Annotated in this window: 53 protein-coding genes, 3 pseudogenes and 1 other annotated feature (1 of these 57 running past the window's edge); of the genes and pseudogenes, 9 read left to right on the top strand and 47 right to left on the bottom strand. The window is 41.3% G+C overall.

The window, feature by feature from the left end:
* The 13 genes and pseudogenes from J2S25_RS14355 to J2S25_RS14415 all read right to left on the bottom strand — a co-directional run.
* The coding region (locus J2S25_RS14355; RefSeq protein WP_307192257.1) for a helix-turn-helix domain-containing protein at positions 1–87 on the bottom strand (87 nt) is incomplete at its 3' end.
* A 35-nt stretch (positions 88–122) separates the two neighbouring features.
* Positions 123–495 (bottom strand): annotated as a pseudogene (gene tnpA / locus J2S25_RS14360) (IS200/IS605 family transposase).
* Positions 496–764: 269 nt separating this feature from the next.
* Positions 765–1,187: a hypothetical protein gene (locus J2S25_RS14365; protein WP_307192218.1), complete on the bottom strand. Its 423-nt coding sequence runs from the start codon at positions 1,185–1,187 to the stop codon at positions 765–767.
* Between the two features lie 191 nt (positions 1,188–1,378).
* The gene (locus J2S25_RS14370) at positions 1,379–2,017 is read right to left on the bottom strand and encodes a hypothetical protein (RefSeq protein WP_307192219.1); all 639 of its coding nucleotides are present in this window, start codon (positions 2,015–2,017) and stop codon (positions 1,379–1,381) included.
* A gap of 454 nt (positions 2,018–2,471) precedes the next feature.
* Positions 2,472–3,383 (bottom strand): Gfo/Idh/MocA family protein, encoded by a 912-nt coding sequence (locus tag J2S25_RS14375; protein ID WP_307192220.1) that lies wholly within the window; start codon positions 3,381–3,383, stop codon positions 2,472–2,474.
* Positions 3,384–3,549: 166 nt separating this feature from the next.
* Positions 3,550–5,334: an L-lactate permease gene (locus J2S25_RS14380; protein WP_307192221.1), complete on the bottom strand. Its 1,785-nt coding sequence runs from the start codon at positions 5,332–5,334 to the stop codon at positions 3,550–3,552.
* 202 nt (positions 5,335–5,536) lie between these two features.
* A complete protein-coding gene (locus tag J2S25_RS14385; RefSeq protein WP_307192222.1) occupies positions 5,537–6,337 on the bottom strand; it encodes an IclR family transcriptional regulator in 801 nt (266 codons plus the stop codon).
* A gap of 39 nt (positions 6,338–6,376) precedes the next feature.
* Positions 6,377–7,147 (bottom strand): fumarylacetoacetate hydrolase family protein, encoded by a 771-nt coding sequence (locus J2S25_RS14390; protein WP_307192223.1) that lies wholly within the window; start codon positions 7,145–7,147, stop codon positions 6,377–6,379.
* An 81-nt stretch (positions 7,148–7,228) separates the two neighbouring features.
* Positions 7,229–9,409 carry a malate synthase G gene (locus tag J2S25_RS14395; RefSeq protein WP_307192224.1) on the bottom strand — a complete coding sequence of 727 codons (2,181 nt, stop codon included), beginning with the start codon at positions 9,407–9,409 and terminating at the stop codon, positions 7,229–7,231.
* Positions 9,410–9,556: 147 nt separating this feature from the next.
* Positions 9,557–11,023: an FAD-linked oxidase C-terminal domain-containing protein gene (locus J2S25_RS14400; RefSeq protein ID WP_044394941.1), complete on the bottom strand. Its 1,467-nt coding sequence runs from the start codon at positions 11,021–11,023 to the stop codon at positions 9,557–9,559.
* The gene (locus J2S25_RS14405) at positions 11,023–12,381 is read right to left on the bottom strand and encodes a (Fe-S)-binding protein (RefSeq protein ID WP_044394940.1); all 1,359 of its coding nucleotides are present in this window, start codon (positions 12,379–12,381) and stop codon (positions 11,023–11,025) included. Before J2S25_RS14405 ends, J2S25_RS14400 begins: the two co-directional genes overlap by 1 nt.
* A gap of 2 nt (positions 12,382–12,383) precedes the next feature.
* Complete coding sequence (locus tag J2S25_RS14410) at positions 12,384–13,709, bottom strand: FAD-binding oxidoreductase (RefSeq protein ID WP_044394939.1); 1,326 nt, start codon at positions 13,707–13,709, stop codon at positions 12,384–12,386.
* Between the two features lie 30 nt (positions 13,710–13,739).
* A complete protein-coding gene (locus tag J2S25_RS14415) occupies positions 13,740–14,432 on the bottom strand; it encodes a FadR/GntR family transcriptional regulator (RefSeq protein ID WP_307192225.1) in 693 nt (230 codons plus the stop codon).
* A gap of 467 nt (positions 14,433–14,899) precedes the next feature.
* Here J2S25_RS14415 and J2S25_RS14420 point away from each other — a divergent pair.
* Positions 14,900–15,761 (top strand): annotated as a pseudogene (locus tag J2S25_RS14420) (transposase); the annotation flags it as partial.
* Positions 15,762–15,912: 151 nt separating this feature from the next.
* Here the strand turns inward: J2S25_RS14420 and J2S25_RS14425 are convergent.
* From J2S25_RS14425 to J2S25_RS14435, 3 genes are all read right to left on the bottom strand, one after another.
* Positions 15,913–17,157, bottom strand: a complete 1,245-nt coding sequence (locus tag J2S25_RS14425) for a glutamate-5-semialdehyde dehydrogenase (RefSeq protein ID WP_307192226.1) — start codon at positions 17,155–17,157, stop codon at positions 15,913–15,915.
* Positions 17,154–18,275 carry a glutamate 5-kinase gene (proB, locus tag J2S25_RS14430; RefSeq protein ID WP_307192227.1) on the bottom strand — a complete coding sequence of 374 codons (1,122 nt, stop codon included), beginning with the start codon at positions 18,273–18,275 and terminating at the stop codon, positions 17,154–17,156. The genes J2S25_RS14425 and proB overlap by 4 nt, the downstream gene beginning before the upstream one ends.
* A 497-nt stretch (positions 18,276–18,772) precedes the next feature.
* Positions 18,773–18,994: a binding site (T-box leader), on the bottom strand.
* A 633-nt stretch (positions 18,995–19,627) separates the two neighbouring features.
* Positions 19,628–20,641 carry a DUF3231 family protein gene (locus tag J2S25_RS14435; RefSeq protein WP_307192228.1) on the bottom strand — a complete coding sequence of 338 codons (1,014 nt, stop codon included), beginning with the start codon at positions 20,639–20,641 and terminating at the stop codon, positions 19,628–19,630.
* A gap of 232 nt (positions 20,642–20,873) precedes the next feature.
* Here J2S25_RS14435 and J2S25_RS14440 point away from each other — a divergent pair, with 232 nt between their 5' ends.
* Both J2S25_RS14440 and J2S25_RS14445 read left to right on the top strand, forming a co-directional pair.
* The gene (locus J2S25_RS14440; protein WP_307192229.1) at positions 20,874–22,628 is read left to right on the top strand and encodes a SulP family inorganic anion transporter; all 1,755 of its coding nucleotides are present in this window, start codon (positions 20,874–20,876) and stop codon (positions 22,626–22,628) included.
* A gap of 25 nt (positions 22,629–22,653) precedes the next feature.
* Entirely contained in the window at positions 22,654–22,977 is a 324-nt protein-coding gene (locus J2S25_RS14445; protein WP_044390434.1) for an ArsR/SmtB family transcription factor, read from the top strand.
* 1,350 nt (positions 22,978–24,327) lie between these two features.
* On the opposite strand, the gene J2S25_RS14450 is transcribed toward J2S25_RS14445, so the two are convergent.
* From J2S25_RS14450 to J2S25_RS14555, 22 genes are all read right to left on the bottom strand, one after another.
* Entirely contained in the window at positions 24,328–25,026 is a 699-nt protein-coding gene (locus J2S25_RS14450) for a polysaccharide deacetylase family protein (RefSeq protein WP_044391645.1), read from the bottom strand.
* Positions 25,011–25,142, bottom strand: coding sequence for a hypothetical protein (locus tag J2S25_RS14455; protein WP_307192230.1), 132 nt, complete (start codon positions 25,140–25,142; stop codon positions 25,011–25,013). The genes J2S25_RS14450 and J2S25_RS14455 overlap by 16 nt, the downstream gene beginning before the upstream one ends.
* 15 nt (positions 25,143–25,157) lie before the next feature.
* Positions 25,158–26,330 (bottom strand): MGDG synthase family glycosyltransferase, encoded by a 1,173-nt coding sequence (locus J2S25_RS14460; protein ID WP_307192231.1) that lies wholly within the window; start codon positions 26,328–26,330, stop codon positions 25,158–25,160.
* 202 nt (positions 26,331–26,532) lie between these two features.
* A complete protein-coding gene (locus J2S25_RS14465; RefSeq protein WP_307192232.1) occupies positions 26,533–27,132 on the bottom strand; it encodes a DedA family protein in 600 nt (199 codons plus the stop codon).
* A 111-nt stretch (positions 27,133–27,243) separates the two neighbouring features.
* Positions 27,244–28,578, bottom strand: a complete 1,335-nt coding sequence (locus J2S25_RS14470) for a HAMP domain-containing sensor histidine kinase (RefSeq protein ID WP_307192233.1) — start codon at positions 28,576–28,578, stop codon at positions 27,244–27,246.
* A gap of 71 nt (positions 28,579–28,649) precedes the next feature.
* Positions 28,650–29,324 (bottom strand): response regulator transcription factor, encoded by a 675-nt coding sequence (locus tag J2S25_RS14475; RefSeq protein ID WP_044391652.1) that lies wholly within the window; start codon positions 29,322–29,324, stop codon positions 28,650–28,652.
* 178 nt (positions 29,325–29,502) lie between these two features.
* The gene (locus tag J2S25_RS14480; RefSeq protein ID WP_307192234.1) at positions 29,503–30,171 is read right to left on the bottom strand and encodes a PepSY domain-containing protein; all 669 of its coding nucleotides are present in this window, start codon (positions 30,169–30,171) and stop codon (positions 29,503–29,505) included.
* A 92-nt stretch (positions 30,172–30,263) separates the two neighbouring features.
* The gene (locus J2S25_RS14485; protein WP_044391658.1) at positions 30,264–30,485 is read right to left on the bottom strand and encodes an aspartyl-phosphate phosphatase Spo0E family protein; all 222 of its coding nucleotides are present in this window, start codon (positions 30,483–30,485) and stop codon (positions 30,264–30,266) included.
* Positions 30,478–31,017, bottom strand: a complete 540-nt coding sequence (locus J2S25_RS14490) for a hypothetical protein (RefSeq protein WP_044391659.1) — start codon at positions 31,015–31,017, stop codon at positions 30,478–30,480. The genes J2S25_RS14485 and J2S25_RS14490 overlap by 8 nt, the downstream gene beginning before the upstream one ends.
* Before the next feature lies 1 nt (position 31,018).
* Complete coding sequence (locus tag J2S25_RS14495; RefSeq protein ID WP_307192235.1) at positions 31,019–31,774, bottom strand: ABC transporter permease; 756 nt, start codon at positions 31,772–31,774, stop codon at positions 31,019–31,021.
* Positions 31,774–32,532, bottom strand: coding sequence for an ABC transporter ATP-binding protein (locus J2S25_RS14500; RefSeq protein WP_052806953.1), 759 nt, complete (start codon positions 32,530–32,532; stop codon positions 31,774–31,776). Before J2S25_RS14500 ends, J2S25_RS14495 begins: the two co-directional genes overlap by 1 nt.
* Before the next feature lie 628 nt (positions 32,533–33,160).
* Positions 33,161–33,970: an undecaprenyl-diphosphate phosphatase gene (locus tag J2S25_RS14505; protein ID WP_307192258.1), complete on the bottom strand. Its 810-nt coding sequence runs from the start codon at positions 33,968–33,970 to the stop codon at positions 33,161–33,163.
* A 27-nt stretch (positions 33,971–33,997) separates the two neighbouring features.
* Positions 33,998–34,615, bottom strand: a complete 618-nt coding sequence (locus J2S25_RS14510; RefSeq protein WP_044391661.1) for a DedA family protein — start codon at positions 34,613–34,615, stop codon at positions 33,998–34,000.
* Between the two features lie 193 nt (positions 34,616–34,808).
* Complete coding sequence (locus tag J2S25_RS14515) at positions 34,809–35,459, bottom strand: phosphatase PAP2 family protein (protein WP_307192236.1); 651 nt, start codon at positions 35,457–35,459, stop codon at positions 34,809–34,811.
* Between the two features lie 181 nt (positions 35,460–35,640).
* Positions 35,641–36,531: an acyl-ACP desaturase gene (locus J2S25_RS14520; RefSeq protein WP_044391664.1), complete on the bottom strand. Its 891-nt coding sequence runs from the start codon at positions 36,529–36,531 to the stop codon at positions 35,641–35,643.
* 843 nt (positions 36,532–37,374) lie between these two features.
* Positions 37,375–38,370 carry a histidinol phosphate phosphatase domain-containing protein gene (locus J2S25_RS14525; protein WP_307192237.1) on the bottom strand — a complete coding sequence of 332 codons (996 nt, stop codon included), beginning with the start codon at positions 38,368–38,370 and terminating at the stop codon, positions 37,375–37,377.
* Positions 38,342–39,157, bottom strand: a complete 816-nt coding sequence (locus tag J2S25_RS14530; RefSeq protein ID WP_307192238.1) for a DeoR/GlpR family DNA-binding transcription regulator — start codon at positions 39,155–39,157, stop codon at positions 38,342–38,344. The genes J2S25_RS14525 and J2S25_RS14530 overlap by 29 nt, the downstream gene beginning before the upstream one ends.
* A 31-nt stretch (positions 39,158–39,188) precedes the next feature.
* Positions 39,189–40,205, bottom strand: a complete 1,017-nt coding sequence (locus J2S25_RS14535) for an ABC transporter ATP-binding protein (protein WP_307192239.1) — start codon at positions 40,203–40,205, stop codon at positions 39,189–39,191.
* Positions 40,202–41,092: an ABC transporter permease gene (locus J2S25_RS14540; protein ID WP_044391671.1), complete on the bottom strand. Its 891-nt coding sequence runs from the start codon at positions 41,090–41,092 to the stop codon at positions 40,202–40,204. Before J2S25_RS14540 ends, J2S25_RS14535 begins: the two co-directional genes overlap by 4 nt.
* The gene (locus J2S25_RS14545) at positions 41,089–41,937 is read right to left on the bottom strand and encodes an ABC transporter permease (protein WP_241768422.1); all 849 of its coding nucleotides are present in this window, start codon (positions 41,935–41,937) and stop codon (positions 41,089–41,091) included. The genes J2S25_RS14540 and J2S25_RS14545 overlap by 4 nt, the downstream gene beginning before the upstream one ends.
* Positions 41,915–42,772 (bottom strand): alkaline phosphatase family protein, encoded by an 858-nt coding sequence (locus J2S25_RS14550; RefSeq protein ID WP_307192240.1) that lies wholly within the window; start codon positions 42,770–42,772, stop codon positions 41,915–41,917. Before J2S25_RS14550 ends, J2S25_RS14545 begins: the two co-directional genes overlap by 23 nt.
* Positions 42,762–43,853 carry an ABC transporter substrate-binding protein gene (locus J2S25_RS14555; protein WP_307192241.1) on the bottom strand — a complete coding sequence of 364 codons (1,092 nt, stop codon included), beginning with the start codon at positions 43,851–43,853 and terminating at the stop codon, positions 42,762–42,764. Before J2S25_RS14555 ends, J2S25_RS14550 begins: the two co-directional genes overlap by 11 nt.
* Before the next feature lie 676 nt (positions 43,854–44,529).
* Between J2S25_RS14555 and J2S25_RS14560 the strand changes: the two genes are divergently transcribed.
* Both J2S25_RS14560 and J2S25_RS14565 read left to right on the top strand, forming a co-directional pair.
* Positions 44,530–45,159 carry a TetR/AcrR family transcriptional regulator gene (locus tag J2S25_RS14560; RefSeq protein WP_044391677.1) on the top strand — a complete coding sequence of 210 codons (630 nt, stop codon included), beginning with the start codon at positions 44,530–44,532 and terminating at the stop codon, positions 45,157–45,159.
* Positions 45,156–45,566, top strand: coding sequence for a Spx/MgsR family RNA polymerase-binding regulatory protein (locus J2S25_RS14565; RefSeq protein WP_044391678.1), 411 nt, complete (start codon positions 45,156–45,158; stop codon positions 45,564–45,566). The genes J2S25_RS14560 and J2S25_RS14565 overlap by 4 nt, the downstream gene beginning before the upstream one ends.
* Positions 45,567–45,716: 150 nt before the next feature.
* Here J2S25_RS14565 and J2S25_RS14570 read toward each other — a convergent pair whose 3' ends face one another.
* Both J2S25_RS14570 and J2S25_RS14575 read right to left on the bottom strand, forming a co-directional pair.
* Complete coding sequence (locus tag J2S25_RS14570; RefSeq protein ID WP_307192242.1) at positions 45,717–46,280, bottom strand: Uma2 family endonuclease; 564 nt, start codon at positions 46,278–46,280, stop codon at positions 45,717–45,719.
* Between the two features lie 225 nt (positions 46,281–46,505).
* Positions 46,506–47,492: a c-type cytochrome gene (locus J2S25_RS14575; protein WP_052806954.1), complete on the bottom strand. Its 987-nt coding sequence runs from the start codon at positions 47,490–47,492 to the stop codon at positions 46,506–46,508.
* A 104-nt stretch (positions 47,493–47,596) separates the two neighbouring features.
* Between J2S25_RS14575 and J2S25_RS14580 the strand changes: the two are divergent.
* Together J2S25_RS14580 and J2S25_RS14585 are read left to right on the top strand one after the other, a co-directional pair.
* A pseudogene (locus J2S25_RS14580) lies at positions 47,597–47,797 on the top strand (PadR family transcriptional regulator); the annotation flags it as partial.
* A gap of 11 nt (positions 47,798–47,808) precedes the next feature.
* Complete coding sequence (locus J2S25_RS14585; protein ID WP_084221719.1) at positions 47,809–48,234, top strand: hypothetical protein; 426 nt, start codon at positions 47,809–47,811, stop codon at positions 48,232–48,234.
* A gap of 168 nt (positions 48,235–48,402) precedes the next feature.
* Here the strand turns inward: J2S25_RS14585 and J2S25_RS14590 are convergent, their stop codons facing one another.
* The 6 genes from J2S25_RS14590 to J2S25_RS14615 form a co-directional block, all read right to left on the bottom strand.
* Positions 48,403–49,104 (bottom strand): SurA N-terminal domain-containing protein, encoded by a 702-nt coding sequence (locus J2S25_RS14590; protein WP_307192243.1) that lies wholly within the window; start codon positions 49,102–49,104, stop codon positions 48,403–48,405.
* A gap of 182 nt (positions 49,105–49,286) precedes the next feature.
* Entirely contained in the window at positions 49,287–50,297 is a 1,011-nt protein-coding gene (locus J2S25_RS14595) for a DUF3231 family protein (protein WP_307192244.1), read from the bottom strand.
* A 133-nt stretch (positions 50,298–50,430) separates the two neighbouring features.
* Positions 50,431–50,649, bottom strand: coding sequence for a hypothetical protein (locus tag J2S25_RS14600; protein ID WP_044391683.1), 219 nt, complete (start codon positions 50,647–50,649; stop codon positions 50,431–50,433).
* A 588-nt stretch (positions 50,650–51,237) separates the two neighbouring features.
* Positions 51,238–53,301: a DUF4179 domain-containing protein gene (locus J2S25_RS14605; protein WP_307192245.1), complete on the bottom strand. Its 2,064-nt coding sequence runs from the start codon at positions 53,299–53,301 to the stop codon at positions 51,238–51,240.
* Between the two features lie 67 nt (positions 53,302–53,368).
* Positions 53,369–54,472, bottom strand: a complete 1,104-nt coding sequence (locus J2S25_RS14610) for an AI-2E family transporter (protein ID WP_307192246.1) — start codon at positions 54,470–54,472, stop codon at positions 53,369–53,371.
* A gap of 261 nt (positions 54,473–54,733) precedes the next feature.
* Positions 54,734–55,261, bottom strand: a complete 528-nt coding sequence (locus J2S25_RS14615; protein ID WP_044391688.1) for a YceI family protein — start codon at positions 55,259–55,261, stop codon at positions 54,734–54,736.
* 280 nt (positions 55,262–55,541) lie between these two features.
* Between J2S25_RS14615 and J2S25_RS14620 the strand changes: the two genes are divergently transcribed.
* Positions 55,542–56,351 (top strand): N-acetylmuramoyl-L-alanine amidase, encoded by an 810-nt coding sequence (locus J2S25_RS14620; RefSeq protein WP_044391690.1) that lies wholly within the window; start codon positions 55,542–55,544, stop codon positions 56,349–56,351.
* A gap of 149 nt (positions 56,352–56,500) precedes the next feature.
* Here the strand turns inward: J2S25_RS14620 and J2S25_RS14625 are convergent, their stop codons facing one another.
* Positions 56,501–56,992 (bottom strand): hypothetical protein, encoded by a 492-nt coding sequence (locus J2S25_RS14625; RefSeq protein WP_307192247.1) that lies wholly within the window; start codon positions 56,990–56,992, stop codon positions 56,501–56,503.
* A gap of 394 nt (positions 56,993–57,386) precedes the next feature.
* Here J2S25_RS14625 and J2S25_RS14630 point away from each other — a divergent pair, with 394 nt between their 5' ends.
* A protein-coding gene (locus J2S25_RS14630; protein ID WP_307192248.1) for a Gfo/Idh/MocA family protein crosses the window boundary here: on the top strand, positions 57,387–57,671 show its beginning. It continues 801 nt past the right edge of the window; only the first 285 of its 1,086 coding nucleotides appear in the window; its start codon is at positions 57,387–57,389; its stop codon lies off the right edge, out of view.

The raw sequence follows: 57,671 nt of genomic DNA on the forward strand, positions 1-57,671 counted from the left end.
AACACAGCCGAATGTTTTAGCTAATAACACTTCCTGTTCTTTGTTTGGCAACAATCGAAATTTGAACGCTTTGTTTTGTTTGGTCATATCCATTCACCTCACTTTTGACCTTGGTTTTCAATCTATTTTTTGATGGTATCAATTGGAGCACCGCCTGTTGTAAGCAGGCAGAAACTTCTTGACCAGAACATTTCTTTCCATAGCTTTTTTCTGATAGGTGGAAAGTCTCTCTTTATCAATCGAGAACTTGCACTCTTATAAACATTGATGAACTTTGATCATTCAGAGTTTGGATGTGCTTTGAATAAGATGTGAATAAGGTCTTTATCATGATTTCATTCCACTAAGAAATATTGTACTTACTTCCAATCTCAGTGAACATCTCTTTTGTAAAATCAGATATTTCACTGTCAAACACTTGTTTGCGATATTTTACAACCAGTGCAAGATGATAATGCATCAAGAATACTGAATATTATTACTGTCTAATTTCATTGATAAATCAATTTATTCTATCTAAGACCGATTATACCCAAGGCTTTGGCTAAAGCCAACCAAAATTCATCTCCCACCTACTCATTGGGCTTTAGCCCTTCCCGTTCCTTGAGGATGGGAGACTTCTTTAGGAAATCCGTTAAAAGGGAGCCTGTTCGCTGGGACGGGCAAATATCTCCATTCAAATTGCCATTCCATATTAAAGAAGGATTTGCTGTAGTAGCAAATCCCTCTCAATCCTTACTGACACTTAGATTTGTTGCGTTTCACTATCTTGCCTCTACAACGAAACTGCTATATTCCTCATCTTCAATTAATATATCAATCTTCCAAAGGCCCTTTTGGTTAAGCCCAAACTTTGATTCACTTTGCCTACCCATAATTTCTTGTTGATAAAGTTCCATAGTCTTACTCGAATCTTTATGGGTTCCAACCATTTTGTATTTTTTACCAGTTAAATCCTTACTATTATCAAAAAAGTATAATTTGTATAGTCTCCCTTGTTCTACAGGAAACTCTGGCTCATCCATTTCTCCGTTCATTTTAGTCATGCCAAACTGGTCCTCTTTTCCATATAGGATCATGCCATCCTTTGTAAAAGTAGCACTCAACCCCCAATATGGTTCATCTCTGTGGGTGCAAGCGTTTAGGAAGAACAAAATGAAAATCACTAAGCTTATGCGCTTTTTCATTCCCTTTCACCTCAACTCATATAGGAACCTCATTCTACAAGTGATTCCTACTATCACGTCTTTTCTTGGAGAAATATGAATTTATTCTGGGAGGAATACTAAGAAGAAAATTTCCGAAAATGCAGTTAAAATTTTTATCTAACTCTGCAAATGATTCGTTCATGAGGTTAGTTAATATACTTTAATACAGCTTAATTTTGTCCCGTCTTTTCTAAAACATAAAGGCGCTTGTCGATTTCAGTTAATCGATTGTTCAAATAATCAACTTCAAAGTCTGTTTTCTTTTTACTCACTTTTAGTATGCCAATAACATCCTCGGCTTGCGCAGCTTGGATTTGAGTAACCGTAACTTTAACCTCTGAAATATCGGCTTGCACGACATCAACGCTATTTTGTAAATGGGACATATCCTCTTTCAAAGTGCTTACGTCTGCTTTTACATTCGACATATCCTCTTTCAAAGCGCTTACGTCTACTTTTACATTCGACATATCCTCTTTCAAAGTGCTTACGTCTGCTTTTACGTTCGACATATCCTCTTTCAAAGCGCTTACGTCTACTTTTACGTTCGACATATCCTCTTTCAAAGCGTTTACGTCTACTTTTACGTTCGACATATCCTCTTTTAAGGCGCTTACGTCTACTTTTACGTTCGACATATCCTCTTTTAAGGCGCTTACGTCTACTTTTACATTCGACATATCCTCTTTCAAAGCGCTTACGTCTACTTTTACATTCGACATATCTCCTCTTAAAGTGCTTACGTCTACTTTTACATCACTTATATCTCTTTGCATATTTAAAAGGATATCTAGTATTTGTTTTTCCATTTTTCTCACCTCCTTTGAATAATAGTATAGGACACTTTGGATTTTCTGTCTCTCCCATCTCCAAAAACCGTGTCACATTAATTCTCGCACAAACCTGCTGGCGGTACTAGCGCTGCGTAACGACATCTGAAAAAAACAAAGGGACGACCATTTTGCTCCAAAACTACTAGGATAAGGGCAAAATCTCCGTCCCCTTTCTTGTTATTTTAATTTCTGCAAAACCAGCTGCTAACATTAGAGAAGTAACAGTTTTTCTTCTTCTTTTTGCTATATGACCCGTTGCTAAAGCTGCGGCAGGCAAACCGAGCATCATCACTGAAAGAAGTCTGCCTGATACTTACCCGTAAAAAGTTACCAATCGTTAATCCAGACAACATCAAATCAAAACACGGAGTTTAGGGATGGTGCCGTCATATCGGACTCAATAAACGGTTGAAGAAACAGCATTTATTTTTCATGAATCAGCATTGAGCTTCCTCACTATTTTTTCACAGACTTCATGAGTTTTTAGAGCATCTTCTGCTGAAATCTGCGGCTTGGTATTTGTCCGAACTGCCTCAATAAAATCGGTAATCATCGGTTCAAAGCCTCGCTTTATTAAAGTAGGCTCCCAGTCATTTCCACGGACTTCGGTTATTTCCATCCCTTTTGAGATGATCAGCTTGGAGACATTCTGTACCGTTCTTTTTTCTAATGGGCCCATAACCTCTACTATTTCTTCATTCGTGCCATTATCCCGATTCATGATACCAATTGCCGTGGCGCCGTTAGCGAGAAATTGGATGACAATGTGGTGCAAGCGGTCGCCTTCCATTCTACCATTCACGACAATATCTTCGATCGGATGTGGAAACAAATAGCGCATTGTATCGACCACATGGATAAAATCGTCAAAAATAAAGGCCCGCGGTTCACCAGGAAGGGCATGACGGTTCTTTTGAACAATAAGGAAATTAGGATCAGCCACCTCTTTTAGTTTTTGATGAAAAGGTGCGTATCGGCGATTAAAACCTGTCATTAACAGCAGACCCTTTTGTTCAGCAAGTTCAACTAACCTTTTTGCTCCCTCATAGCTATCTGTGATAGGTTTGTCGACAAAGACATGGATCTGCCTTTCTAATAGTTGTTCGATGATTTCCGCATGGGAAGCAGTGGCAGAATGAATGAATGCTGCACGAATGCCACTGTCCAACAAAGAAGCTATACTCGTGTGAAGGTGGTCAAATCGATATTGGTTTCCAATCGATTGCAGGCGCTCTTGATTGCGTGTATAAAGATGGAATTCGATATCCTTTAGTCCGCTATAGACCGGAAGATAGGCCTTTTGAGCAATATCCCCGATCCCGATCACTCCTATTTTAAGCATTATTTCTCCCCCTAGATTATTAATTACTGCTATGTCCATTATACTTCATCATATAGCAAACGAACGGACCAATTGCTTTATAAAAATACCTATCTCCCTTTTTTTGAAAATAGCAAAAACTGCACCCGGCACTTCGGGTGCAGTTTTCTGCTTTTCTTTTCCGCTATTATTGTTTGATTACTGGAGATACTTCCTGCACTAGAAGACCACTTCTTTTGTTGTTAGTAGCGATGATATATACGGCAGCAAAAGCAATCGCCACTGCAATGAATGAACCGATGTTAAAGATGCCTTTTTGTGAGTACCAAACGATGGAATAACCGATAGAGCCTGACAGCAATGCGTAATAGGTGAACGGGAAGAGAGTTTTCCTTATGACCGCTCCTTCTTTTCCGACCAGACCTACCACCGCGGATGCTGCAACAACATTGTGCACACAAATCATATTTCCTGCCGCTCCGCCAACTGCCTGGAGGGCAACGATCCAGGTAGGATCTACGCCAATATTGCTTCCTACATTATATTGGAATAGAGAGAACATCATATTGCTGACTGTATTGCTGCCTGCGATGAATGCGCCCATGCCGCCAATGAAGGTAGAGAATAGCGGCCAATAATCTCCCGCCAGGGCAGCGACTCCGTTTGCCAATTCAATTGGCATCTTATCAAAGCCTGCTGCTCCTCCTCCGGTATTTAAAAATACCTGAACCATCGGGACTGTAAAAATTAGAGCTGTGGAAGCAGAAATCATCGTTTTGCCTGATTGGGACCAGGCACGTCTGTAAGCGCTTGCATTCATGCCGTGGAGGAAGTACGTAATTGCCGATACAATAATGAAAATAGTGCCGGGCAAATACAACGGCTGAAAACTGGAGGTAATTCCAGAATCGAAAATATTTTCAAATGAGATACTCCATGCTTTAAACCATCCTGCAATTGGGAGGGAATTTAATCTTGTTAAGATTAGCAGCAAACCAACGAGAACATAAGGTGTCCAGGCACGGAACATGCTCATGCTTCCGCTCTTGTGAGTAATGTCCTTGATTTCAAGATTGCCAATCCATTCAGGATCCCAGTTCGATTTTTCTTCAAAATCCCATTCTTCCTCTTTTGGAGGCATCAGGAAACCTCTCTTTGCCGCAAAAATCACAATTGCCAATCCTGTCAAACCACCAATCATCGAAGGGAATTCCGGTCCAAGAAGATTTGCAACAATGATATACGGAATCGTCATCGCAAACGACGAAAACAGGGCAAATTTCCATACCTTGATGCCTTCGGAAAAGGATTTATTTTTGCCGAAATACCTGGTCATCAGTGCAACCACAAATAATGGCACAAGCGTACCCGCGATCATATGAAGAAAGGCTACCTTGACAGCGATGACATTTACCAAACCTAGAAAGTCATTCGATAATCCAGCATCGCCCGATAGTCCACTAAAAACACCTACAAGCATAGGGGTTCCGACTGCACCGAACGAAACAGGTGTACTTTGGATGATCATTCCGGCGACTACTGCTGCCATCGCCGGAAATCCGAGCCCTACCAATAAAGGAACTGCAACCGCCGCTGGGGTTCCGAAGCCTGCAGACCCCTCAATAAATGAGCCGAACAGCCACGCCACAATAATCACCTGAACTCTTCGGTCCCCTGAAATATCGGTGAAACCTTGACGGATTGTCTTGATTCCACCACTTTCCTGCAAGGTGTTCAGCAGCAGGATTGCGCCAAAAATAATGTAAAGAAGTGTTCCCGCCACAATAAGCCCATGGATAGAAGCGGCAGCTACATTGGCACCTGGCATCTTCCACACGAATAGAGCAAGAACGATAGCTACTAAATAAGAAATTGGCATTGCTCTGCTTGCTGGCCACCTAAGTCCGATCAGGAAAATCCCTACCACTAGAATAGGCAATAACGATAAAAATGCTAGCATTCCCGTACTCAAAAAACCATCTCCTCTTTTAATATGATAATAAAAAACAAGAAAAGTTTTTGTTGCGAATGACGCAACAATGCTATATAACTATAAAAATAATGTTATATAACACTTGTTATTTATTATACAGACTTAACAAGGATAATTACAATAATTTTTAGAAAATTTAGAATTATTATTGTAGGAAAGCATTAAAAAAATTTGTCCGTTGTTATCCGAACAAATTTTTTCCATTCTTTTGACTTTGTTTTGAAAATCCGAGTCTGACAGAGATTTGCGAACCGACATCAAGCATTTGCTCTTTCAGTTGATCCAGTCTTTCTTCGGTCATTCGGATCGTCGGTCCCGAAATACTAATGGCTGCGACTACTTTCCCCAAATGATCGAAAATAGGTGCTGCAATGCAGGAAATGCCGTTTTCATTTTCCTCCAGATCAAGCGCGTATCCATTTTGCTTAACCTGGACTAATTCCTTGAACAAAGCATCTTTATCCGTAATCGTGTGTTTCGTATGCATGGGAAGGCCTTTTCGCTCGACGATTTCATGTACCATCCCTGAAGGAAGATTGGCGAGAATTGCTTTTCCAACGGATGTACAATGCATTGGTGCCCGCTTTCCAACCTTTGAATGCATTCTCAATGTTTCTGTCCCTTCCAGCTTTTCAATGTAAACTACTTCTCCCTGGTCATAGACGACAAGGTGGATCACTTCATTCGTTGAATCCTCAAGCTGCTTCAGAAATGGGCCCGCCTCAGATCTTATATCAATGGAATCCAGCAGTTTCGAGCTAATTTCCAAAAATTTGTATCCAAGTTTGTACAAGCCAGTAGATTCGTCTTGCTCAATGTATCCATACTGGGCTAGAGTAACTAAAATTCGGTAGACAGAACTTTTATTGATATCCATCTGTTTCGCAATCTCAGTAACTCCTAAACCGCCTTTTTTCATGCCGACTAGCTGGATAATATCCAACGCGCGACTTACTGACTTAACAACATTTTCCCTTTCCACTTCTCTTACCCCCAGTGTGGCGCCTATCACAATCTCTCATCAAACTTTCATTCTAGTCCCGGCAAACACATTCTTCAAAACGCCAATCTCTTTAATCTCACATTCAATGACATCTTGTGTTCCGACGAACTCTGCTCCTACAGGGCTGCCAGTCAGTATAACATCTCCCGGCTTCAAAGTCATGACCTTCGACAGATAGGAAATCATTTTCGGGATTGGGATGATCATCAGGTCGGTAGGACTATTTTGCTTTTCAACACCATTCAGTCGAGCGGTTACTACAACGCTAAAAGGGTCCAATTCTGTTTCAATCACCGGCCCTAGGGGAGTGAAGGTGTCAAACGACTTTCCGATTGTCCAATGTCCATCTTTGTGAAAGTGGCTTGGTGCAGTAACATCGTTGCCGACCGTGTAGCCAAAGACATACTCGAAAACTTCTGATTCCGGAACATCCTTTGCTTCCTTGCCAATGACTACAGCAAGCTCGGATTCGAATTTAACCTTATCTGTACCGTCTGGAATCATGATTTCTTCCTCTGTGCCAATAACGGAAGAAACAGGCTTAAAGAAAAATACGGGGATTTCTGGCAATTCAGATGGCAAGTCTTCTTTGTTTGCCACAAAATTTGCGCCGATACCAATTATTTGATTTGGGACAAGCGGGGCGAGCAAGCGGGCTTCTTCTCTTGAAAAAACCTTCCCTGTATATTCCCAGCTTACAAACAGATCTCCAGTAATTTCTTGTATTCCTCCTGCCGTAACTACACCTGAATAAACTTTTGAATCAACTGTAAACCTTGCAAATTTCATCGTTTTAACCCCTTTCTGTCATGGATATTTCAAAGGGGCATTTTCAGCTAGGAATAAATGCCCCTTTGAAAGGAAGTATTTTTAATTTTTTACAGCAAATTTCGCTTTCGCTTCTTGGCGCCGACGATGAAGAATAGGCTCCGTATAGCCATTTGGCTGTTCATATCCAAGGAAGACGAGGTCACATGCAGCCTGGAACGCTACAGAGTTATCAAAGTCGTCTGCCATTGGGTGGTAAGCTGGATCAATCTTATTTTGCTTATCCACGACTTTCGCCATCCGCTGCAATGTCTCTAGCACCTGTTCTTTCGTGCAAACCCCATGGTGCAGCCAGTTTGCCATATGCTGACTGGAGATCCTTAACGTTGCCCTGTCTTCCATCAATCCTACATCATTGATGTCAGGAACTTTTGAGCAGCCGATTCCTGATTCAACCCAGCGAACCACATAGCCGAGGATTCCCTGCGCGTTGTTATCCAGCTCTTCCTGAATTTCCTCAGCAGTCCATTGCGGATCTTCAGCAACCGGAATTTGCAGGATCTCGTCTCGATAATCTTTGGATTCACCTGCCAGCTGATTTTGCACCTCAAACACATCAACCTGATGATAGTGCAATGCATGCAATGTCGCAGCTGTTGGAGATGGCACCCATGCAGTATTCGCACCTGCCTGCAGATGGCCGATTTTTTGTTCCAGCATTGGCCCCATCAAATCAGGCATTGCCCACATGCCTTTTCCGATTTGAGCACGTTCCTGGAAGCCAACCTGAAGCCCTGTGGCAACATTTGACTTTTCATAGCCTTGAAGCCAAATGGATGATTTCATATCATTTTTCCGGACCATTGGGCCAGCTTCCATGGAAGTATGCATCTCATCTCCGGTGCGGTCGAGGAAGCCTGTATTAATGAAAACAATCCGGTCTTTCACCTCACGGATGGATGCTTTAAGGTTTAAACTTGTGCGACGTTCTTCATCCATCACGCCGATTTTAATCGTGTTCCGCTTCAGGCCAAGCAGGTCCTCTGTCCGGTCAAATAATTCATTGGCAAAAGCGACTTCTTTTGATCCATGCATTTTTGGTTTTACGATATAAATAGAACCCTTGGATGAATTCTGGTATTTTGTATTGCCAATTACGGAGTGCTTTCCAATCAGGCTGGTAAACACTGTATCAAGAATTCCTTCTGGAACCTCATTGCCTTGTTCATCAAGGATGGCATTGCTTGTCATCAAGTGGCCGACATTTCGCACAAACATGACAGAACGGCCGTTCAGACTGAATTCTTCCCCATTTGGTGCTGTGTAGGAACGATCTGGATTCATCGTTCTCGTCATGAGACGGGCATTTTTATGGAAGGTAGCCGACAAGTCTCCTTTTTGCAAGCCAAGCCAATTGCGGTATACCTCCACTTTATCTTCAGCATCTACTGCTGCAACCGAGTCTTCGCAATCCATGATCGTTGTCAGAGCGGCTTCGAGAAGGATATCCTTTACTCCCGCTTTATCCGTCTTGCCGATCCGATGGTTTGGATCAATCTGGATTTCAAAGTGCAAACGATTATTTTTCAGCAAAACAGCTGCTGGTTCCTCTTGATTTCCTTGATAGCCAACAAATTTTTTTTCATCCTTAAGACCCGTTGTTTTGCCTTCAGCCAGGGAAACTACCAGCTTTCCATCTTTGATGGCATATTTTTCGGCATCCTTATGGGAACCTTCCGCTAGCGGCACGGACTGGTCGAGAAATTCTCGTCCATAAGCGATGACTTTATTGCCACGGACTGGATTATACTGTAAGCCTTTTTCTGCTCCATCTTCTTCACTGATGGCATCTGTTCCGTAAAGAGCATCATATAAACTTCCCCAGCGTGCATTAGCAGCATTGATTGCATAGCGTGCATTATTAACAGGCACAACAAGCTGAGGGCCTGCTTGTAAGGCAACTTCTTCATCCACTGCTTCTGTGGTAATTTGGTAATCCTCCACTTCCGGTTCAAGATAGCCAATGTCAGCAAGAAATGACTTATATTGATCTAGATCAAATTTGCCGCTGTTTTCACGATGCCAGGCATTTACTTTTTCTTGGATTTCATCACGGATTTTTAGCAATTCCTTGTTTCGAGGAGCCAGATCCTTTACCAGGCCTCCGAGACCATTCCAAAACTGTTCCTGATCCACCTCGGATCCAGGAAGAACTTCTGAATTAATAAATTCGTAGAGTTCTGATGCAACCTGAAGATTGCTCGATTTTACATAGTCTGCCATCTGATTTTTTCCTCCCTTTGTATGTTCAATCGTTGCGTAATACCAAACGCTGTTTCAATTCCTTCTAAGAAAAATCATACCATGCCATGGAAAGTTTTTTCAATCCATTTAACTGAATTTTTTGTAGTTTTTACCGATTTCTTTCTCTTACTTTGCTGCTGCAGCAGCAATCTCATTTTTCACTTCCACACAACGTCCAGGAGAGGGGAATAGTTTCCCTGCATTCAATAGATTTTTAGAATTAAAGACTTGCCTGATTTCTGTTTGTGCAATAATTTCCTCATCTGTAAATACAAACCGCATTTCTTCCCTTTTTTCAATGCCGACACCGTGCTCGCCGGTAATCGTTCCGCCTACATCGGCGCATGCTTTCAGACAGAGACTGCCTGCTTCAAGAGCCTTTTCTGATTCTCCTGGAATTCTCGCATCAAACAAGACGAGCGGATGCAGATTTCCATCCCCTGCATGAAATATATTAGCGATTCGAAGGCTGAATTCCTCACTGATTTCATTGATCCTTTTTAACACTTCAGGCAGCTTGCTTCTAGGGATGACGCCATCCTGCACAATATAATCAGGGGATATCGCACCCATTGCCCCGAATCCGGTTTTCCGGTTTGCCCACCATTTGGCTCTTTCTTGTTCACTCTGTGCGGCTTTTACCTCACGGACATTGTTGCTATTGCACACAGCAAGGATCTGGTTGATCTGCTCATCGAGGCCGGCGGCAATTCCATCTACTTCAATTAGGAGCACTGCTTCTATGTCCTTCGGGTGTCCTACCGGAAAAGCGGCTGCCTCGACTCCTTCAATTGCCGTCTTATCCATCATCTCCAGAGCAGCAGGAACGATTCCGGCTGAAATTATATCTGATACCGCTTTGCTGCCATCTGCTACCTTGTCAAAATAGGCAAGCACTGTTTGCTTTCCTTCTGGATTCTTTAAAATTCGCACCGTTATTTTTGTCACGATCCCTAAAGTACCTTCAGAGCCCGTCAATAAACCAAGCAAATCATAGCCCGGCTGATCAGGGACACCGTCTTTGCCGATTTCGATCACTTTCCCATTTGGGAGGACGACTTCTAGTCCAAGAATATGGTTAGTCGTTACCCCATATTTCAAGCAGTGCGCGCCTCCGGCATTCTCGGCGACATTGCCGCCAATCGTACAGCAATACTGGCTGGATGGGTCAGGGGCATAATAATATCCTTTATCTGAAATCGAGTTGGTAAGTTTAAGATTGACAAATCCAGGTTCTACGACTGCACGCCTGTTCTCAAAATCGACACTTAGCAGCTTTTTCATCCGAACCATGCTGATGATTACCTCGCCGTTTAAAGGAATGGCACCCCCGCTTAGACCAGTTCCTGCCCCCCTTGCAAGAAAAGGCAGGTCATTTTCGTGACAATACGTAACAATCGCAGCAACCTCAGCGGTGTTCTTTGGAAAAACAACCGCCCTTGGCAAATGTTTGCGAAGGGTGAAGCCGTCACAATCATAGGCAAGCAAGTCTTCCTTCTTGTACAGGATAGACTTGCGGACGGGATCAACCCCAACGATTTTAACCAGATTCAAAACATGAGGATCCTTCGATTGAATGCCTTTCTTCGACATCAGTTCCCCTCCTTCAGACTGTCTTCTTTTTGATACGCCCAATCGAGAAGCTGGATGGTATGAACAACCTTTTGGTTTCTTCCGTACTTTTGAACCCCTATCGCCATTTGAAGCATACAGCCAGGATTCCCCATCGAAATCATTTCTACATCTTCCGGTACATTTTCCATTTTACTTTCAAGAACGGCACCGGCCATGTCGGGATTCGTAATATTATAAATTCCGGCACTTCCGCAGCATCGATCCGAATTCGGCATGTGTACCATTTCCACTCCTGGTATATCGAGGAGAATATCACGCGGTTCTTGCCGTATTCCTTGACCATGGGCAAGGTGGCACGCATCATGATACGTCATTTTGATGTTCATTTCGGCTTTTGGCTTTTCATATCCAGTATCATGAAGATATTTTGAAATATCTTCTACCTTTTGGGAGAATTCGAAAGCCTTGTCATGCCATTCTGGATCGTCACGAAATAATTCATGGTATTCTTTCAGCATGGACCCGCAACCGGCGGCATTTACAATTACCTTATCCGCGTCTTTAAATGCCTCTATATTCTTCTTGGCAAGCTTTCTGCCTGTTTCCCGGTCACCAGCATGGACATGGAGCGCGCCACAACATGTTTGGTTACGGGGAATGATGACATCGTTGCCATTTCTGGTCAGCACATTCACAGTTGCTTCATTGACATCGCTAAACATCACGTCCATTACGCAGCCAGTCAGCATTGCGACTTTCCGTTTCGTCTCAGTCTTCGCCTTGATCACATCGGCATCGTTGAATTTTTTTCGAACCGGTTCCTTGATCTTCGGCATGATTGCCTCCATTTCGACCAGATGCTTTGGCATGATGTTGATCAGACCGGTCTTTCTTACTACCTTCTGCATCCCGCTCTTTTGGTAAAACTTAAGCAGGCTGCCTAATGAATTCAGCCGGTTTTGATGCGGGAACAACTCTTGAAGAAATAGTTTATTAACTGCACCCTTCCAGCCGGTCAACGGCATCGCCTGGCGGATCTGCCCTCGTGCCTCTTCAATCAGACCTCCAACATTTACATCTGCCGGACAGGCAGTCGTACAGGCGCGGCAGTCTAGACAGGCGAACACAGGATCCATGAATTGCTCATTCACCGAGAGTTTTCCTTCAGCAACCGACTTGATCAAATGAACCCTTCCGCGTGGAGAATGCTGCTCTTCACCGGTCAATTCATAGGTAGGACAAGATTCAAGACACATGCCGCAATGAACGCAGTCAGCCCATTTGTTCTCATCTGGCAGGTCGCTCCAGAGGTAATTGCCTAACGTTTTTGGCGCGCAGGCAGGCTCCTGCTTTAACTCCATTTCTCTTAAACTCACTATTATATCCCCCCTACAAAACGTCCAGGATTCAAGACTCGATTTGGATCGATCTTTGCCTTTATTCCTTCCAAAAGAAACTGGTATGGCTGCTTGTCACCCCATACATTCGCCTTTTCGCGGAGCGCCGATGGCAAATGCTTCACTACGACATAACCGTTTGCCTTTGCAGCTTTCTCTCTTAGAGAATAAATTGCGGAGACAATATCTTCTTTTGCCCCTCTAAGCACTGCCTGGCTTAACCCATGGCCAAGGCCCCCATGTGCTTCGATCAGGAGATTGTGGGAATCCTGCAGCAACTGGCACTCCTGCAAAATCTCGATTACCTTCAGATTAACTGTACCGATTTTTACGATCGCTTCCGTTTGGGCATCAACAGGGCGAACCGCACCGTTAGGAACATTCCTGTAAAAATCGTTCCAAAAAGACTTTGCCTCTTCCTGATGAAGGATAACCAACTCGGTTCCTGACGGCTGAAGCTTCTGGACAAACTCCTCTTGGTACTTAACAGAGCTTTCCACGTCTTCTAGCCCAATCACCAGCGTGTAAACCCTTTCACGAAAGAATTTAGCGGATAACGATGGATTCATCATTTCGAGTGCTACAGGTTCTATTACGGTATCCAGCAGATGAACAGCAAATTTTCTTGCATCCTCCATTTTCTGTTCGGAAAACTTCAGCAGCATTAGGCTTTCATATTTCGGAATCGGTCGCAGTTTTACCGTTACCTCAGAAAGAATTCCAAGAGTTCCCATTGCCCCGATAAAAAGCTTGTTCATGTCATAACCGGCAACATTTTTTACTACTTTTCCACCAGATCGAATCACTGAGCCATCAGGATAAACCACCCTCAAGCCAATGACTGCATCTCGCGCTGAGCCATAGCCAAGCCGTTTCGGACCGCTGTCATTTGCGGCCAGGATTCCTCCGATGGTTGCCTGCGCAGGCAAAAACGGATCCAATGGGATTTTTTGGTTAAACTCCAGCAGGTAATCCTGGATTTCTTGAAAAGTGGTACCTGCTCTGACAGTTACTGTCATATCCCCAGGTTCATGCTCCACGACCCCTTTATAATTTTCCAATGAAAGCAGGAGGTCTGCAGTATTATCGGTACCTCCAAATCCTCTTTTCGTACCTCCGCCTACTACATTTACTTTCTTGTTTGTTTCATAGGCATATTTTACTAGACTGGTAATTTCCATTTCAGTCTGAGGAAATACAGTGATCTTGCCGCCATTTCCATATAAATGCTCATCACTTTCGGATTCAGTCCATTGATTTTCAGGAAAAAAAGCTTTCAACTCGGTTAAAATTTCCGCGGTAATCATAGCAGCCCTCCTATGTTTTCTTGGATAACTTCAAATCCTTAACATCGAACTTGTTTTCAGCAAATCCTCCACGAAATCAAGATGCTCTTGCATCCTTTCCTTTGCCGGGACAGGTTTGCTTTGCAGGATCATTTGAAAAATTTGTTCATGCTGGCTGTGTATTTGTTCAAAAACTTTCTGATCCTTTTCGATAAAATGATGGAAACCAATCATCGTCTTCTTCATCGAAACAGAAATAAAGTCAAGTAGTTGAACAAGGATCCCGTTTCCCGCCGCCCCGGCAATTGCAAGGTGAAAATTGTAATCCGCCTCCCAGCTGTTTTCGGCACTCCGGGAAATCAGTTTTTCGAGCTGTTCCAAATCATCTTTCGTTCGGGTTTCTGCAGCAATCCCGACAATTCCCGGTTCAAGGAGCTTCCTGACCTGAAAAAGCTGGCTAATATCTTTCGGGTTTGGAAGCAGGAGATGGCGTTGAAAAATTTTTCCTGAATCGAACTTGCATATATAGGTACCCTCCCCCTGCTTGACTGTCACCGCACCCCTTCCTTTTAGAGTCGTGATCGCATCTCTTACCGCAGAGCGCCCTACTCCAAACAATTCACAAAGCTCACGGACTGACGGTAGCTTCTCTCCAGGGAGAAACGTTCCCGCTTCGATCATATGCTCAATTTGCTCCGTAACTGATTCAGATACCTTTTTCGTAGAAATTTTTTCAATCCTCAAACATGCACCCCCTTCCGTCCGATATCACATATCTGATATGTGACATACTTTATTTCATTTAATCACGAAATTGTGTTTGGATCAAGAAATAGTTTGAAAATAGTAAAAAATCAAATAAGTGTATGCTGAAAAGCAACTAACGACCAAAAAAAGGATAGGGTTGCCCGAGGCCACTGAAAAAGTCCTTAAAGGTTGGCCTTGTTAAAATGGACCGGTTGATCTCCACTCCAGGTTGCTTCGCTTTCCGCGGGGCGTGCGGTGAGCCTCCTCAGCGCTAAAGCGCCTGCGGGGTCTCACCTGTCCCGCTGATCCCGCAGGAGTCTACGCACCTTCCGTTCCAATCAACCTAGTGCTACTAGACCTATGTGGTAGACAAACTATAAACCATTCAAGTCCTTTACTTTTTAAAGGATTCGGGCGGTTTTTATTTTATAATAGAATCAATCTAGTCAAAATGGGTGGTTCCAATGATGTCAATGCAACAAACAATCAAAGTAAGTCCTTGTATGGGGCTCTATGACCTTATCGTGCCAAAGGATAATATGTTGCGTCAGATTAATGATCTGGTTGACTTTACCTTTGTTTATGAAGATCTCAAGGATAAGTATTGCCTTGATAACGGCAGGAACGCAATCGATCCCATTCGCATGTTCAAATATCTATTATTAAAAACCAACCATGACCTTTAGGACGTGGATATTGTTGATCGTTCAAAGTATGATATGTCCTTCAAATATTTCCTGGACATGACTCCAGAAGAGGAAGTTATAGACCCGAGTTCCCTGATCAAATTCCGAAAATTGAGGTTAAAGGATCTAAACCTCCTGGATTTGCTTATTAATAAAACGGTGGAGATTGCTTTAGAAAAAGAGATCATCAAAAGCAAGTCCGTTATTGTCGATGCCACTCACACAAAAGCCCGTTATAATCAGTTGAAACCGAAGGAAGGCCATTTACCAAATCGATGAATCCATGAAGACCAAATTTCCATCCAAGACTAAGACTGATGTGTTGGAGGATGAAATTGCCTATTCGCAAAAACTCATTGAAGTGATTGAAAAGGAAGAGACCCTGATTCAATTTCCGGTAGTAAAAGAACATCTTATTTTATTGAAAGAGATGGTCGCAGATGACCTCGAACAGATTCAATGCTCAAAGGATCATGATGCGAAAGTGGGACACAAGACGGCAGATTCCTCTTTCTTTGGATACAAGACCCACCTGGCAATGAGTGAGGAACGAATCATTACGGCAGCTGTCATTACGACAGGCGAGAAAAACGATGGCAAGCAACTTCAAACTCTTATTGAGAAAAGCGAAGATGCAGGTAGCAAAAAGAGACAAAAAACAGAAAAAGAACCGATTCACTTCCAAAAACATGCAAGTGAATCGGTTCTTTTCGTTTGGATTTTCTAGAAAATCTTAAAAATCGGCAGATTTTCAGTGGCCTCGGTCACCCCTAGCCTTTTTTCGTTTTTCATTATTTTACTTGTCCGTTTCCATTAATGATATATTTGGTTGATGTCAAGGCCGGAAGCCCCATTGGTCCACGAGCATGAAGCTTTTGCGTACTAATTCCGATTTCTGCTCCAAATCCAAATTCAAAACCATCCGTAAATCTCGTGGAAGCATTATGGTAAACTGCAGCCGCATCCACTTCGTTAAAAAACTTGTTAACATTTTCAGAATTTGAAGAAACAATCGCTTCAGAATGTTTTGTTCCATATAGATTAATGTGAGAAATCGCTTCATCCGTGCTGCCTACCACTTTTATCGCTACTTCCAATCCTAAGAATTCTGTAGCCCAGTCTTCCTTAGTGGCAGGAATGATCTTGTTGCCGGGAACCCTTCCATCCCCATGAATGGTTACCCCTTTATCCTGCAAAATCTCTACCAGTTCTTGCAGATGCATGGCTGCCCAATTTTCATGAACAAGGATTGTTTCACACGCATTGCAAACCGAAGGACGCTGTGTTTTCGCATTGACCGCAATGTTGATCGCCATCTCTTTACCTGCAGATTCATCGATAAAAACATGACAGTTCCCTGCACCAGTTTCCAGAACAGGAACCGTGGAATTTTCCACCACTGTTTTGATCAGTTTTGCTCCTCCACGCGGGATCAGAACATCCAGGTAACGGTTAAGCTTGAACATTTCCGATGCCGTTTGCCTGCCCGTATCTTCAACAAGCTGAACTGCCTCTGCAGGCAATTCGCTCTTCTCAAGCGCCCGGTGGATTACACGGACAATTGCTTTATTCGATCTAATGGCCGTGGAACTTCCACGAAGCAGCACGGAATTTCCTGTTTTCAAACAAAGACTCGAAGCATCAACCGTCACATTTGGCCTTGCCTCATAAATCATGCCAATAACTCCGAGTGGAACGCGAATCTGTGAAATGAGAAGCCCATTAGGACGCTGCCATTGTTCAATCATTTCACCAACCGGGTCCTTCAGCAAGGTTAACGACATCACAGCGTTCGCCATCTCCTTAAGACTTGCTTCATCTAATCTTAGCCGATCCAACATTGATTCACTCATTCCATTTTGTTGCCCAGCAGTGAGATCTTTCTTATTTTCAGCTAAAATAAATTCCTTTTCCTCGATCAACTGAATTGAAATGAGTTTGAGAGCATCATTTTTCTGTTTTGTTGTCTTTTTTGCCAATAAAGAAGCTGCTTGTTTGGCTTTTTCCCCTTTTTGAATCAATTCGTTTGTGCTCATCCTTTTTTCTCCTCTCGCTGACTGACCCAATGGTCACGGTGAATAACTACACTTCTGTTGCTGTTGGCAATAAGCATTGCCTCTGTGCTCGACAATCCTATAATTTCATTTAACTCGCTTGAGGAAAAATTACTCTGTCCCTTCCCGATTATTTCTCCACTTGGTCCGACAACCTCCACGACATCATTCACCATAAAGCTGCCAATTATTTTTGTTACTCCAGCCGGAAGGAGGCTTTTTCCCTTATTTAAAATGGCTACTGCTGCACCTTTGTCAACTTCAATTTTCCCATTTGGAATCGAATGAAGTGCAAGCCACTGCTTGGATATCTTCACGCTTGAATTTAAATCGCTTCCTATGTAAGTGCCATCCCCCTTGCCTTCCAGAATTTCCACCAGCTTTTCTGCCCCAGTACCCGATCCGATGAATACATGAACGCCAAGGGCTTTAGCAATCCGCGCAGCTTCAAGCTTTGTCTTCATCCCGCCAGTGCCGATTTTGGAACCAGTACCTGAAACAGCTTCAAGCATCTCATCCGGAATATGAGTAAGAAAATTGTATTTTTTGGCATCTCGATTCGTTCTGGGATTTTTATCATAAATGCCGTTGATATCTGTCAAAATGAGTAAATGGTGTGCATGAATAAGACCGCTGACCAATGCCGAAAGCATGTCATTATCCCCGAACGCCAATTCCTCGATCGATACGGAATCATTTTCATTTATAATTGGCACAACATTTCGTTTCAACAGTTCTGACAACGTCGCATATGCATTCTGATACTGCTCTTTATAAAGAAAATTTTGACGTGTAAGCAGCAACTGCGCGGAAACAATTCCATATTTTTTAAACTCTTCTGTATAGCCCTGCAGCAAGAGACCCTGCCCGACAGCAGCAGCTGCCTGCTTTCCAGCGATGGTTACAGGCCGAGAGTTATACCCAAGGTCAGCAAAACCCGCAGAAATTGCTCCTGATGAAATCAAAATCACTTCATGTCCAAGCTTTTTGAGGCGAACAAGCGCCTCCACATGTTCACGAAGCATCTCGACACAAAGCCCACCATTCAAGTTTGTCAACGAACTGCTTCCAATTTTCACGACAATCCTGTTTTTTTTCATGATTTGTCACCGCCCGTTATTTATTTGGGGAAAGAGTATGAAAAACAAAATCTATTCCGATGGCACCGAACCACACTGGCCATATCGTCATTTCACATTCAGAATTTCAATCCAAACCCTATCACATTTTGATAAGAACATAGAACCTGTCTAAATAACAGGGTTTCTTGACTACTTTCCGCCCTACACCCCCAAACCTGTCTAAATAACAGGGGTTTCTTGACTACTTTCCGCCCTACACCTCCAAACCTGTCTAAATAACGTCAGATTCTTGTCCAGGACTAGCGCATAGCCTGCCGCTTAGGCAAGCCGTTGGACGCTAACTGCTCGGAGATGCTTTTCAACTTCGGTCCTGCAAAGCACAAAGTCCTGTGGTAGTTCCAAAATTGTAGAAAGCGAAAGTTCCTTGGTCAGCCCCGACAAGCGTTAGAGCTCAACATTTCTCAGGTGAAAATTTATAGAGTTTTTTCCATATAAAAAAGCCCTTCTATCCTTGTAAAAAGGACGGAAGAACTTAGTCTTTCGCGGTACCACCTTCATTGGCACATAGAATCCACGTGCCCGCTTTCATACTCCCTTAACGAAGGAAAACGATCAGGTTTGCCTGACAGCTCTAGGGATAGGTTCAATAGCTTTGCAGGATGTAAGATTTTTCAGCCCGTGAATCCTACTCTCTTTTACCTGATTTCTATTTACTAATTCCCTGTCATTACTTTTTTATTTATTATTGATGTAAAATTTCAGTTTATTAGAAATCATTATGTATGACACCGAAATTTATGTCAACATTTTTTATTGTTTATGGGTACTTTAATTCTCAAATTGTTTAACAATCTGAGAAAGAGAAATCTATTCTCACCTCCTAGTCTTTCCATGTATAGACTAGGGCGCCAAAGATTCCTCTCCGACCCCTAACTAAAAATTCCAGTAAAAGTATTTTCAATCAGCTGATAATTTGATACAATAATCATATACTTTTTTGTGGGACGTCTCCTGTCTAACTATTGGTGTAGTTAGACATTATGGGAGACGTCTTTTCCTTTCTACAGAATAAATGTCGAAATGTTCGGATTTTATAAGGACATCATAATCCACTAATTCTAGACAGGCAATTCCGTCAACTTTCGGAAATTTAAGAGTGTCAAAAATAATAGGTTTTAGATTTTGAGATTTCAAAAAAAGATGCCATTGCTCAATTGTTAAAAGGCAGTTATGATGCTAAATATCCCATTTCCTCAATGAACCTTCATAAAAATTGCTTTGTGTATGTCGATAAAGAAGCCGATCCAAAGTAACACGAAAAGCTGGGAGTCTCCTCCCAGCTTTTTTTACCAACATATCTAAGTATTTATCTACTTATTCCCCTCATTCGAAGTCAATTTGTTTCTGTTTACTGTGAATGGCGGCTGTTCCATCCATCCGTGTTCAATCAAAATATTCGCTCCATCTTCTAAAAATAAGGAAACGTCTATTAAACACCGTGCATACAATGCCCCGATATCTCTTCTGCCATTAAGGGAGGCTCCCTCTGCATATTTTCTTATTTTCATCGAAAACATGTCAATTTTATGAGCCACCATTAATTTATCTGAAAAAGCGGGAATGTTGGATGAAGTAACTAAATGATCCAGGGTGGAAGGAGACGGTAAATTCTCTTCATTTAGTTTATTGGAAATTTTTTCGATGTGATTTTTATTGATTTTTTCGCCACTTTCTAGAAATTTTCTTACTTTTTTATTTTGTGTCCCTTGCTTAAATCCAATGATTAGTGCCTTGCTCGTTATGTCGTTGTTAATATTGTCATATAAATGGGCAATTTCTAGTCCATGCAATGGTCTTATATCGCCTAAATAGCCGTTCAAGAAACTCTGATTTTCTACAAAATCCACTTCATTTGGGATTGGCATTTTCGGTGCATTGAGTAACATGCCTTTTGCCTTTAATAGATCATTTGCCTCTGCTGTCAATTTAACAGTAGCATCCAAGCATTTAACAAAAAAATCCCTTACGTCCTTTCTGGTTACGATGGAAATTGCCGCACTATAAATACTCATCCCTGCTTTTCCTGTGTACTGTAAATAATAAGGATAAAATTCATCTTTAAATAGTTGCGGTGCATCTGCATTCACATCTTCTTTTGTAAATCCTACTGGGATAGGAAAGTTCTCTTCATTAAAAAACAATTCTATGTCCCGTATAAACGTTTTAGTCAAGCTATAAGCATACTCTAAGAGCTGTTTAATTTCGTCATCTTCAACATGCTTTAGATAATAACTAAGCACACATTCCCCCATTGTGTTTCCGTTATATGTAACCCACAGTTTCCCCATTTCAGATAATGTTAAATTCGATATATCCGTACCCATCAAAAACTGCTCCCTTCACTGACTAACTAACCTTATTGGTGGTCTTTTCTGGAGATTCCTGAGCTCCAATGCGGCTTCCATTTATTTTTCACCTTATGTATGAAAAAATACCTAATCCTCTTGTTAAACAAAAAAAGTGTTTGACATTAAAGGAAAATCGGAGTAAATTCAAATTATGCTATATTCAAATATTCAAATATACTAAAGGATAATAGACTAAGGAAGGGTGTATATGCAATATAAATTAAGATTTAAAGGGAGATACAGTAATTATTCCATTCGTTCGCTTCAACGCGATATTATATCCGGGATTGTAGTTGGAGTTATTGCCATTCCTCTAGGGATGGCATTTGCCATTGCATCAGGAGTAAAGCCTGAGTATGGAATTTACACTACGATAATTGCAGGGATTTTAATATCGTTGCTTGGCGGGTCACGGTATCAAATTGGCGGTCCAACGGGGGCTTTCATTCCGATTCTATTTGGAATTGTGATGACCTATGGATTGGATAATTTATTGATTGCCGGGTTTATGGCAGGCATTATTTTGTTTCTCATGGGAATTTTTAAATTAGGGTCGCTAATTAAATTTATCCCTAAACCAGTGACAATTGGGTTTACTTCAGGAATAGCAGTTATTATTTTTGCAGGTCAAATTCCAAACTTTTTAGGACTCACTGGTGTTGTACAGCATGAATACTTCCTGGAAAACATTTACGAAATTATCGGCAATATTGGGACCATCAACCTATTGAGTCTTTTCACTGCTGCCATTTGTTTGGTCACTGTCCTATATACACCTAAGTTATTTCCGAAGATACCCGGACCACTTATTGGACTTATTGTTTCCACTCTGATTGCTAGTTTTTTCTACCCAAATCATGTAGCGACCATTGGGTCAACCTTTGGTGAGATCCCTAGCAATCTCCCGCATTTTAACATACCAGATTTCTCAATCGGGCAAATCCAGAAACTGATTGGCCCTGCATTTGTTATCGCTATGCTTGGAGCAATTGAATCCCTGCTATCGGCGGTAGTAGCAGATGGTATGACAAGTACTAAGCATAACAGTAACAAAGAATTAATTGGTCAAGGGATTGCAAACATGATTACACCCTTGTTTGGGGGTATCCCTGCAACGGGCGCTATTGCAAGAACGGCAACGAATATTAAAAATGGGGCTGCTTCCCCTATTTCTGGAGTGATCCACGGGATCGTCGTACTCATCATTCTTGTCCTTTTTGCTCCATATGCTTCCAAAATCCCGTTAGCAAGTATGGCACCAATCTTAATGATTGTTGCCTGGAATATGAGTGAACGTCATGTGTTTTTGCATTTATTGAAAACGAAAACCGAGGATTCGCTTGTTTTAGTAGTTACATTCTTGTTAACCGTATTTTTCAATCTCACTTTAGCGGTTGAATTAGGTTTAATCTTAGCAGTCATCATTTTCATTAAAAGAATGAGTGATATGATGGTAACAACGAAAGTTTTGCCTAATCCTAGAAACAGATTGGAAAAAGTGGAGCCTCAAATGGTAACAGATGCTCATGATTGTCCGCAAATCAGTATTTTTAATGTCGAGGGCCCTTTGTTTTTTGGTGCAGCACAAACCTTTGAGCAAAGCATCATGAATACGATTCATTACCGACCGAAAGTCCTTTTATTAAGGATGGGGAAAGTTCCATTTATTGATACAACCGGAGAATCCATGTTATCAAGTATTGTCCATGATTTTTCAAAACACGGAATCGTCATACTATCTGGTGTAAACGAACAGCCAAAAAAGGTATTAAGAAAAACTGGCCTATATCAATTTATTGGCGAAGATCACTTTTTTGAGCATACTGGAGAGGCAATTGATTTTGCCCTATTACACTTAAACAAAGATAAATGCCTAGGCTGTAAGCATTTCGCTTTCAGGGAATGCGAAGGTTTATCTGGTGCTACTAAAACAATTGAAGACAGAAGAGTCTATTCAACCTAAAAACTTGTATGGGAGGAAAGGGAAATTGGACCTAGAGATGCAGCAATTTAAGGCAGACTTTTTTAAAGCACTTGCCCATCCACTGAGGATAAAAATTCTTGAGTTGTTAGCGGAGGGGGAGAAAAGTGTAAATGAGCTTCAGAATCTCGCAAGCAGCGAAGGCTCAGCGGTTTCGCAACAATTAACGATCCTTCGCAATAAAAATATAGTTACAGGGACGAAAGAAGGAAACCGCGTGATATATACTCTGCGCGATCCTATGATCATGGATCTCCTTTCCGTCGCGCGTCAAATCTTTAATAACCATTTGGTTGATACCATTCATATGTTAGACAAATTCTCTGACTAGCAGAACGGACCTTTTGCTTTCAAAATACAAAAAAAACCGGGCAAACTGCGCCCGGTCCTTTTTTGGGTTTGCTGATTAACGGGCTGTTGATTGGAACGGATGACACTATTCTTTATACAAAAGAAAAAAACTGGAACTAGTATCTAAACTGTATCCAAATGCCGAAAGATACCCTTATGCGAACATTTTTACCTCCATAAGGGCACCTTTCATTCTAATGGCTCATTGGGGTAATTGTCGTGATCGGTTTCTTGATCAGTTTGTTATAAGGTTAGTGAAAAGGGCTACCATTGAATGATGGGTTCTTCTAAGGCTAAAAATGGTTTGTGCTGCGGCTTCACAAAAAAGGGTCAACATATAAAATCTGATATTACGAAAAAGGACAGCAACTAGGCTTTCCTTTTTTCATATAAAAAACTAAAACCTATTCCGATGGCACCAAGCCACACCGACATATCGTCCTATCACCCCATCCAAAAAAAGAATTTGAACCCAAACCCTATCACATTTTAATAAGAACATAGAACCTGTCAAAATAACAGGGCTTTCTTGACAACTTTCCGCTCTGCATCCCCAAACCTGTCAAAATAACGGGGCTTTCTTGACTACTTTTCGCTCTTCACACCCAAACCTGTCAAGATAACGGGGCTTTCTTGATTACTTTCCGCTCTGCACACCCAAACCTGTCAAAATAACGGGGCTTTCTTGACTACTTTCCGCTCTGCATCCCCAAACCTGTCAAAATAACGGGGCTTTCTTGACTACTTTTCGCTCTTCACACCCAAACCTGTCAAAATAACGGGGCTTTCTTGACTACTTTTCGCTCTTCACACCCAAACCTGTCAAGATAACGGGGCTTTCTTGATTACTTTCCGCTCTGCACACCCAAACCTGTCAAAATAACGGGGCTTTCTTGTCAAGCCCAGCGCCAGCGCATAGCCAAACACTTAGGCAAGCTGTTTTGAACCCCCCTTGCCAATGAGAAAAGCGTCAGCGCCGTGTACTGACCCGACTAGCGCTGCCCGCCGATAACGCCACGTCCTGTGGCTGATGGGATCTAGCACATCCTGTACCTTGGAGGGCCGACCGGTGAAGTCGTTCTTTGACTTCATTGGGCGGACCGAAGCGACTCGAGGGGCTAGGAGTCTGTCCGACGGAGTGAAATCCACGTATTTTTATTCAAAATGAATGTTTTTATACAATAAAACGGATGAATTTGAAGCATTCTCGCATAATTATACGCTAAAAATTTTTATCGGACAGACTCCCTGGGCGCTGAAGCTGGACAATTTTCAAAATAAATTCATACTTAAACCACAAAAAAAAGCAAAGGTCTGTCCCCCCTGCTCTTCACCTTTTCAGCAATTCATCGATGCGAACGGATTTAAATCCTTTTTCCTTCACTTGTTTTAATACATCCTTCAAGGCATTTATCGTATTCCTCGGTGCATCCAGCTCTGCTCCTGGGGTATCCCCGCTGTCGTGTAGCAGGATGATGTCTCCTGCTTTTATATTCGCTAATAGACGGTTTTTAATCTTTTCACTGCCACCAGAGGTACGCCAATCCTCCACGATAACGGACCAAAGAATAATCTGATAGGTCCCTCTTCGGAAAAAATCAAAAAGAGTAAGCATTCCCCATGGCGGACGGTAATAAACCGGTCTTTCCCCTGTAATCTTTTCAATAACCCTCGCTGTGTCCTCGAGTCCCCGACGAACCGTCCAAGGGAACATCAACCAGTTCGAATGATGCAAAAAATTGTGGATTCCGATTAAGTGGCCTTCCTGATGCATGCGCCTAATCAATTCAGGCTGCTTCTCTGCTTTCGAGCCGACTACAAAGAAGGTCGCCTTCACCTCGTTTTTCTTTAGTAAATCGAGCAGGATCGGCGTATAAATCGGATCTGGCCCATCATCAAATGTGAAGGCAATTTTTGATGGATCTTTGCCTCGTTTCACTACCCTTAACCCTAACCAACGGGAAAGGAGATACGGGATCACAGTATAGAGTAAAACAAGCACCATTATTGCGATCAGAAGGGAATCCATACGAACTCCCTCACTTCATTCATCATTGGCTCATAAGCCGTCGGCAGCTGATCCACAGCCTTGCTGATCACAGCTCCACGCGAATCAGTATGTCCTTCACCTAATAGACCATTCATTTTTATCCCCCTGTACTACGCTCTTGCTAAATGGTATACATCGGATTGTTCATCCAGCCTTAAAGGCATAAGCGCTTGTTGATTGACAATTCCTGTTATCAATTCGGCAATCTGCATTGGTCCGTCAATTTCGATTCCAGCTTGATAGCTTTGGATGGACTGTTCCCATTCCTTCATTTTAATAGGATCCTTCAAGACACTCTGAATTTCTTGTTCAAAGGATTTTTTATCGTTTAGCCTAAATACCAGACCCTTTTTCGTTAAATACTGCAGATTGATTTCTTCCTGTCCTGGAAGAACGGATTGAACAAAAATAGGCAACCCTTTTTGAAGTGCTTCACTTACCGTAACGCCCCCAGGCTTTGTGATGATAGCATCCATATCTTCATATAATTGGTTCATTTCAGCCCTTGATGAAAGATAAGGCAAAGGCTTAATATGATCTACATTCCATGAAAGAATCTCATCGTATAGTTTTTGATTATTTCCACATAAAACATAGTAATCCGTTTGCGTGGATGCCTTTGACTCTTCCAAAAGATTCCCGATTTCTCCCAGTCCATTATTTCCGCCAGAAATCAAAATTTTGGTCCTTTCCGCTTGATTTTGCGACCAAGTTTTCTTAGTAATTTCCTCGTGGATCGGAATACCGGTGACAATCATTCTTTGTTCCGAAATACCATATTTTTTACCGAATTCTGCCTTAAGGTCCTTGCTTGGCAGAAAATGATAGTCAATTTCACGTCTTCCCCAAACACTATTGATGAAAAAATCTGTATACACATTCATAACTGGCACATCACATTTTCTCTTTCTTTTTAACTGGCTTAAAAGATATGATGGGAAACCATGTGTACAAACAATTAAATCCGGTTCCTCTTCTGTGATCAGCTGCTCCATTTTTTTCAAAAGGAAAAAATAATACCATTTAAAAGATTGTTTGTTTGTGGACGCAGTATAGAACAATTTCTTGTAAGCAAAATCGTAAGTTTCTGGAGCATAACGAATCCATTTTAAATAACTGCTCGTAATCATTTTTTCTAGTGCTGGATTGGCGTAGCTTAAAATGTCCATTTTTTTTACTATCACGTCATTTGATTGCATTTTAACAATATCCATTAAAGCCTCGGCAACTTGATGATGACCTGACCTCATTTGCAAAAAAGGCAAGAATAATATTTTTTTCATACCTGTTTCATCTCCTGTTCAATAGGACTTTCCATAGAACTTTTCCCTAATAATGCAGTAGCTATTTTTCCATTTGCTAATCTGTGTTTCACAATATAAAGATAACAAATTAGGATTAAAATTTGGCTATCACAAGAATGAAATAATTTTCATCAAGACAAAAAAAGCGATTGGATTAGCCGTCCTTGAGGCTGCGTAACAATCATTCCTTTGCTTGCCTTTTTCTCTTGATTAAAAAACTGCCAAAAACGTAAAGCAAAAACAGGAAGAAAAGAAAAAGTCCAAAATACGGTACAATTTTTGGATCAATATGGAAAGTACTCCCTGCATAATAGCCTGCTAAAATAAATGGTAGCGTCCATAAAATAGTTCCTAACGTGCAATACACGAGGTACTGCAAAAATGAAAAGTTAGAAAGCCCTGCAAAGTAGGGACTGATTTGCCTGATCCCAGGCATATAGAATCCAAATAAGATCGTTTTGCGGACATTTTTCCGATATTTATTTTTTACTTTCTCCATGCGTTCTTCGGTGATGCCAACGTATTTCCCGTATTTAAGCAGAAAAGAACTGCCAATGTATTTTCCAATAGCATAAGCAGAAAGCATGCCAATAAACGCCCCGAAAATAGCCGACAAACTTGCCGGTATGAATGCCAAATTGTGATGGTAAATTAAGATGCCAATTAAAAACAGCAAGGACTCCTCCGGCGCCGGAATGCCAATAATTCCTAAAAATAAAAAGCCAAAAATAATGAAATAGCCATATAGATCAAGATAATGTAAAAGTGTATTAATATTCATATTCCCTCGTAATGTAAATTATTTGTGCACGCTTGAGGTGCCATTTCATCATTCCCTATTTAGTTAGCCATTAGTACCAAAATAGCCCATTTTCTGTTCTTCCTATTGGAGTCAAGAAGAACCATTCAGCGGGAATGTAATTTGCACCTTTGTCCATTTCCCGTAAACACTATCGATTTCTAACGTTCCTTGATATAGATCCAATAATCTTTTTGCAATCGCTAGTCCTAACCCGTTTCCACCATGCTTCCTGCTTCTTGCCTTATCCACACGATAAAAGCGATTCATCACAAAAGGCAATTCCTCTTCGGGGATGCCCTCTCCATAATCCTTTACCTCGATCTTCAATTGTCTGTCCGTATGACTTACATGAATCTGGATGAGCTTTTGTTCTGTTGAATACTTAGTGGCATTGTCTAATAGAATGATCATGATCTGTTCTAGATGACTCTTCAGGATTTTTATCGCAAAATCAGCCTCCACGTCAATCGTCGAGGAGATCGTAAAATTATGGTTTATTGTTTGAAAATTTTCGACAATATCTTCCATAACCATCCTAATATTAAGTTTTTCCAATGAGCTCTGACTGATTGTCGATTCTTCTGCTCTTGAGAGAGTCAGTAATTCTGAAACAAGGTGAATCAGTCTGTTTGTTTCATTTAAACTCAAATCAATTGAGCGTTCCAACACTTCAGGATTATCCTTCCCCCAACGATTGATGAGCGATAAATGTCCATGTATGATCGTTAACGGTGTTTTTAATTCATGAGAGGCATCTTCAACAAATTGTTGTTGTTGCTGAAATGACTTTTCGAGGTTATCCATCAGTTCATTGAACATGACTCCTAACTCCGTCATTTCATCTCGTTGCTTGTTTATCATGACCCTTTCCTTCAGCCCATTTTCTTTGATTCTCTTCATGGTTCGGATCATTGAATTAATTGGCTTAAGGAGTTGAAAGGAAATAAGTCTGCCGCCAATCAAACTAAGCAGAATCGCGCCCACACCTGCTATCAGGACTAACATAAATATTTGATTGATCAAACTTTCAAAGTTCTCTAAATTACGAATGATTTCGACTGTCCCTTTAAAGCCATTTACCTCAATTGGCTCCCGCAAAATCAATAAACGGTCTCCTTTTGGCGAAAATTCCAGCAGTTCTTCTTTCGCTACATGTTTCGGGTCTACCCAACCTTGTGGTACCTCGTCTGATATTGTAAAAAGCGGTGCATCGTTTTCCTGGACAATTCGAATCATTTGATATTTCTCGTTGAGCACATCTAAATAGTGTTCACTTTCCGAAACATTCCCTTTAAAATTCGAATCCTGTATATACGCGACTACCTCATCCATCTTTTTTTGAATGGTTTGTTTTTCTTGCTTTACTACCCAGTTCTGAATAACATAATACTGCAAAATATTATAAGAAAAAAATAAAAATAGCATTAAAAGGGCTGCCCATATGGTTAATTTCCATTTGATATTCATGTTTTTTGGAAGGAAATCTTTTGCGTTTCTCATTCTCTCATCACATACCCCATCCCTCTCATCGTTTGAATATAATTTTCTTTATCGTCAGAGTCGAGTTTATTTCTAAGATGTCTTACGTAAACATCCACGACATTGGTTTCAATTTCAGCATCATAACCCCAAATATTTTCCAGAAGCACTTCCCTTGTTAAGACCCGATTAATATTTTTCAAAAACATAAACAATAAATCATATTCTTTTTTCGTTAATTCAATCAATTGTTCGCCTTTTTTTAGTAGTCTTGATTCTATATTTAATTCTAAATCTTTAAATGTTAACAGCAGGGTCGGCAAATCATTCCGTTTTTCCTCCCGTCTCATAATGACTCTAATTCTCGCTAACAATTCTTCAATCGCAAACGGTTTTGGGATATAATCATCCGCGCCGCTGTCGAGTCCCATTACCCGATCCATTACGCTGTCTCTTGCCGTGATCATAATAATGGGAATATCCTTCACTGCCTTTAATCTACGGCAAACTTCAATTCCGTTTAGCTTTGGCAGCATCAAGTCCAAAAGGATCAGATCCCAATTTTTTTCTAATGCAAGCTCAAGGCCCTCTCTCCCATCAAAAGCTGCTGTTACATTGTATCCTTCATGCGTTAATTCAAGGACGATAAATTCCGATAATGCTTCTTCATCTTCAATCACTAAAATATCCAAATTCGCGACCTCCAAATGTTTATATAACTATTTTTATACCACGTTCAACTTGATAAAATATCACTATTATCTTAAACCAAAAAGCAAATATATGATACAATACCCATAAAATTGAAATAAATACTAGTAAAAAATCCTACTTGCAAAAGCAAGTAGGATCTATTTGCATTTTCAAATTTTACTCTTCTTCACTGCCACTTTCGGATTCGTTTTCATCATCCGTACCGACATTTAGGACTTTTCCTGTTTTGGCGTCCACTTTTACATCATGGGCTTTTCCTTGATCGTCTGTTATTTCTACACCATATACAGCAGTGCCGTTTTCATCTTGTAGCTCGGTATTGGTTACTTTGCCTGGTACTTCTTTTAATGCAATTGCGTTACTCTCGTCAGCAGTGATTTTCGCTGATTTTGCTAATTGTTGTTGCTCTTGTTGATCGGCAGCTTCACTTTCTTTGCCTTCTTTCTCTGCCTTCTCTCCTTTTTCGCCTTCTTCTTTATCATCTGCCTCTACTTTTAGAACTTTACCTGTTTTGGCATCGACTTTTACATCCTGTTGCTTTCCTTTGTTATCAGTAACACTTACGCCATAAACAACTGTACCGTTCTCATCTTCAAGCTCGGTGTTAGTTGCTTTTCCAGCAACGTCTTTTAGTGCGGCAGAAATTGCATCTTGCTTAGTGATAGTTGCTTCTTTTGCCAATTGCTGTTGCTCTTGTTGGCCTGTTACCTCTACACTTTTACTGTCATTGCTTGATGCAAATGCAGAAGAGTTAACTAGAGAGCCTGCTACTCCTCCACCTACGATCGCTGCTGCTAATGCTGGTACAAGAAACTTTTTCTTCATTTTTTACTTCCTCCTCGTATTATCTAAACTGTGGTACATCTTTATCTTAGGCTTCCACCATGAAGTAAGTCTGAATGGAATTTAAAATTAACTTAATCTTTAGGTGAAAAAATTTTCATTTTTTGTTTTTTCTTCATAAGCTGATGGATGATGATGTCTAACTCTTCACTTATTTGCAGCGCCTCTTTGCTTCTTAACCCGTATTTCTGTACTGCGTCGTTTAACTTCTGTTGCGTTTCTGCCATCCGTTTTTCGATTGTATCTTCTCGTACGCTTTTCTCTTTTCCCAGAGACTTTCCTTCTTTCTTAAGCAATTCTCCTCTTTTTCGTTTTTCTAAAATTCATCCCCACCAAAATCAAAATGAGTAGTGGTGTTCCGATTGATACAACTTGTATAATCGTCGGATTTATTTTTGTATTCCCCATAATTTCAATAGGAATTCCATTGCTTGAATAGACATCGAAACTATGAGCACTTGTAGCTGTTACGTATAAATAATAATTACTCGTATAGACGAAGCGAATGGGGAGCGAGATTTCCTTTGTTTCGCCTGGTTTTAATTCTTTCACTTGCTGCGGTTGATCTGCACTGTAGTCTTCTAGATTAACCGTCCATTTTTTGCCCATATCGGCCATTGTGATATAGACGACCATATCTTTTATCGATTGGCTCGTATGGTTCGTAATTTGTGCTTTCACGGTTGTTTCTTTCCCTGGGTAATCTTTCACCTGCTGAGGAGAGATTACTTTCACCTCTACATTTGGTTGTGCCATCGCCATTGCACTTTGCCCAGTTATGACAAATCCCAGAAGGATCGCCAGAACGATTCCTGCTTTTTTTAACAAATTACTCCCCTCCTAAAAAGTCCATTTTTTTACTTGCATAGAATAAGCAAATGATCGAAATGACCAAGAAACCCAAAACAGGCAGGCTATCCAGAAAAATCGTCAAGAAACTTAATTTATTTACGAGCCAATCCTTTAAAGTCAGCATACTTGCGGAAACAGGACTCGACAGATCGATTACATGGGCAAAGCCTGATTTCTTCATTGTTGTCGACAGAAACATCGGGATCGCGGTGACCAGAAACAGAATGATCGACAGCAGCGTTGCATTTTTACTTGAAGAAATCCATGTGGAAAACGCTAATGACAGCAGTGAAAAACTGATAACTAGCGGCAATCCAATTAGATACAAATAGGCTAAAATTGTAGGCAGCATATTCGTTCCATATGTCAAGGCATAGAAATAGGGCAGCGAGATTGCAGAGATGATCAACCAAAATACCAAAATACCAATTACCTTAGAAAGGATTATTTTTACCTTAGATAAAGGGGTTAATAATAGACTTTCTAACGTTCCCTGCTCTCTTTCCCCAGAAACCATGGTTGATCCTAATATAATAGAGACTAAAATACTGATCCCAATCAACGCTTTCATAAAAGTCATGTTTACTTCGACTTGAGCGAGTAAACTTAGTTCCTTCACCGAGACGAAACTATAGGTCAACCCACTGAAAAGAATGGCAATGGCAAAGAAAATCCAAACGCCTTTTCGGGAAAAGACATGCTCCCTTATTTCCTTTTTTATTAAACTGGACATTAGATGTTCCCCCCAACTTCATCCGTTGTTAAACTGAAGAAGATATCCTCTAATGTAGGATTCTCATTCTTTAAAATTAAGCGATAGCCATCGATTAATTCTTCTAAATACCCTTCTTCCAGCAGTTTTCCTTGTTTGACTATCGCTACACGATTGCAAATTTCTGAGATTTCTTTTAATAAATGGGAAGTGATAAAAACAGTTACATTTTGTTCTTGATTTAATCTTGTAATAATCGATTGAATATCCTTTTGCCCTTGTGGATCCAGACCTAATGTTGGCTCATCCAGAAAGATAATCGATGGTTCGTGGACAATCGTTTTCGCAATCCCGATCCGCTGCCGCATCCCTCGAGAATATTGCCCAATTAGAATATCTGCTTTCCCGGCCATTCCCACCCAGTCAAGAACCTCTTCCACCCTTGACTTCCTCCGTGTCTTTTCAACGCCATAAAGTTCAGCAAATAAGTGTAAATACTCTCGGCCGGTCATCCAATTATAGTAACCATGAGATTCCGGCAAAACCCCAATCAATTTGCTTACTGATCCATTTTCACTTTTCACGACTTTTCCTTCAATGGTTACCGATCCATTACTAGGTTCTATTAACCCATTTAACATGCGAATGGTCGTCGTTTTCCCTGCTCCATTTGGGCCAAGGAATCCATAAATATCCCCTTTATTCACTTGAAGATTCAAAGAGTCAACAGCGACAAAGCCATTGTCATATTGTTTTGTTAAGTTTGTTGCCTTAATCATTCCAAACCCTCCTCGTATACCAACTTTTTAAGTACAGATATACAATAGAGAATGACTATGAATCTCTCCCGAAGATTAAAAAAACACAAATTAAAATTTCCATGAAAAATTTTTCATAATTGAAACAAACGGTGGATGAAATCAATATGGGGAACTAAATAGAAGGAATTGTAAAAAACTTATAAACGAACGCAAAGCCTGTCAAAACCTGTCCGAAGTTGACGCTTGTTTGGACTACTTTTTGCCTTTTCCTGCAAAACCTGTCCGAAGTTGGCTCCTGTTCGGACTACTTTTCTCCTTTTCCCCCAAAACCTGTCCGAAGTTGGCTCCTGTTCGGACTGCTTTTCTCCTTTTCACCAAAAACCTGTCCGAAGTTGACGCTAGTTCGGACTGCTTTTCGCCTTTTTCCCCAAAACCTGTCCGAAGTTGGCTCCTGTTCGGACCCATTCGGTAACCGAGTGGAAATGATTCAAGCCATTTAATAGTCACAAAAAGCTTAGGGATATCCCTAAGCTTTTTGTATGTGATTGATATGATGAATTTATTTGTGAATTGCACTAAGAAACGATTCTTGTGATCGTTGACTTTTTGTACCACCTCACAAGTAATCCAGTGGTGTGTCTGTTATTTACCCAAATAGAACGACTGCGGTTCCGACGACAAAGCAATAGATGGAAAAGTATCCTAGTTTTCCTTGTTTCATAATATTTATAAACCACTTTAATGAAAAATAGGAAGCAATTAACGAGGCAATAAAGGCTAGTGTATAGGGAAGAAAGAGTTCTCCTATTCTTGGGTCGTGAATTAAATCGGAAAGCGACAGGATCATCCCGCCTACACTAACAGGTATATAAAGGAAAAAGGAAAATCTAAGAGCAGTCTCCCGTTTGGTTCCTAGCGCCATGGCGGATACGATGGTTGCACCTGACCGGCTGATACCCGGAATTAATGCCACAGCTTGAGATAAACCAATAAGAATCGAATCTTTGAGTGTTAATTCGCCATCATCTTTCCTACCCTTCAGATTTCGAATGAACCAAAGGGCAATACCGGTTATGATTAAAGTGAAGCCAATGACCTTTACACCTTTAAAAACAGCTGCAATTTTGTCTTGGAATAAAATGCCAATAATCCCGGCAGGTACCGTAGCAACGATCAGATACACAACAAAATAAAAATCTTTTTTCATGCTTTCTGTTTTATCCGAAGCGAACAAATACGAAACACTATTGGTTGTTAATTGAATCAAGTCCGCCCGGTAAATGTACAATACAGCGAGTAACGAAGCAAAATTGACCAGCACTTCAAAGCTTAATCCTGAAATTTGCAAGCCAAAAAAATGCTCAAATAATACTAAATGTCCACTTGAAGAGACAGGAATTGGCTCCGTTATTCCCTGAACGAATCCCAAAAACACATATTTCACTAGTTCAATCATATTCACTGAATCCACTTACATTCACTCCTAATCGTTGCTGTTCTTCGTTTTCTTTTTTATATACATCACTACTAAAATTAGGAACAGCACAGCGAGGATTGCATAGGCAATATTTGAATAGATGTTCATATAATTGACAATATCATGCCAGGATGAACCAACAGCTGCACCCACTTGAACCAAAACGATATTCCAAATCATTGTTCCCACTGTTGTAAGTAGGAAAAACAGCCAAAAATTCATCCGTGCCATACCTGCTGGAATCGAGATTAAACTTCGAATTAGCGGGATAAATCTGCAAAAGAAAACCGTCCAAACGCCATACCGGTCAAACCAAGATTGCGCCTTATAAAGATCTTTTCTGGTAAGACGCAAAAAATGGCCCCATTTGTCGACGATTTTTTCGAGTCGATTAACATTAATCAGCATGCCAATAGCATATAGAACAACTGCCCCTGCTACTGATCCTATAGTCGAGGCAATCACGACTCCTAGAACACTCATACTTGTGGTCGTGGTCATGAAACCGCCGAAAGTAAGGATGACCTCAGATGGGATCGGAGGAAAGATGTTTTCCAGCATTATTAAGAGAAAAATCCCAAAATACCCATAATTATTCATAATATCGATGATCCAATTTTCCATAAAATTCTCCTTTTGTAAAAAATTAAGATAATCCTAAAACAAATTCCTCTATTAAAGTACCAAAAACGGATGAAAACATTATGTTACGATCATTAAAATTTTTTCATAAAAAATTCTGCGCCTACTTATTTGGAAAAGCATTTATCTATCCTTTGCCATCCTACCATGAATTTCACAACAAATCACTTTTTTATTAGGAACTTTTTTCCCATTGTCTTTCTTTGTACGATTGGAAGAACCATATCGCTACCGTTAGCCATGCCGCACTAGCAAAGTAACCTCCGATAATATCGCTCGGATAGTGTACCCCCAGATAAATGCGGCTCATCCCTATAAAAAGAATAAACATACTGCTTCCTATAATAAGGCTAATTCGTCCGATAGATTTCGGGATATGCCGCCAAAAAACAAACGTTAAAATACCATAAACTGCAAAAGCGCTCATAGCATGTCCGCTTGGAAAACTATACCCGCCAACATCAATTAACAAATGAATGTCTGGCCGCGCACGATGAAACAGGAGTTTTAACAGCAAATTAATGACTTGTGTTCCGACGATAACTGCTGCTACCAAAAAAATTTCGGTCCGGGATTTCAGGACCCTGTAAAAAATAAAAGACACGATAAGAAATATCACCAATACAACAGGGAACGAACCGATAAACGTAAATAACTTCATGATCGAAGTAAGTGCAGGTGTTTCAAAACCCCGGATAAAGGAAATCAACGCTTGATCAAATTCAGCTACCTTACCAACGCTAATTAGAACCGCGATAAAACTAAACCCAATTAGGGAAATAAACCCTATGACAAGAGCGCTAATTACATGCCCTTTTTCTTTCATCCAATTAACTCCTTTCATGATAAAGTAAAATTCTGTTTTCATATTATCAAGAGTAACAATGGAGAATGAAAATTTAAAGATGGAAGGGTTAAAAAATTTTCACAATCTTTTCTTGTATCCCACTTCCAACACTATTATCGCCACTGCAAAAAACCAGCGGAGCACCCCGCTGGTTTCCTGCTCATTTTGTTCTATAAAACCGGTCTCTTACCTTTTTTAAGCGCGCATGATACCTCAAGATCTCCAGTCTTGCTTTTTCCGCTTCCGGAGCAATCGGACGCAGCTTTTCAATTTCCCAGTAGTCCACAATGACATCAAGCACTTGGTCAAAATACTCGAGTGGTCCATAGTTGGCTTCCTTGGCAATAATAGCCATCCGATCTTCAAAATCAGGCATGATCGCGCCTGGCATTTTGAAATTCATGATCACATGCCCGAGGTGATAACAGTAATTCGGCTCCAATTGCAGATGATATTTAACGACATCGCGGTAAAAAGCGTAATGCAAAGTTTCGTCTTTTGCCAGGCGCCGCAGCAGGCTTGATAAATCCCGATCGTCAGGACCTGCTACCTTTGCGACATTATTATAAAATACCATCGTCGCCAGCTCCTGCAAAGAGGTATACACCATCGTTTCAAATGGCGTGTGGAAATCTGGATTCCAGCCATTTTCAACGGTTTGCTTATGCAGCTGGTGGAGGCGGTCAGGATTGACATTCCTAGTGATTAATAGATAGGTTTCCAGCAGGTTTGAATGCTGGTCCTCTTCTGCTGTCCAGGTGTGTACAAAATCTTTGATGACCGTTAAAGAACCTTTGAATGTCTGGTCTAAATAAGAGGTAAACCACGGCAAATTCACTTCTGTTAGGAGAGCAGTTTCCACGGCAGTGATCACAGAGGCAGGTAATGTCACCTGGCTTTCATCCCATGGAACACGTCTGAAGTCCTGCGCCTTATCCCAAGGCAGAAATTCATGGTAACCCCAGTCGATTTTTTCCGCTCTCTGCTTATGTTCTTCATATAACTCCCTGACCTTTGGTTCAAGTCTGAAATCTAAGTGGTTAGTTAGCAAAATACACCCTCCATGAGAATAAAGTTTGTTGTCTTTTCGTTTTTATAACTAACTTATAGTACCTGTTACTAATTTCATTCTACCATATTACCACTATAGAAAACTAAGAAAAGGGATTCCGTTAAAGCATTTTAATGGTTCTAGTCAAAATAAGAAGTAAGAAAAACCGGGTAAACTGCGCCCGGTCTTTTTTGGGTTTGGCTGATAATCGATTTCCACTCCAGACACTCGCTTTCCGCGGGGCGTCAGGTGAGCCTCCTCGTCGCTTTGCTCAAACCTATTCCGATCGCAACCGAGCCTATCACCATCCAAATAAATAATTTCACCCCAAACCCTCACAGGATCGTTTTTTTGGTAAGAACTTAGAACCTGTCAAAATAACGGGGCTTTCTTGACAACTTCCCACTCTACAACCTCAAACCTGTCTAAATAACGGGGCTTTCTTGACAACTTTTCGCTCCAAGCACCCAAACCTGTCAAAATAACGGGGCTTTCTTGACAACTTTTCGCTCTACACCCACAAACCTGTCAAAATAACGGAGGTTTCTTGACAACTTTTTACTCTACAACCTCAAACCTGTCAAAATAAATTTGTCTAGCATTTGCACATAGCCTAACGCTTAGGCAAGCCGTTTGCCGCTGACTCCTCGAGACGTTTTTCGCCTTCGTACCTATCAACAAAAAAGATTCGTTTAAGAATATTTGGCTCCATGTCTCGATTTTCCCGCAATTACAAAAAAGGGTAAACAAATAAATTCTGATATTAGAAAAAAAGGCTAGCGAAATCGCTATCCTTTTTTGTATCCAGCACTTTTCTATTCTCCTTGCGGAATCGTCTGCACCTTATAGTGGTTTCATGACTCTTTTTCTTTTTTCGAAAGTGGCAATTTCGGTTATCCCCTTTTCCATCAGCATGGTTTTGATTTGATCGGAGTAAATGCCGAGATCGTTTGGAAAATGTGAATCAGAAGACATCGTGAAGCATACACCTTCTTTGACCAGGACATCAAAAAACTGGGGGCTTGGGCACATTTCCTTGACGGGGTAGCGATAATACAAGCCTGGATTGATTTCAGTCCCGACATTGTTTTCAACTAATGCCTTCGCTACTCCTGTATACATTCCTAATAAGGACCCCTCGTTCGGTCGGTGTTTGAATACTTTCATATTATCAAGATGGGCAATAAAATCGAATAACCCGCTTTTTGCTGCCATTTTCACGGTTTCAAAATGACCTTCGTAGAGCTGGATTAAGTCGTGTTCGCGGAATTTTTCTTGAAGCTGGGGATTATCAAAGCCCCAGCCTTGATGAAAATGGACGGATCCGATTACATAGTCAAAGTCATATCCAGCCAACAGGGACTTGAGCTCTGCTTCACCGCCGACAAAATAGTCGGCTTCGATCCCCAGTTTCAATTGTACCCCTTTTGCTTTCCAGGCTTCTTTCTGGGAATGAATAAAACAGACAAATTCATCCAGGTTCCTGACCATCACCTTTTCCAGCCATTCCGCTTGTTTGACGCCAGTTTCACTTGATGATACATCCATGAACCTTCTGAAGTATGCTTCTGTTTCCTTAAATCGGTATAAATGATCGACTATCCCAACTTCTTTTATTCCCTTATTTAAAGCTTCCTGCAGATAAAGGTCCAGCCACCATTTGGACAATTCCCCTTCGGCTAACCTTCTGTTTATTTTTTCGATGCTTTCATATAGCCAGTCTTTAGAGTGCCGCAACTCTTTATTCGGTTCAAAACGCTCGATTGCCTGTAAACTTTTTTCCAAAAAGGAAAAAGAGTAAGGTCCTTCTTCAAGATGGATATGATAGTCTACCTTCATGATTTCCATCCTTTCTCGAGGATGGATCAACACTGATCCATTCATATCGATTCTGTTGCCAGTCAACTGGCTTTTCTTGATCGCAAATGATATAGGACAGGTTTGAAATCGGTGCTATTTCAAACAGGGATTTTTTATTCAGTTTTGAGGAATCTGTCAGGAGGACGGCTTCGCGGCTTCGCTTCATCATCATCTCTGATACGAGTGATTCCTCGATATCAAAGTCAAACACTGCCTCATGAGTCAGTCCACCACAAGAAAGGAAGCTTTTATTCAAATTAAATCTTCTTAATAATTCAACTGTGTACATTCCTTTAACCGATAGCTGATATGGATTCGTGACACCTGGAAGCATAATCACCTCCGCTGTAATCCTTCCTTCTTCAATTGCCAGATTAAATCGATTGGCTGCACTCAAGGAGTTTGTCACAATCGTCAGGCTATGCACATCTTCCAGCATATCTGCAATATGCACAGTAGTCGTGCCTACATCCACCCCAATCGTATCGCCATCTTGAATCATTCCTGCTGCAATTCTGGCAATTTGTTTCTTTTCTTCAAGATGAAGGGACAGCTTCCTGGCATACACCATCTCTTTCTCCCCTGAGCTGAAAGCTACCGCTCCACCGTGAACCCGACTGACTTTTTCATTCATTTCGAGTTCGGCTAAATCCCTGCGAATGGTTTCCGGCGTTACTTCCAGACAGCTCGCCAATTCTGTCACCCACACTCTTTCCTGTTTTTGCAATTGTTCTAATATAAAGTAATGACGCTGATTTTTATTCATTTCCCTGCCCTCTATCCATCTGTCATTTCTGTTATCCCTCTATTGCGACTATATGATCCCGATGAATATACAATTCTGCATCTTGGTCCAGTTCCCTTTTCTCTAAGTCACGATTTAACAAATCAACTGTTAGTTTCACTGAACCGCTATTGTAGTAACAGCGAATGGTACTTCCCAATGTAATCGTGTGCTCAAGCTTTCCGTGAAAGCGGATCGCTTCTTCGCCCGGAATTGGTTCAAGACGAATCGTTTCACTGCGGATTGCATATTTGTTATTTATACGTTTCGGTGAAAAAGCGGAATCCAACTGCTTCAGCTCATCAGCTGACAAAATATTATAATTCCCGATAAAGGTTGCGACAAACTTGCTTTTCGGCTTGGCATACAGTTCAGAAGGGCTCGCCTGCTGAACGATTTCCCCTTCACTCATGACGAAAATTCGGTCTGATAAAATCATTGCTTCTTCCTGATCATGCGTCACAAAAATCATCGTGATTCCAAGCTTTTTCTGCAGCGCTCGAATATCCATCTGCAGCTGTTTTCTGATTTTCGCATCTAAAGCACTTAAAGGTTCATCTAATAATAACACTTTAGGCTCGATTACTAGGGAACGCGCTAGCGAAACTCGCTGCTGCTGTCCGCCGGATAATTGTTCAGGATAATAATCTGCTTTGTCTTCTAAATTCACCAATTGCAAGACAGCGTTCACTTTTTCCTTGATGACTGATTTGGACAATTTTTTAACCGATAAGCCAAAGGCGATGTTCTCAAAGACGGTCATATTAGGAAATAATGCGTATGATTGAAACACCATCCCTACATTCCGGTCCCTTGGCGCCCGTTCGCTGATTTCCTCTCCGTCCAAATATATTTCTCCCTCCTGAAACGTCTCTAGACCAGCTAGTACACGAAGCAGTGTGGATTTCCCGCAACCACTTGGCCCGAGTAAGGTAATCAATTCTCCTTTTTCAATCGTAAGGGAAATATCTTTCAAAACTTTGCTATCCCCATAGCTAAGAGATACATGATCGATGGCGATAAAGTTCATATTCTCTGCCTCTTTTCTTTTTTGACTCCGATTTTTAAAATAGACACAGATTCTGCAATCGATATTCTGTTCCCAAGAATTTGATGGCGTTTCGATTTCTTTGGCCCTCTTCTATCCGGAGAAGTTAAATACGTAATCACCAGGCTGATCCCAATTAACAGGAGAAAATAAGCGACCATTATCGAGCTTGCCAGGTGGCCGTTCTCATTCATCCTTCTCAGCATATAAATTCTGATTGTTTCATAACGGCCGCCAATCAATAGGTTGGTAAGAACAAATTCGCCAAAAAAGCCGGAAAAGATCAATAAAGTTGTAATCAGCAAGCCAAGCCGTATGTTCGGCAAGATGATTCTGATGAAGGATGTCAATCGGGTGGCCCCAAGAATTTCGGCAGCCTCGATTAATTTTTTCGTTTGGATGCTCTCCAGACTATTGCGGATCCCCTGGTACATAAAGGGCAATGAACCAATAAACAAAGCGCCTACTAGCACCAAATACATCGGAATCACGGTACCGGAATACATCCTGAGCAGTCCCGTAGCTAAAATAACCCCGGGTATCGCATATGGCATGAGAACGAGCCCTTTCATGAATTGATCCACCTTCGGGAAGGACGTATATACGAGAAACACGGTTGGCACCATCACAACGAGAACAACAGCCAATGACGTGAACGTTAAGGCAAAAGACCGGATGACAGCGGCAGCGAAATTTGGATCCTCTATCAGCTGAATAAACCATTTAAAAGTAAAATCATTCGGCAGCATCGTGTTCGACCACTTTGTCGATGTCGCGTAAAAGAAAGTGGAGACAAACGGGAAAAGCATATACAAACCAAATATGGCAAGGATTAGATAACTAGTGTAATGTGTTTTTTTTGCCTTCATGCCAAATCCCTCCTAACCTTCTTCAGCAGCATTTGGGAAAGGGCCAGAATTGCCATCATGATGGCCGCAAACAGGACGGCAAGCGTGCTGCCAATCACCGGCCGTGCATAGATATCGCCTGATACAAGAGCAGCTATCCGGATGGTGACCAGGTTAATATTACTGCCCGTCAAGGCATAAGCTGTTTCATATGTGCCCATGCCATTGGCAAACATAATAATGAAGGTTCCCGCAATACTTGGCATAATATTAGGTAGTCCAACCTTTCTCCAATACGTCACACTTGAAGCCCCCAGCATGTAAGCCGCTTCCTTCCATTCCTTTTTTATTTTTTTCAAGGAAGGATAGATAAAAAGAATCCCGAGCGGTATTTGGAAATACAAGTAGGTGATCGCTAATCCCTGCCATGAATAGAGCTTAAATTCGCCGAACAGCGGGAGGTTTGCCCTTTCGAGAAATAGCGTGAATACCCCTGAATTTCCAAGGAGGATGATAAAAGCAAACGCCAGCGGAACCCCGGCAAAATTCGCGGCCAGATTGATGTATACGGTCAGTTTATCCTGGAGCTTGTCCGGCAAATTGGTCATCGCGTAAGAGACAATGATCGCCAGTATAAGCCCAGCAATAGCGGAGAATCCAGAAATCAATCCGCTGTTCAGAAAGGACTGCGAATAGAAGGAATTGGTCAAGACTTCGAAATAATTGGCAAAGGTGAATCCTCCTGTGGTTTCGCTCGTAAAACTCGATTTCACCATGATCGCCAAAGGAATCACTAAAAACATCACGGTCATGAGAAAGAACGGCACCAGCAGCAATATCGTTTTACGCGATTGTTTCCTTTTCAAGTGAATCCTCCTCGTTTTTCAACACGCCCCAGTCTAGTTCCTGCATCTTATGCCCCTTTTCAATTCCGAGCATGCTGCAGACAAGCGGAGCTAATTGAAGCTGTTCGACTTCTTTCGAACCAGTATGTGCTCTGATACAATCTGAAAATAGGAATAACGGAACCTCTCGATGTTCCGGCATCGTACCGCCGTGATTCCCGAAATCATCCATTCCATGATCGGAGGTGACGATCAGTTGATAACCCATTTCCTTCCAAATCGGTAGGTAGATTCCTAATATCGTATCGATGCGATTGACCGCTTGACGGTATTGAATCGAATTTCCGCCGTGCTTGTGTCCTTCATCGTCAATATTCATCGAATGCACATACATAAAGTCAGGCTTGTAGGTATGAATGATATGATGAGCATCCTGAAACAGATGTGAATCTGGATAGGTATCATCCGAATAAAAGATCCCATGCTGGATATTCCGGTCCTCATCGTGCTGAATCCGATCCTCAAGCATCGAATACGGCGCCCGATTGTACAGCTCACTTACCCAGTGGTAAGCAGCAGCGCCCGTTTTCATCCCAGCTTCTTTTGCCAGGGAAAAAACACTTTGCTCTTTCGACCTTTGAACGGAATAATTGGTAAAGATTCCAGTTTCATAGGTGGGGACACCTGTCAGCAATACTTCATATAGAGGCCTCGAATTACTAGGCGTTTCAGAGCGCACCTTAAATCGGCTGGCCAATCCTTTTTCCACGAAGTGATTTAAAAATCCTAATTGCTGGATGGCAATGTCGTAACGACAGCCATCCAATGTAATCATGATCACTTTATTATTTGGCATTGACTAACACCTCTTGCTGCCATAACTGTGGTAGCTCAATGGCAGTTTGATCCCATGCACCGTAATCCTTCACTGGCTTTGCATTCTCATATGCCTTAGTTGGCAGCAGCTTAGCCTGAACCTCTTTCGGCAGCGCAACATCACGGATCGGACGGGCATATCCCTTTGCTAGATTAATTTGACCTTTATCTGATAAAATGTACTCTCTCGCTAACTTCGCTGCATTTGGATGCGGAGCATTTTTATTAATAACCGTTGTATATCCGCTTACCACTGACCCATCCGTTGGAATCGTTACTTCAAAGCGCTCAGGATCGATTTGATCACGATAATTCAACCCGTTAAAGTCCCAGATTATTGCTACATCGATTTCCCCTTTTTCTAAGTTCGCTACACTGACGTCCGCTGAAGTCAAGCGGCCGGCTTTGGCAATTCCCTTAAAATATTCTATTCCTGGTTGGATATTTTTTTCATCTCCGCCATTCGCAAGCGCTGCTGCCAGCACCCCAAACTGCGCCTGGGTCGCTTTCGTTACGTCTCCAGCTGAAATACTATAGTCTCCATTCGCAAGGTCTTTCCAAGAAGTTGGTGCTTTGTCTACATTTTGCTTATCTGTAATGAAAGCAATCGTACCTGTATAACTTAACAGCCAGTCACCGTTATCATCTTTGGCCCATTCAGGAATCTCATCCCAATAAGAAGTTTTGTATGGCATCGTCAATCCTTTCTTTTCTGCCAACGGCCCAAAGTTAATGCCGACATCGCCAATATCTGCTGTGCCATTCTTACCCTCTGATTCGAATTTCGCCAACTCTTCGGCACTTGACATGTCCGTATCAGTCTGCGTAATTCCGTATTCCGCTTCTATTCCGTTCCATGTATCAATCCAGTTCGCCCATGTATCCGGCATGCCTACAGTCGCGATCTCTCCTTCTGTTTTCGCTTTTTCTGTGATCGTGTCAACCGAATCCTTTTCATTCACATTTGAAGCAGTACTCTTTTCCCCGCTACTTCCACAGCCTGCTAACGCTAGCGAAATCATCCCTATTCCCACTGCTGCCTTAAATTTGGTCCATTTCATGATAATCTCTCCCTGTCTTTGTTTTATTCAGTCTATTGATCGATGATTTTGTACCTTTTTGGATATTCACAACACACCTTAGCGGAAACCTACACAGACTGCCTCCTTACGTTTGAAGTGAAAAGCTCGTAAGCAAACCTACTTGCTTTATGTTTGCTTTATGTTTGTTTACACCTATTAATCTACTAAACAAATATAAAGCAGACATTGATTGTTCATTAATGTTGCGTAAATGTTTGTTAAGGTTGTTTACATGAATAAAAAAGCCTGATTTCCCGATTATTCTCGAGAAACCAAGCTTTTTCACTATCCATTTAAGCTGGTGAAACATTAGTTTGAGGCATCCCTAAGCACTAGCGCCAATTTCCCCGAGTTTCCTATATTCACCAATAAAGACCAAAAATGCACCAATCACCAGAATTGCGGCACCAAGAACAATGATACTTTGGGTAGAATAGCTCTCCACTTGCGCACCTCCATAAATCATTCGCCCAATATCGTATTCTTTGCGCCTTAAGGTTGTGCAGGTCTGTTCATGAGACACATCAGATGCTCCTCTGCTCCAGCCGCTTTCTTAAGAAATATGATGTCGTCATTGACATATGACACAGTGTCATATATTATTTACTTATAAATATATGACATCGTGTCATACCGCTGAACAGAGGTGATGACTATGCCAAAGCAAACGTTTTTTAATTTGCCAGAGCAGAAAAGGAACATGCTTCTGAAAGCAGCTGAAATGGAGTTCACGCGGGTGCCCTTTTTCGAAGCTTCCATCGCGAATATCGTAAAAACTGCGGCTATATCAAGAGGCAGCTTTTACCAATATTTCGAAGATAAAGACGATTTATATTTCTATTTATTAGAAGATAAATTGAAAATGGCCAAAACCTATTTCAGCGTGCTATTGGAAAAACATCAGGGAGATTTAATCGAGGCTCTGATTGAATTGCAAAATTTCTTTTTACTCGCTTTATCGGATGAAGAAGAGAAGCAATTTTTAAAAAATGCCCTGCTGTACACGACACATAGAGTGGAAAGCTCCTTCGCAAGTATCTGGGATACCTATCTAGAACAAGAGGAATTCAAGAAGGTCGGAAAACTGATTGATCAAGACCTTTTGAATATCCATGCAGAAAAAGAATTGCTGCATATCTTCAAAATCGTTTCTGCAATCGCGTTTAACAACCTGATAGAAAAAACCGCAAAGGGTTTATCGGATGAAGAGGCAATCGAATCATTCAAACTTAGCATGAGTTTATTAAAACACGGAATCTACAATTCGGAGGTGCAGGATAAATGACTGTAACGATTTATGGATTAGGATGCAGGTCAACAAAGAAAGCAAGCAAATGGATGATCCATAACCAGGTCCCTTTCGTCGAAAGGAATATGATGGAGGAGCCTCTAACCGTCGGTGAACTTCAGGAACTATTGCGAATGACAACGGATGGTACCGATGACATTATTTCTAAGAGATCTCTTCCCTATAGGACTCTCGATATTGATTTCGACAAACTTTCCTTAATTGAGTTACTGGAAATTGTCCATCAACATCCACGGTTATTAAAAAGCCCGCTGATCGTGGACAACAAGAAGCTTCAAGTTGGCTATAACGAAGATGAAATCCAACAGTTCCTTCCAAGGAAGATTCGTAAGCGCCGCTGGCTGCAATGGAAAATGGAACACTTATACCCTTCGGAAGGTTAAGCTGGGAACTTTAACTTCAAGGGCAGCGTACAAATGGAAGAATTGGCTCAGCAGGATACAATGAAGAGGATAGCTCAAACGCTATCCTCTTATTGTATACACTAATTGTCTCGGCCTTCGCTTGTTCTAGCGGCACGAACTATCCAAAAATTATGCAAAGATTTTCTCTACATCAACATGGAAATCTTTCATGACAACCGACCTTATAATGCCTTTATCTTTAGCAATGTCATGCAATTTGAATGTAACCTTTTCATCTAAAACATACACTTGGATGGTATGGAGGAGCGGATTCACGATCCAATATTCCTTTACACCAAACTGCATGTAAAGGCTCAGTTTGAAAACCAGATCATGCGATTGATTCGAAGGACTAATAATCTCAATGATTAGTGAAGGAACTCCTACATATCTATTTTCCAGAAATCCTGTTTTGTCGCATATAATAGAAAGATCAGGGATGACAATCCTCGTGCCTTCCATATGATTACTCTTTAGCTCTACATCAAAGGGCGCTTGGAACACCTCGCAATCTGAACCATCAAGCAGATGGAACAACTGAGCATGTAAACGTCCTGAAATTCTTTGATGCTTCGTGGAAGGAGAAGGAGTCATAAAAACCATACCGTCAATATACTCCAGTAGCTGGTCAGAATCTTCTCTATATCGATAAAATTCATCCAGTGAAATATGTCGATCTTCTGGCAAGCTCATGATTTCATCCTCCCTGCTTTTTCATTTCATATATAATATATGCTCTATAAATGATGATTTTTATCAAGCTAACAACCGTTTTCTGATATCTGTCACATCACTTCCATAATACCACAAAATGACAAACAGAGACATAGGAACTAGACAGGTTTTTGAGCTCTTTTAGTCGGTCCCAATAAAAGAAGCAGCCAGGTGTGATTTTGCTCCTAGCTACTTCTTTTCGGATTAATCTGGCTGGATGACATTATCAATCTCAGACCAGTCAAAGGTTCCTGCACGAATCTTTTCGCGGCGCTCTTTGGTAATGATATCTGTCGGTCTGCCACCATTTGGCCAATCTTTATCATGGCCTTCCCAGACCGGGCGATCTTGGGATAGGATGAAGGCTGCCAGATTGGCTGCTTCCGGATCCGTTAAGGTACCACCGTTCGGCGGCATATTATTTTGAATATACCCCGCTATTTTTGACAATCTTCCCATTCCTGCCCCGTCATTGAAGGAGTTTTCTCCCCATAGAGCGGGTCCAACCGTCGCGCCCTTTCCTTCGCCATTTTGGCCGTGACAGGCGACACAGCCTTTTTCGGAATACAGTCTCTCGCCATCCTCGATTTTCGGCAGCGGGATTTCTTTCATTGTGTTCTGCATTCTCCATGGAAGCTCAGTTCCGACTTCAATTCCCTCTGAGATATAAGTCAAATAGGAAATCATCGCCCGCATCTCTTTGCTGTCATTAGGAAGCTTTTTCCCATTCATGCTTCGAACCATACAACCATTCACTCGATCCTCAAGTGTATAAACGACACCTTCCCTCGGCCGATATTGAGGGAATTGGGTGGTCACCCCTACCATCGAGGAAGACTTTGCAAGTCCTGCATCGGCATGGCAGCTGGAACAGGACAATTGATTCCCGATATACCCATCCAGGACCGTATCTGTTTCATGAAATACCTTTTGCCCATACGTAATATATTCAGTCATTGGATTTTTCGGATCGAGGTCGTCCATTGACGGCGGATTATAAGCAGAATCCCCGCCTTCATTTTCTCCCCCGCCCTTTTTACTGTCAGTGGCCTGTTCATTCGTCTTGCCATCGGTATTCTTGCTTTGACTCTCTTCCGGGTCCTTATTGGCATTATTATTGTCATTGCTGCAGGCTACAAATGAAAACACAAGTACCATCATCAAAAAGCTTACCCATATTACCTTCCGCATTTTTTCACCTCCTAAAAATAATCTCATATAGTAGCTTCTTAATTCTTCTGTAAAATTATTCGGCAACCAGCCTTCGAAAAGTTTTTAACCCTTGCATTACAAGATACCGTTTTAGCGAAAGGACGATCTATCCCCTGCTGTTGAGGATGCAAAAGGAAGGTCTCGTGAGCACAACGCTAAGAAAATCCACTGCCGGGCCAAAACGTAAATATTACTCATTGACGGCAAAAGGCGAACAAGAATTGGAACAATTTATCATCAGGTGGACGCAGCTGAGCGCCTCGGTAAACAATGTCTGGCGATAATCATTACTGGCATGAGCATTCTAATTTACGGCTTGTTCTTATTCAAGGTGTTGCCGAAATTCTTTCATTCTAAATGGGGCTATGTTATTTTTTCCGGTGTCTCTATAGCGGTAACCGGATTAATCGTGGTATTCCTGCTCTGGTATAAAGCACAGGAATTCGAACCCAGCTTTGTGGCATCACCCGCCCAGAACAACTGGATCATTGTCCTGTGTGCGGTTATTTTCATCGGTGCCGCACTTTACACCAAAACCTGGTTCACCGTCCTGATTCCTTTATTTATATCCATTGGTCCAATTGCCAACCGATTCATCCCGGAAGAAACACACAATGATTCACTGTACATCACGATCACAATCCTTACCTTTTTACTTGCATCCGCAGTATTAATCGCCATCTTCTTTTACCAGAGAAAAAAAGAGCAAAGGGAGATTTAAGATTTAACAAGGAGCTCAACTAAGTTAAGCTCCTTTTTGTCTTTTGTTAGAAAAACAACAAAGGCTACGATAGCGATAAGAGTTTTTGCTTTACTCATGACTCCCCCTCCTCTAATGACAACTTAAAAAGGGGATAGACTTTATGTCTATCCTCCGGAACTAACCTTCTTATGCCTTATGAATTTTCACTTTATCTTCATTGTCTTTGCGGATCTGCTCGACAAGCTTTGTGGTCTGTTCATCTTTCTTTTGTGCTAGGATTTGCTGTTCAAGCTCTGGTTTGATTTTATCCAGTTCTTCTGGCGTTTGCTTTTGACCTTCTGCTTGTTGTTTGTATTGATCATACATTGCCTGAATTTCTTCATCGGATGCTTCTACCTTACCAATCTTGCTGTCGAGGTACTGAATGACGGTCATTTGCTTTTTCAGTTGGGCCATCAGTTCTTTCTCAGTCAATTCATTTTGTTTCAATGCATCTTCATACTGTTTTTCGTCTGCGAAATTGGTTTTGATCTTTTCCAATTCTGCATCGAGTTCTTTTTGTTCAACGGATACACCATCCTTCTCAGCTGTCTGAAGAAGCAGCTCCGCATTAATCATTTGGTCCAATACAGACTGTTCAAGCTCGGCTAGCATCTTGCTATCCATTTGATCTGCCGTCATGCCCTGCTGTTCATATGTCGCTTTCATCGATTCCAGTTCTTTGTCATAGTCCTTTTTGGAAATATCCTTTCCATCTACTGTGGCAACTACATCACCTGTTGTTTCTTTTTCAGCATTCTGTTTTGTGCTATCATTATTGCTGCATGCGCCTAGAACCAGGACGGCAATGCTCAATAAAAGAATGCCAGGAAAAATTCGCTTCATCATTAATAAACTCCCCTTTCATTCAACATGTCCGTCATACTATCATATTTTTCTAAGAAATAGAAGTTTTTAGAGGAATTGTTATCAGATTGTAATATCCGAACAGCTTATAAATGGACCTGACGAAAACGTCCTGTGAACCACAATAGAAAGGGACCCAAAATTGATGGCCCCCCTTAACTACCTTACTTTTCCACTTTCATCAACTTGTCCCGATCCTCAAACATCGGAGGCTGCTCGAGCCAGCCTCTTTCAATAATCATCTGGGCTCCATCCTCAGAATAGGCTAAAGATCTTGCCAGAAAACCGCTATACAACACTCCAACATCTCTTCTCATGCTCATCGACAATGCCATTCCATAAGCAGCTATGCCCAATTGAGATAGAATGCCGACTACAAAAAGCATCAGCTGGTCAGAGTATGGCGCATCTGTTGAATCACTAACGATTGTATCCCAAGACATCGAGCTTGGGACATTGCTTTCCATCATCACATGTTGACTTCCTCTCAAAATTTTGTCAGAAAGCTGGACTCCTGAAAAAAAGTAAGCTTTTAAATCAGGATCCTGTGTTACTTGCGCAAAACCTGTTAAGGTGGATTTTCCGAGCTCATTATGAATGGAGGTCAAATAAAGATGATTGACCTCACTCCCTAAAAGCGGTCGTTTTTTTCCGAACAAGCCTGTCAAAAAATATTGCTTGTCCACAAAATCCACCTTCTTGGGATAGGTCATATAAGGGGGCCGAATGTAAATCCCTTTCTTCTTCATCATCATGATGATTTTGCGATTAAGGACTGCAGCCTGATTGTGGTATTTTTCAAAAAGCGCACGGATATCCTCCCTGGATGAAGTAGCTATAGCACTGGAATGGCTCGTCAAACCAAACTTACTCATATACTGCATGTACTCCATGTAAAAAATATCAGAAAAAAGGCGCGGAGCAGACAGATTCACGTGCTTTTCCACCGGAAATCCAACTGGTGTGACAATGCCCTCTTTCTGATAAAGTTCGCTAATGTCCTTTAAATGAGAATCCGCTATTTCAATCGTTAGTTCGAGAAGCGGTATTACTTCTGGATCATCAACCCTTTGAAGAAAATGAGTCAGTATACACTTAACGACATTATCGTTTATATATGTAGCCCATAGATTCGATATTTCCACGCAGGTTAAATGAATCTTTCGATCTTCCATCCAATCTCCTCCAGATAGTGCAGCATAGTTCCGTATGAAAATTCATTAAACAATTGACATTAATATTTGTCTAATTCATTCAAATTATGCAGATGGGATCAGGGGGAATTTAAAAAAGCATCCCGAAGGATACTCAAACATAAATTTTAAGTGGTTCCACACTAATTTTTAAAACAACTGTCGAAGGGTCATGGACGAGGTTTATTTTTTCTACCATATATTCTTTCTTGTTAATCGTAACGGTATTACTTGCTCTCAACGCTGCAATATAGTGCTCCCAATGCTTGACATTGTCACTTAAAAGGCATTTTTCTTTTAGATAATATTCCACCCTGTTCGGTGCACGATTCAACTTTCCCCCCTCCTCTCGTTAGAGTCAATGTGGGCATGTATTGGCTTGCGAAATAGTGACCGTGCCCTTTCCTGCAAAATCTCTATCTGTTTACATAAAGATAAAGAATCAGAAAGAGAATCAATCCAATCAGGAAAACTGAGCCAAGACTTGCACTGAACACGACATAAACCTTAGTGTGGAGGATGACATGAATAAGTAAAATGAGAAGCAAACCTAAAAGCAAAAAAATGGTTACTTGTAACTTCTTGTTCCTATTCAAATGATCAGCACCTTAAGGTTCTCCATTACCCTAAAATCAACAGTTTCCTTATTCTTATATATTTGCGCACGACAAATTTTATACCTATAAGAAAATCTCAATCGCCTTTATAATTGTCGCAACTTCCTAGTGGCAAGCACCTTTCTACTCGCCGTTTCCTTCTCCTGCTTTAGATGGCACTTAATCAGAACGGAGATCGTATGCTAAGTGTATTTATGTGAAAAGGGCTTTTTTATAGCGCTCATTGGCTATTTAATTGAATTGAAATTTTAATTCCCTTTAGTGTTTCTTTCGAGTATTTCGATAATTTTATCCATTTGTCAAACTTATTCTTTTTCCTCTAACAGCTGAACAGGCGCGAGATTCCAATCATCCTTCACATACTTCATGGTGTTGTATCCAATTATTTCGAGTTTCATATCGTTCTTTTCAAATCCTTCGATTCCCAATGTCTGTTCTGTGACAAAATAGCGGGGCTGCTCTATTTTTTCAAAATCGATTGGCCCTGAACGATCGTCGTATTCAACGCCATTTTTATCCATGAGCACTCCGTTCGATTCCATATTGGTGATGCTTGGTTGATCTGTCGAACCTCCTTGAAAACCGAATTGAATCGATTCGTACTCCCGATTTATTAAATCCTTATTGGTTATCACGACATTTGTCCATTGTCCATTTTTGACCTTATCGATGGCAATGTCACTCCCTGCATAGTGAATCGTCCGGGGAAATGGTTGAGATCCGCCCAGGTCAATCGTTTTCTGGTCACTAACGGATAAATAAACTGATTCTAACTCCGTTCTTACCTTTTTTGGCTTTTCGCCGTAAACTGGATCGAAGTACGTTTGATATCCAACCCAGTCATTGTCCTGCAAAGTCTGGATAAAGTAACCGCCATACTGGTCAGCCTCCACTTTTTTGTTGTTTACATTTAATGAACGAAAATTCACCATTTCAATTCGCTTCTCTACATCCCGACTATTGATTGCATACTGTAAGATCGTCGTAGTTGGCGCGATTATTAATTTATCGATCCGAATCGGGACTCCTTCGATTTTCTTCTGTTGCTCGATTTTATATTCCTTGGAAGGCTGTTTGGTCGCTGAAAATTCAAACGACCAATGTCCCGTTTTGTTCTCACCGGGCAAAAAACCAAATTTAAGCTCAGGGTCATTGCTCCATTCCTGAATCTTGGATACCCTTAGCTTGATTAACCCCTCCTCTTTTTTTAGCGGGTTTAGGGAAACCTTACCGTAGTATGTATTTTTCTTGGTTTCGTTGTTCCATCCTGTCCCATTATCACTTAGAGTAGAATACAATGGATACGATTGGGTTTTCATAATCTCAAATTCATTTTCAACGGAAATTCCATCCTCAAAATGGATAAAATATTGTTTGTCTTCTTTTAAAGCATGAATTTCATAAAAAACCAGCGTCCGGATATCATCGGCAACTACCCCGTTGATTTTTATCAATACATCCGCATTTTCTGCTTCTAAGTTTAGCCTTTTGCCAAACCCTTGCTGTAAAAAGGGGCGTAATTGCTCATTCTCTTCGGCCACCGCATAATAGACTTTCGGCAGCACACCCGTTATGAAACCAAGAGCGATCACGAATGCAAAAACACTTGCAGCAAGCACGGCCCATTTTTTTCGTTTTTTGTTCTTCCCTTTTCGCTGTTCCTTTTTTTCTGTCAATTTTTTCTTGATAGGATCGAGAAACTGTGATGGTACTGTAGGCTCTTGCAGCTCGTCAAACCTGAACATCATTACTTCCTGAAAACTGGCCAAATCGGCCTGACATGCCGGACAATGATAAAGATGGACCTCAAACTCGATTTTTGCCGGTCGATCCATCGATTTTAACAAATAATCGATATAATGTGTCTGATACTCTTCACAACCATGATAATCTTTTCCGTAAAGCTCGTTTCGGACGGACTGAATCCCAGCGTATAAATCGGTCTTAATTTTTCCCACTGTCATGCCAAGGATCTGCGCTGCCTCCTCAAGAGAAAAGCCTGCAACATGAGTAAGGATCAGCGCTTCCTTTTCCTCCATTTTCAAGTGGTCAATTGCTTTGTATAGATCCTGACGTGAATCTTCAGGACCTTTTAATCCGTCCTCTCTCGAAAGCTCACGGGCGCTCTGAATAAAATTTGCTGTCATCCACATTTTATGTGAATTATTTCCTTTATACTTTGGCCAATCCTTATGTACCTTCCCAATGAATCGGTAAAACAGTTCCTCCATCTGAAGCTGATTCTGTACGTAGAAACAACCAAGCGTATAAAAATATTGCTTATGCACATCTACCCAATCAACGACAAATTCAATCCCTTTCTCCTGGATCGCTGTCCCCGTAATCGGGTCTAGTTTTTTCAATATCATCCCTATTCCCCCCGGGGACAGAGGCCATTCCACTGTCCCAAAATGCATTGGCAAAGAAGACTATTGTTTATTTAACGTCCACAGACATACTTGCTCGCTTTCTGGCTCGTAAAAATTTTACCAAATTCAAAATGATTGTTTTGATGACTGCATAGGTCGGTACTGCCAATACCATCCCCAGGATTCCGGCCAGATTCCCGGCAGCCAGTAAAATAATGATGATCGTTGCCGGATGGGTATCCAGTGTTTTTCCTAGAATCAGTGGAGATAGCAGATTCCCTTCGATCTGTTGCGCCACTAGTATGACCACAACAACGAGCAACGCCTTCGTCGGGGAATCAAAGAAACCAACCAGCACGGCCGGTGCTCCTCCGATAATCGGACCAACATACGGTATGATATTTGTAAAAGCAACAATGAGCGCCATAATTAGTGCATAGCGCAAATCAATGATCATATAGCCGATAAACGCGAGAATACCCACAACGGAAGCGACAGTAACCTGTCCTTGGATGTAAGCAGAAAGAGTCTCCCCTGTTTCCTTCAGGATTTTCAGCCCCTCTTCACGGTATTCTTTCGGAATGAGCTTAGACACAGCTTGTGGGAAACGATGACCATCCTTGAACATGTAAAACAATAAAAACGGCACGGTCACGAGAATAATCGCGATGTTGGTGACAACGCCAAGAAAACCCATCAGACCATTCGTCAGACTGTTCGGCAACGTATTTGCATATTCAATCAGCCGCTGCTGTACGGAATCAATCGTATTTTGTTGCTCAACCCTGAAGTTTTTAAATTCGGATGAACGAACTATATTATAGAAATAATCCGTCGTCTTGTTAGCTAAATCGGGAAGATCATTTGCAAGCTCGGTTGCCTGTTTGGAAACAGCTGGAACTAGATTTCCGATCGCAAGGACAAGCAGTCCCCCAAATACTACATAAATGATCAAGATCGCAAGTACCCTCGGAACTTTTTTACGATGCAGAAAGTCGACCACCGGATTCAGCAGAAAATAGAGGAAACCCGTAATCAAAATTGGGAAAAACACCGTCGAGATAAAAACCCCGATCGGTTGAAAGATAAATGAAATCTTCGTAGAAACATAAATGATAGATGTGATAAGCAAAATCTGAATCAGCCAGAACTGCATTTTTGATTTATTCAATATATGTACCTCTCACCTTAGATTATTTTGGTAAAATTATACCAAGTTTTCATTCTAAAGTATATCAGTGTTTCGAATATAAGTGGCGGTTGATTTTTAAGTAAGCTACGGAGGACAGTTTCTCGTTTCTCACCAAACCTGTGTCAAGATTCCCCCTCAAACATCTAACCAAGCCTGCCAATGTCTTCCCAATTGACTTCAAATACAAATAAAAAAACCATCCAGAGACATCAAATCACTGAATGGTTTTTAAAATCTAACTTATGCTGCCGGGTTTACTTCAAGTTCTACTTTAATCTTAATGTCTTTCCCAACCATGACACCGCCTGTTTCAAGTGCTGCATTCCAGGTGAGACCGAATTCTTCCCGGTTTACTTTTGCTTCTGCTTCGAAACCGTATACTTCGATGCCCCAAGGATTTGTTCCTTTGCCGCCGTATTCGACATCGAATGTGATTGGCTTTGTTACGCCTTTGATCGTTAGGTCGCCTGTTACTTTGTAATCCGCACCATCACGAGTAATGTTAGTTGATGAAAATTCGATAGTTGGGTTATTTTCGATATCAAAGAAGTCTGCTGATCTGAGGTGATTATCACGGTCCTCGTTGCGTGTATCAATGCTTGCAACGTCAATGTTGATTGCAATGGAAGCGGTAGTTAAATCTGTCAAATCTGCTGCTTCAATATCCGCGGAATAAGAATTGAATTGTCCTTTTACCTTTGATACCATCATATGTTTCACTTCAAAGCCAATTGCTGAGTGTGCCGGATCGATTGCGAATTTAGTCATTCCAAAATCCTCCTATTTTACTTTTAATTCGAGATATTATTCCAAAAAATAAATCTCTAAATCAATTATTTTTAATTCGAGATAAATTTAACATGAAATGAATCTAGCTGTCAACACCTATGCATCCCTCGAACGACTTCAAACTTATTTAGATTTAGGTTTTTTCAAGTTCACAAGCATTGTTCATGAAAAAATTCTCGCCACACAGGACATGCACCCTTACCAATTCATTTCTTTGACGTATCCTATAAGGAAATCTATTTTAAAAAGAGGTGATCTGATGAAACTATATTTAGATCCTGGCCATGGCGGCTCAGACCCAGGAGCACAGGGAAATGGTCTTCTTGAAAAAAATTTGACCTTAGATATTGCACTGAGACTCCGTTCGATTCTAGAAAAAAACTATCAAAATATCGAAATCAAAATGAGCAGGACAAGCGATTTGACCAAAAGTCTTATCCAGCGTACTGATGAGGCTAATTCTTGGGGGGCTGATTTTTATCTGTCCATTCACATTAATTCTGACAAAGGTTCAGCGAGTGGATACGAGGACTACATCTATAGTGGCCTTTCAAATAATTCAGCAACCGCTCAATACCGTGATCTTATCCATTCCGAGGTGATAAAATTAAACAAGCTCCCTAATCGCGGCAAGAAAATAGCCAATTTTCATGTACTTCGTGAATCATCAATGGCTGCGATGCTCTCAGAAAACGGCTTTATCGATCATGCCCATGATGCCGCGCTTATGAAGCAAGAATCCTGGCGGCAAAGCGTTGCTCAGGGACATGCGAACGGGATTGCGAAGGCGTTCAAACTTTCACCAAAGAATCGCACAAATCCAGCCCCGGGCAGCAGACAATCTTTGCACAAAGTGATTGCCGGTTCTTTCCAGGACCGAACAAATGCGGAGCATCAACTCTCAGTCCTGAAAGCAAAAGGGTTTGAAAGCTTTATTGCAACGGTGGAGATTTCAGGCGAGAAATGGTACCGTGTACAAGCAGGTGCATTTTCAAACCGTGATTCTGCCGAAGCTCGCGTCCGCGAAATGGAAAGCCAGGGAATCCATGCATTTATCATCACAGAGTAACACAGACAAACAGCCGAATCCTTTAGAAGGATTCGGCTGTTTTATTTTCAAGTTTTTTTCATAGGACTGCACGAGAAACCATAAGCAGAAGTGGAATTGAGGTATTGACCAAAAGCAGGGAACGAAAGTGTTAAGATGGAACACACGATTTAATCAAACGTTTGAATAGTTATTCTTACCGCTGCATCATCGGAAGTTCTCTTTCCTTTTTTCCTTTTCGGGCACATGTTGGCCTTTCTTGTGACCGTGCTCTCGCTTTTTCTTCCTTCTCGGGCACATGTTAGCCTTTCTTGTGACCGTGCTCTCACTTTCTCTTCCTTTGCGGGCACATGTTGGCCTTTCTTGTGACCGTGTTCTCGCTTTCTCTTCCTTCTCGGGCACATGTTGGCCTTTCTTGTGACCGTGTTCTCGCTTTCTCTTCCTTCTCGGGCACATGTTGGCCTTTCTTGTGACCGTGCTCTCACTTTCTCTTCCTTTTCGGGCACATGTTGACCTTGCTTGTGACCGTGCTCTCGCTTTTTCTTCCTTTTCGGGCACATGTTAGCCTTGCTTGTGACCGTGCTCTCACTTTCTCTTCCTTTTCGGGCACATGTTGGCCTTTCTTGTGACCGTGCTCTCGCTTTTTCTTCCTTTTCGGGCACATGTTGGCCTTGCTTGTGACCGTGTTCTCGCTTTTTCTTCCTTATCGGGCACATGTTGGCCTTTCTTGTGACCGTGTTCTCGCTTTTTCTTCCTTATCGGGCACATGTTGGTCTTGCTTGTGACCCTGCTGAATAATTATCAAAGGTAAAACAACCATCCCTAGCAGTCAGACTAGTATAAAAAACTTTTCTTCATATACTCCCGCAAAAAATAATAAGAGAAGCAAATTTCTGGTGTGTTGATTTTTACCTGTAGATCAACATCAATTCCTTTTCAAGCCCCTCCCAGATTGTAACCTGTACCTTTCTGGGTATTAAAAAATCTGAAAATTATTTTACTTTCTACCCCTGCTGGATTTACTATTAAACTATACTAAGGACAGAGGTGTTATTTTTGAAAAAGTTTAGAGTAGGTATCATCGGGACGGGTTTTGGCGCAAAGGTACATGCGCCAATGATGGCACAACACGAAGGATTCGAGGTAGCAGCAGTCTCGAGCGTTTCAAGGGGCAATATTGAGGAAGCCAGGAACGCCAGCGGAATTGAAAATGTCTACACTGACTGGCGACAAATGCTTGAGGAAGAAGCTCTCGATTTAGTAGTGGTCTCTTCTGCAGTGAATTTGCATAAAGAAATGGTTGTTGCCGCTTTTAAAAAGGGCATACATGTAGTTTGTGAA

The organism is Mesobacillus stamsii (assembly GCF_030814065.1).
Classification (GTDB): Bacteria; Bacillota; Bacilli; order Bacillales; family Cytobacillaceae; genus Mesobacillus; species Mesobacillus stamsii.

Coding starts and splice junctions, on each gene's coding strand:
- J2S25_RS14465 (WP_307192232.1), bottom strand. CDS start 27,132: ATGAATATTAATACACTTTTACATTATCTTGATCTATATGGCTATTTC.
- proB (WP_307192227.1), bottom strand. CDS start 18,275: ATGAAAAAAAACAGGATTGTCGTGAAAATTGGAAGCAGTTCGTTGACA.
- J2S25_RS14470 (WP_307192233.1), bottom strand. CDS start 28,578: ATGCTATTTTTATTTTTTTCTTATAATATTTTGCAGTATTATGTTATT.
- J2S25_RS14390 (WP_307192223.1), bottom strand. CDS start 7,147: ATGAAATTTGCAAGGTTTACAGTTGATTCAAAAGTTTATTCAGGTGTA.
- J2S25_RS14515 (WP_307192236.1), bottom strand. CDS start 35,459: ATGAAAGAAAAAGGGCATGTAATTAGCGCTCTTGTCATAGGGTTTATT.
- J2S25_RS14560 (WP_044391677.1), top strand. CDS start 44,530: ATGCCAAAGCAAACGTTTTTTAATTTGCCAGAGCAGAAAAGGAACATG.
- J2S25_RS14495 (WP_307192235.1), bottom strand. CDS start 31,774: ATGTCCAGTTTAATAAAAAAGGAAATAAGGGAGCATGTCTTTTCCCGA.
- J2S25_RS14575 (WP_052806954.1), bottom strand. CDS start 47,492: ATGCGGAAGGTAATATGGGTAAGCTTTTTGATGATGGTACTTGTGTTT.
- J2S25_RS14620 (WP_044391690.1), top strand. CDS start 55,542: ATGAAACTATATTTAGATCCTGGCCATGGCGGCTCAGACCCAGGAGCA.
- J2S25_RS14440 (WP_307192229.1), top strand. CDS start 20,874: ATGCAATATAAATTAAGATTTAAAGGGAGATACAGTAATTATTCCATT.
- J2S25_RS14535 (WP_307192239.1), bottom strand. CDS start 40,205: ATGAACTTTATCGCCATCGATCATGTATCTCTTAGCTATGGGGATAGC.
- J2S25_RS14370 (WP_307192219.1), bottom strand. CDS start 2,017: ATGGAAAAACAAATACTAGATATCCTTTTAAATATGCAAAGAGATATA.
- J2S25_RS14565 (WP_044391678.1), top strand. CDS start 45,156: ATGACTGTAACGATTTATGGATTAGGATGCAGGTCAACAAAGAAAGCA.
- J2S25_RS14585 (WP_084221719.1), top strand. CDS start 47,809: ATGAGCATTCTAATTTACGGCTTGTTCTTATTCAAGGTGTTGCCGAAA.
- J2S25_RS14480 (WP_307192234.1), bottom strand. CDS start 30,171: ATGAAGAAAAAGTTTCTTGTACCAGCATTAGCAGCAGCGATCGTAGGT.
- J2S25_RS14615 (WP_044391688.1), bottom strand. CDS start 55,261: ATGACTAAATTCGCAATCGATCCGGCACACTCAGCAATTGGCTTTGAA.
- J2S25_RS14570 (WP_307192242.1), bottom strand. CDS start 46,280: ATGAGCTTGCCAGAAGATCGACATATTTCACTGGATGAATTTTATCGA.
- J2S25_RS14410 (WP_044394939.1), bottom strand. CDS start 13,709: ATGATTACCGCGGAAATTTTAACCGAGTTGAAAGCTTTTTTTCCTGAA.
- J2S25_RS14460 (WP_307192231.1), bottom strand. CDS start 26,330: ATGAAAAAAATATTATTCTTGCCTTTTTTGCAAATGAGGTCAGGTCAT.
- J2S25_RS14505 (WP_307192258.1), bottom strand. CDS start 33,970: ATGATTGAACTAGTGAAATATGTGTTTTTGGGATTCGTTCAGGGAATA.
- J2S25_RS14455 (WP_307192230.1), bottom strand. CDS start 25,142: ATGAATGGTCTATTAGGTGAAGGACATACTGATTCGCGTGGAGCTGTG.
- J2S25_RS14555 (WP_307192241.1), bottom strand. CDS start 43,853: ATGAAATGGACCAAATTTAAGGCAGCAGTGGGAATAGGGATGATTTCG.
- J2S25_RS14395 (WP_307192224.1), bottom strand. CDS start 9,409: ATGGCAGACTATGTAAAATCGAGCAATCTTCAGGTTGCATCAGAACTC.
- J2S25_RS14435 (WP_307192228.1), bottom strand. CDS start 20,641: ATGGGTACGGATATATCGAATTTAACATTATCTGAAATGGGGAAACTG.
- J2S25_RS14500 (WP_052806953.1), bottom strand. CDS start 32,532: ATGATTAAGGCAACAAACTTAACAAAACAATATGACAATGGCTTTGTC.
- J2S25_RS14425 (WP_307192226.1), bottom strand. CDS start 17,157: ATGAGCACAAACGAATTGATTCAAAAAGGGGAAAAAGCCAAACAAGCA.
- J2S25_RS14450 (WP_044391645.1), bottom strand. CDS start 25,026: ATGGATTCCCTTCTGATCGCAATAATGGTGCTTGTTTTACTCTATACT.
- J2S25_RS14525 (WP_307192237.1), bottom strand. CDS start 38,370: ATGAAGGTAGACTATCATATCCATCTTGAAGAAGGACCTTACTCTTTT.
- J2S25_RS14595 (WP_307192244.1), bottom strand. CDS start 50,297: ATGGAAGATCGAAAGATTCATTTAACCTGCGTGGAAATATCGAATCTA.
- J2S25_RS14530 (WP_307192238.1), bottom strand. CDS start 39,157: ATGAATAAAAATCAGCGTCATTACTTTATATTAGAACAATTGCAAAAA.
- J2S25_RS14400 (WP_044394941.1), bottom strand. CDS start 11,023: ATGTCGAAGAAAGGCATTCAATCGAAGGATCCTCATGTTTTGAATCTG.
- J2S25_RS14510 (WP_044391661.1), bottom strand. CDS start 34,615: ATGGAAAATTGGATCATCGATATTATGAATAATTATGGGTATTTTGGG.
- J2S25_RS14375 (WP_307192220.1), bottom strand. CDS start 3,383: ATGCTTAAAATAGGAGTGATCGGGATCGGGGATATTGCTCAAAAGGCC.
- J2S25_RS14365 (WP_307192218.1), bottom strand. CDS start 1,187: ATGAAAAAGCGCATAAGCTTAGTGATTTTCATTTTGTTCTTCCTAAAC.
- J2S25_RS14590 (WP_307192243.1), bottom strand. CDS start 49,104: ATGATGAAGCGAATTTTTCCTGGCATTCTTTTATTGAGCATTGCCGTC.
- J2S25_RS14605 (WP_307192245.1), bottom strand. CDS start 53,301: ATGATATTGAAAAAACTAGACCCGATTACGGGGACAGCGATCCAGGAG.
- J2S25_RS14540 (WP_044391671.1), bottom strand. CDS start 41,092: ATGAAGGCAAAAAAAACACATTACACTAGTTATCTAATCCTTGCCATA.
- J2S25_RS14550 (WP_307192240.1), bottom strand. CDS start 42,772: ATGCCAAATAATAAAGTGATCATGATTACATTGGATGGCTGTCGTTAC.